The sequence below is a fragment of the Moorena producens 3L genome (genome assembly GCF_000211815.1).
Classification (GTDB): Bacteria; Cyanobacteriota; Cyanobacteriia; order Cyanobacteriales; family Coleofasciculaceae; genus Moorena; species Moorena producens.
Genome location: NZ_GL890971.1, coordinates 1 through 57,671 on the forward strand (window position 1 = coordinate 1; position 57,671 = coordinate 57,671).

The following is a 57,671-nucleotide window of genomic DNA, read 5'->3' on the forward strand; positions in this document are numbered from 1 at the left end:
ACAAGAGATTATTATCCTATGGAGACTGATCCGTTTTGAATTTGTAAAGAAAGAATGCAGATTTACTAGAAATCTGAACACTTTCAGCCCCGCATCTTTAGATCGGGGATGAAAGTGACTAGCGAGTTTAGTCGCCGTGTCACTTTTATTTTATCTGTACTTGACAGATTACGCCCAACCTGTTAGCGTAAGAATAGAGCGAGTGAGGTCGAAATTCGTTCCCGTAGCGTGACCGTTCCCGTAGCGTGACCGAAGGTCAAGGTCAAGGTCAAGGTCAAGGTCAAGGTCAAGGTCAATGATTATTGTTGAGATGAAAGCCTACGGCAAAAGCCATCAATATTTAGCTATAGATGAAGCTATTCGGACAGTTAAATTTATTCGCAACAGTTGCATTCGCCTATGGATGGACAATAAAGGAACGGGTAAATATGACCTTAGCAAGTACAGTAAAGTACTGGCTAAAGAGTTTCCGTTTGCCAATGAATTAAACTCAACAGCTCGACAAGCTGCGGCTGAAAGAGCATGGTCATCGATTTGTCGTTTCTTTGAAAACTGTAAGAAGAAGGTACCAGGAAAGAAAGGCTTTCCCCGCTTCCAGAAACACTGTAGATCAGTCGAATACAAGCAGTCAGGATGGAAACTGTCCCCTGACAAGAAGTCGATTATCTTCAGTGACAAAAAGGGAATAGGAAAGCTGAAGCTTAAGGGGACATGGGACTTGTGGCGTTTTGACAAAAAGCAAATCAAACGGGTTCGTATAGTTAAAAGAGCTGATGGTTATTACGTTCAGTTCTGTATTTCCATAGATGTAAAAGAACAATTAGACCCGGCTGATGCCACTGTAGGATTGGATGTAGGACTAAAAGAGTTCTATACCGATTCTAGGGGAAACACTGAACCATCACCTCGCTTTTATAGGGTAGGGGAGAAGCGTCTAAAATTTTATCAACGCCGAGTATCTCGGAGAAAGAAAGGCTCATCTAACCGTAAGAAAGCCGTTAATAGATTAGGCAGACAGCACCTCAAAATAAGTAGGCAACGTAAAGAACATGCCAAGAGACTGGCACGTTGCGTAATCCGGTCTAACGACCTGGTCGCCTATGAAGATTTGAGAGTAAAGAATCTGGTCAAAAACCATTGTTTAGCTAAGTCTATTAATGATGCTGGTTGGTATCAATTTAGAAAATGGTTGGAGCACTTTGGCAAAAAGTTTGGCAGAGTCACTGTTGCAGTTAATCCTGCCTATACAAGCCAGAACTGCTCCAAATGCGGTGAACTCGTGAAGAAGTCACTATCCACTAGGACTCATATCTGCGAATGTGGATGCGAACTAGATAGAGATCACAACGCCGCTATCAACATTTTAAAAAGAGCCTTGGGTACGGTGGGGCACACCGGAACCTGGATCATCGATCCGAACGCTTCGGGAGATTTGACCGCTACTGTTCTTGGTTCCGGCCAGGTTCAGCAAGTCGAGTCTGTGAGCGAAGAATCCCCGCGCCTAAAGGCGCGGGGAGTGTCAATGATCAATATTTACTGATCAATTGGATATCAGGGGTGGTATCTTGTAGGGTGTATCTCATTAAAGCTGTTTGACCCGCTGGGTGTTTCCATCCGTTGCCTAAAACTATGTCAGCATCTGAACCGACTTCCATTAGCCAAGCTATCCCAGTTGACCAAGTTCGCTACAACGATCAAGGACTAGTGCCAGCCATTGTCCAAGATTACCTTGATGGTACGGTATTAATGATGGCTTGGATGAATCGGGAGTCATTGCAAAAAACCCTCGATACAGGAGAAACCTGGTTTTGGAGTCGCTCTCGTCAGGAATTGTGGCACAAGGGTGCTACATCTGGGCATTTACAAAGGATAAAATCCATCCGCTACGATTGTGACAGTGATGCTTTACTCGTGACGGCGGAACAAATTGGTGATATTGCCTGCCATCTCGGTGAGCGTAGCTGTTTCCATCAAGTGGAGAGTAAGAAAGTAGCCCCTCCAGCAGATACCTTGTCTCAGTTGTTTGAGATAATTTGCGATCGCCGTGACCATCCAGTAGAAGGGTCTTATACCTGTAAGTTGTTTAAGGGTGGGGATAATAAGATTCTTAAAAAAATTGGGGAAGAAGCTGCAGAAGTGGTAATGGCTTGTAAGGATGATGACCCGGATGCGATCGCATCTGAAGTAGCGGACTTGCTCTACCACAGCCTAGTTGCTATGGCTTACCATCAGGTTGATGTACGGGATGTTTATCGCAAATTGCAACAGCGCCGTCGATAGTGTTGGTGATTGGGAACAAGGGAATTGGTGAGTGGAGCAGATTTTGATCACAGGGGGAAGCCAAAAGCATAATCACGATGGATGGGTACGCTTTTTTTGACCAAATCCGGTAAAATCGGCCAGGTACTGTTAACCTAAGATAACTACCTTGGCTTACGATAATATATGTAAATATCTCGCCGAAAACTATCCAGCTGATTTGGTCAGGTGGCTTCATGGTATGGAAGTTACTGAAATATCGGTGTTGAAAACTGAGTTAAATACTGAACCGATTCACGCCGATTCCTTGACGCTGCTACAAACCGCTAATCAAATCCTGCAATGGGAATTTCAAACCCTGCCAGCTTCCAAGCCATCCCTACCATTGAGAATGCTCAAGTATTGGGTCAGACTGAAAGAAAAGTATAACTGTCCGATTGAGCAGGTAGTGATATTTCTCAAGTTCACCACCTCAAACAAAGCATATACTAACCAGTTGCTGGAGGGTAAAACCAGCCATGGCTATCGAGTAATCAGGATGTGGGAGCAAGACCCTGAGCTATTTTTGGCCAATCCCGCCTTATTGCCCTTTGCCACTCTGGCATAAGCGTGAATCTCCTAAGGGAGTAGCCAAAAAATAAAATACCAGATTTTAGCTTGTAGGGTGGGCAAAAACATTTTGGTTCAAATGAGTCTTATAGATAAGATAACTTTGCCCACCCTACTTTAATTGGTATTTTTTTTACATGCAAGTCCCTAAACGATTATTAGAGCAAGTGGCAGCAGCAGTGGATAGGATTGAAGAACCACTAGCTTTTGCTAACATCAGCGCTTGTACCCAGTTACTAGCAGGTTTGCGGTTCGACCAACGCTTGATAGGAGAATTATTTCCGGAGGAAGTGATGCAAGAGTCTGTAATTTATCAGAAGATAATTCAAAAAGGACATCAACTGGGTTTACTCGAAGGAAAACGTGAAGGAAAACGTGAAGGAAAACTCGAAGGAAAACGTGAAGGAAGGCAAGAGGAAGGGTACTCAATCATTATACGTCAACTGACCCGTCGGTTTGGGAGTCTTGACGACCAGCTACAACAGGGGATTAAAAAGCTTTCTGTTGTTCAATTGGAGGAGTTGAGCGAGGCGCTGTTGGATTTTGAGACAGTCAGCGATGTAGCTGTGTGGTTGGCATCCCATCAGCAATAAACCGGATGCGTACGGATCAAAGCTCAGTGCCATGCTCCCACACTTCCTACCCTAGTAAGTGTGGGCTTCTCGCCAAACCCAACCCTTGCTTATCCCTACTCCCTACTCCGATGATCCGCTGTTCCCTTTGCTATATAAATCCTATAAATCGGCTTTTGGTTTCCGATTGAACCCATTAAAAATCCAGTTTAAAAAATCCAGTTTAATAATTGGGGAAAAAAACGTTTAATAACTGAGATACTTTTTGCCATTCGATCAGGAAAAACATGAGGTTTATTATCAATGATTCCTTGAATCGTTTGCCTCATGACCTTAGCTGGATCAGTTATTATAAAGTCCGGCAACTCCTGATCTTCTTTAGCAAGGGTTCCGTACTGTTTGCACTGGATAATGGGAGTACGGCTGTAAAAGGGATAAACAGCTGTAACCTTGACGTTATAAATTTTAACTTCATTTAAAAGCCCTTCGCTGAATCCTCGCAAACCGAATTTACTAGCAGTATAATGAGCCATGCCAGCGGGTGCAATCCAGCCAGCAGCAGAGGAAATGTTAACGATGTGACCTTGGCGACGCCTAATCATATCAGCGGCAAATAGAGAACTTAATCGCATTGGTGCCAGCAGATTTACCTGCATCAGCCTTTCCCATTTTTCCGCAGGCACTTCGTCCATGCGACCAAAAAGGCCAATGCCAGCATTATTGATCAAAATATCGATTTCTATTCCCAGGTCTTTAACCTGCTGATAAAGAGTTTCGCATCCGTCAGGTTCAGAAAGATTAATCCCCAAAAGAGCAAGTATATCCCCAGTTTTAACCTCCCGTTGAATAGCATCGGCACGCTCTTTAAGAATAGTTTTATCAATATCCGTGAGGATCAAACGGCTACCAGCTTCTAATAATTGTCGAGTCAATTCCTGACCGAATCCACCGGCGGCACCGGTGATTATTACCACAGCTCCATGGAGATTGCTCATCTAATTGTTCTCAATTTTTGCTATCGGTTAAATTTTAGGAGATTGGAGTATTCCCCATAGTAATAAAAACCAGGGTATATTAATGTTAGGTATCAGCGACGCATATTTTATTAATGGTGGCCAAAACATTGGAGCTATAAAACGCAGAGAGCGTAGTGATACCGGACGTAACCCGTCTTTATCGAAGAGACCATAGTGCTCAGCCAGTTCTGCGACAACTCGAACGCGGCCTGTAAAGCTCATTACAGTTGGGTCTGCAGCAAGGGCAGCAATAACGCGCCCCGTGAGTAAAGGAGTTTCCCAATTATAGCCTTGAGAGATCAGTCGGCTTTGCTGATTGCCAGGTTTATCTTCTCCCATTTGCAAAGCCAAACTGGAAATATGCTCGGTACCAACTATGCCTGGCCAAATCGAAAGGGATGCCACATTATATTGCTTGAGTTCAACAGCCATATCAGCAGCCAGTCGATCACAAGCTGCTTTACCTGCCCCGTATGCGCTACCAAAGATGTAAGACATGCCGCCCCAAGATGAGATGGTGCAAATCAGCCCCTGCTGACGCTGAATCATCAGTCGAGCTGCAAAAACACTGGCAATATAATGGCTGCGGAGACCGACATCATTGACAGCATCCCAAAGATTGTCAACGCATTCCCAAAATGGTTTTTCGTATCCCTCTTTCAATGCCTGCACTCCTGAAAACGCATTATTGACCAGCAGATCCAGTTGTCCCTTCTGCTCATCTTGAATCCGTTCAAAGAGTAAGCGCACTTGTTGGTCGTCGCTATGATCTACCATTACCGGAATACAAATACCACCAGCATCTTGCACAGCTAATTGGGTTTCCCGAAGACTACCGGAAACTCCCTCTGTGACATTGGAACTGTCTAGACTACGACCGGTAATATATACCGTAGCACCTTCCTCTCCAAGGCCAATCGCAATTCCTTTACCAATACCACGGCTGGCACCCGTGACTAAGGTTACTTTGCCTTCAAGGCTCCCCATAATTGCTTTTTTTGATATTTATTATATTATTTAATGGTAGCATTTTTTTGACCGTAAGCATTCAGCCATCAGCCGTCAGCCGTCAGCCGTCAGCCGTCAGTTTTGTGGCACAGGCTTTGGCCTTGGCCTTTCGGCCACGCTACGCGAATGGCCACGCTGTGCGAACGACGCTGGGAGGTGACTTTACTCAGCATTATTCCAATGCTTACTTGTTTTATTCAAAAGCACCTCAAGTAGCGCATTAGCTGATAGCTGATAGCTGATAGCTGATAGCTGATAGCTGATAGCTGATAGCTGAATACTCACTTTTGACCTTTGCTGGTTGGGATTTTTATCTAAACTTCGATTATCGCGTTTTGGGAACTATCCAACTAAACAATAAAACGAATAATCACCAGTAATCATAACATAAAAATAATAAAAATGCAAGTAGTTATTATTGGTGCCGGCATGTCTGGTATCTGCATGGCTATTAAACTTAAAAAAGCCAAAATACCTTTCATTATTCTAGAAAAATACTCTCGAATTGGAGGGACTTGGCGGGATAATAACTACCCAGGATGTGCCTGTGACATTCCCGCTCATTTATATTGTTACTCTTTTGAGATGAAATATGATTGGAACCAAGTTTATCCCTCTCAGCCAGAGATATTGAAATACTTAGAACACTGCACACGTAAATACAATATTTATCCCCATATCCGTTTTAATCAAGAGGTTATTAGCGCCCATTTCAATGCCAAAAATTGCCTCTGGTATGTTGACACAGCTGATAATAAAACTATAACAGCTAACATACTGATCAGTGCCTGGGGAGGTTTAAATTTACCCAAATTACCGAATTTGAATAGCTTAGAAAGCTTCAAAGGAGTTTCGTTTCACTCAGCTAGATGGAATCACAGCTTTGATTTAACTGATAAAACTGTGGCAGTTGTAGGCACTGCAGCCAGTGCAGTTCAATTTATCCCAGAAGTTGCCAAAAAAGTGAAACAACTATTGATTTTTCAAAGAACTCCGAACTGGATTACTAACCGAGACGATGGGACTTATTCAGCCCAGATGCAATGGTATTTTAAGAAGTTCCCTATTCTGATGCAACTGCACCGGGGATTACTATACTTACGTAATGACTTAATCAGTTTTCCTCTATTCACTACTGGAAGTTTTATTAGTAAGTACCTACAAAAACAATTGGAAAAACGCATACACCAGGAAATTGATGACTCCCGAGTACGGGATGCGGTGATACCCAGCTATCAACCAGGTTGTAAACGAATTTTAATTAATAACGATTTTTATCAAACCCTGAACCGAAAGAATGTAGAATTGATTACAGATAAGATAGATAAAATAACGGCTGATAGTCTGGTAACCGAACCAGGAAAAGACTATAAAGTTGACGCTATTATCTATGCTACAGGATTTAACTCTTTGTCCTACAAAAAAATGGATATACGTGGTAGCAACGGAGAGAGTCTAGCGGGGATATGGGGCAACGAACCAGAAGCGTATCTTGGTATTTCTGTTTCCAATTTCCCTAACTTTTTTAGTCTTTTAGGACCGAATACTGGTTTGGGTCATAGCTCGGTTATTTTAATGGTAGAGTGCCAAGTTAATTATATTATTGGCTGCTTGAATAAAATGCTCACAGAAGACTGGAAATCTCTGGAAGTGAAGGAGGAAGCCATGAGACGTTATTATCAGGATTTATGGAAAACTATGGCAAAAAGGGTGTGGACAAAAGAAAACTGTATGAGCTGGTATCAAAATAAAGATGGCAGAGTATTCGCTTTGTGGCCTGGTAATACTATCCAATATTGGTGGGCTACAAGAAAACCAATTTTTGATGACTATATTTCTACCTAGCCTAGTCGGGTAAGACTACCAATTCTTTTGAGGAGATAGGCGGGGAAGAGGGGGAGATAGAGCAGATTTTTATTTCAGGGGGAAGCCAAAAAGACCAAAAGCCCAATCACAAAAAAAGCGATTGGCCTATGGCCACGCTACGCGATGCTCGCTTATGAGCCGCTAAGGGATTGGCCTATGGCCACGCTACGCGATCGCTTTTTTTGACCAAATCCTGTAAACTCGGCCAGGTAGTCTTAACCACAGATAACTACCTTGGCTTACGATAATATATGTAAATATCTCGCCGAAAACTACCCAGCTGATTTGGTCAGGTGGCTTCATGGTCTTGAAGTTACTGAAATATCGGTGCTCAAAACTGAGTTAAATACTGAACCGATTCACGCCGATTCCTTGACCCTGCTGCAAACCGCTAACCAAATCCTACAGTGGGAATTTCAAACCCTGCCAGCTTCCAAGCCATCCCTACCATTGCGGATGCTCAAGTATTGGGTCAGACTCAAAGAAAAGTATAACTGTCCCATAGAGCAGGTAGTGATATTTCTCAAGTTCACCACCTCATCCAAAGCTTATACTAACCAGTTGGTCGAGAGTAACACTAGCCATCGCTATCGAGTAATCAGGATGTGGGAGCAAGACCCATTGCAATTTTTGGCCAATCCCGCCTTATTGCCTTTTGCCACTTTAGCATTCAGTGAGTCTCCCAACAGATTATTAGAGCAAGTGGCGGCAGCAGTCGATAGGATTGAAGAACCACTAGCTTTTACTAACATATCCGCTTGTACCCAGTTACTAGCTGGCTTGCGGTTTGACCAAAGGTTGATCACAGAATTATTTCCGGAGGACGTGATGCAAGAGTCTGTAATTTATCAGAAGATAATTCAAAAAGGACATAAACTTGGTTTACTTGAAGGAAAACGTGAAGGAAGGCAAGAGGAAGGTTACTCAATCGTGATACGTCAACTGACCCGTCGGTTTGGGAGTGTTTCAGACCAGCTACAACAGGGGATTCAAAAGCTTTCTGTTGCTCAATTGGAGGAGTTGAGCGAGGCGTTGTTGGATTTTGAGACAGTCACCGATATAGCTGTGTGGTTGGCATCCCATCAGCAATAAAAAAAGCGATGCTCTCAAAGAGCCCCTACGCAAACGCGATGAAGCGTTCGCAAAGCGTGGCCTACGGCCTCAGCTTCCGCGCTTATGCGATCGCTTTTTTTGACCAAATCCGATAAACTTGCCCAGGTACTGTTAACCAAAGATAACTACCTTGGCTTACGATAATATCTGTAAATATCTCGCCGAAAACTACCCAGGGGATTTGGTCAAGTGGCTTCATGATATTGAAGTTACTGAAATATCGGTGCTCAAAACTGAGTTAAATACTGAACCGATTCACGCCGATTCCTTGACCCTGCTGCAAACCGCTAACCAAATCCTACAGTGGGAATTTCAAACCCTGCCAGCTTCCAAGCCATCCCTACCATTGCGGATGCTCAAGTATTGGGTCAGACTCAAAGAAAAGTATAACTGTCCCATAGAGCAGGTAGTGATATTTCTCAAGTTCACCACCTCATCCAAAGCTTATACTAACCAGTTGGTCGAGAGTAACACTAGCCATCGCTATCGAGTAATCAGGATGTGGGAGCAAGACCCATTGCAATTTTTGGCCAATCCCGCCTTATTGCCTTTTGCCACTTTAGCATTCAGTGAGTCTCCCAACAGATTATTAGAGCAAGTGGCGGCAGCAGTGGATAGGATTGAAGAACCACTAGCTTTTACTAACATCTCCGCTTGTACCCAGTTACTAGCTGGTTTGCGGTTTGACCAAAGGTTGATCACAGAATTATTTCCGGAGGAAGTGATGCAAGAGTCTGTAATTTATCAGAAGATAATTCAAAAAGGACATAAACTTGGTTTACTCGAAGGAAAACGTGAAGGAAAGCTTGAAGGAAAACTGGAAGGAAAACAAGAGGAAGGGTACTCAATCGTTAGACGTCTGATCACCCGTCGGTTTGGTAGTATTTCTGACCAGCTACTTGAGGGGATTCAAAAGCTTTCTATTGCTCAATTGGAGGAGTTGAGCGAGGCGCTGTTGGATTTTGAGACCGTCACAGATTTGACGGTCTGGTTGACTGAGCATTAGCAATAAACAGGATGCGTGGGCATTAAGAATTAAGAATTAAGAATTAAGAATTAAGAGTTAAGAATTAAGAATTAAGAATTAAGAATTAAGAATTAAGAATTAAGAATTTGGAATTCTGTATTCGACATTCACCATTCACCATTCTGGATTTTACATTCTGCATTCTTAATTATACATTCTTAATTCTACATTCTACATTCTACATTCTTAATTCTACATTCCGACAAACAACCTTCAACTTGCAACAGACATTTGATATCTTCCCAAGGCCAACAACGGGAAATATTGTTGATAGAAGTGGTACTTCAAATAAAAATGACTGGGAAAACCTGTGCCTGTAAACTCGGTTTCATCCCAACTGCCATCGGGCTGCTGAGTTGACACTAAGTAGTTGACTCCCATCTCAATGGCATCCATTGCCCAGTTGCCAGTAGCTTCTCCTGCTGCCATTAAACCAATTAAAGCCCAAGCGGTTTGAGATGCAGTACTGATTCCTAGTCCCTTAAGAGTGGGATCATCGTAACTAAGACAGGTCTCACCCCAGCCACCATTGAGGTTTTGACATTTCACTAGCCAAGCGGCACCCCGTTCGATACTACGTTGGTGGGTGTGAGGCGCTATTTTAGATAAGGCTGAAAGAGCACTACTGGTGCCATAGATATAGTTAACCCCCCAACGACCAAACCAGCTGCCATCGGCTTCCTGTTCCTGAATCAAAAATGCGATCGCATTCTCCAACTTTTGGGATTCTATGGACAAATTACACGAACCCAGCATTTCCAGGACCCGTGCGGTCACATCCGCTGTGTTAGGGTCAATCATAGCTTTCAGGTCAGCATAGGGCAGAGAATTGAGCCAGTGTTGATTATTATTAATATCAAACGCAGCCCAACCCCCTTGGTTACACTGCATTGATGCTATCCAAGCCAAGCCACGAGCCATGGCTGCCTGCTTTAGTTTCTGATTAGGGAGTTTCAAGCTATTCAAGGCCATAATCACTACTGGGGAATCATCTAAATCAGGATAGAAACGGTTTTGAAACTCAAAGGCCCATCCTCCTGGTTTCCCTTGGGGATTCTTCACCACCCAATCCCCATAGTCTAGTATTTGCTGCTGCAACAACCATTCTCCACCCCGAACTAAGGCTGGATGATCCGGTTCTAAACCAGATTCCACCATCGCTCGCAATACCCAAGCTGTATCCCAAACTGGGGAAACACAGGCTTGGACTCGGTAGCTGTCAGGGGTTTCAATGGCAAACCGATCAATGGCTTCCAGTCCCCGTTGCACGATCGGATCCGCAAGATCATAGTTGAGACAACGCAACGCTAACAGGGAATTCAACATGGCTGGAATAATTCCCCCCCAGTCTCCTGTGGCTTCTTGCCTCTCCAAGACCCATTTTTCCGCTGCTGCCAGTCCCTGCTTCCGGAATGGAACTAAATTCCAGTCTTCTGCTAACTTAAATCCATCATCAAGCAGTACAAATAAATCTGTCCAATCGGAATTGCGAGGTAGCTCGAATTTGACCTGATCAGCTCCTTCGGTATATAACTCGTCTAGATTGATCCTTGGCTCAATCTCAAATACTGGCTTCTGGTCAAAGACAATTAATAAAGGAACTGTACTTCCCCTTGCCCAGCTAGACATTTCATAGATAGTAAAGGGAAACCATTCTGGAAACAACATTATCCAGGGGGGAATCGAGGGAATCCCGCGCCAGCTATAGCAGCCAATCAAGGCTAAATGAAATTTGGTGAAAATCCGGGTTTTGCTGATGCCACCCCGTCTGAGAATAAAATCCCTGGCTCGGACCAAAGCTGAGTCACTGGCAGGTACCCCCAAAAGGCGGAGTGCCATATAAGCTTCCACCGAACAACTCAAATGCCCACCATCACCATAGAAAAGTTCCCAGCCACCGTGTTTCTGCTGTTGAGAACGCAGATAGGCTTCCGCTTTATGTAAAGGTCGTTGTTTGTCAGTTCCCCAAATTTTATGGAGTAGGACAATCTCCGCTGTTATGGTGACATTAGATTCCAGTTCTGCCCACCAGTAACCATCGGGATATTGCTGAGCGAGTAAATAGCTTTGGCTATTTGCGATCGCTCCTGTAACCCCTGATTCTACAATCCTGTCTTGGGTTTGCATGTTTTACCGTTTTACTTCACACACCACATTCAAAGGTGCGCGCACCTTTGGTTACGTTATTTTGCTACTTGTAGTGGAGAATTAGCAATAGGTATCAATACAAATGGATACAATCGGATTAGGAATCACTGTTCTATCCGTAGGGATTTGGATCGGATTACTAGGATTTCGGGGTCAGTTTTGGCGAGCAGACCAACGGCTGGTTATAGAGAAATTCCCTACCAGGTCTGTAGGTCAAGGGGAATCATTACCCAAGGTTTGTGCTGTAATTCCAGCTCGTAATGAAGCTGAGTTGCTCCCCACGACATTGCGATCGCTTCTGGCTCAAGACTATCCTGGCTGCTTGACGGTGATTGTAGTGGATGACCAAAGCACTGATCAAACAGCGACCATTGCTCAAGCCCTTGCCCAGGAAAGCAAGCAATCCTCCCAACGATTCCAACTAGAAGTATTATCCGGTCAAGAGTTACCCCCTGGTTGGACTGGTAAACTCTGGGCCTTAGAACAAGGCATTCGTTATGGGCAGCAGCAAACCCCAGCCCCAGATTATTTTTTATTTACCGATGCTGATATAGAGCATGATCCAGCCAATCTCCGTCAACTGCTTACCAAAGCCGAGATAGAACACTTGGATCTAGTTTCCCTAATGGTGTTGCTCAGATGCCAAGACTTTTGGGAGCGACTACTGATTCCTGCCTTTGTCTTCTTCTTTCAAAAACTGTATCCCTTTGCTTGGGTCAATAACCCCACAAAATCTACTGCGGCTGCCGCTGGAGGATGTATTTTAATTCGCCATCAAGCCTTAAACCGCATCGGTGGGATTGAGGTAGTGCGTCAAGCATTAATCGATGATTGTGCCCTAGCTCAAGCAGTTAAATCCAGTAATCAGTCCAGATCTTCCTCTGGTTCCCTTTCTGGCCTTGGTGGCATTTGGTTAGGGCTAAGTCAATCAACTCGCAGCTTACGACCATATCCTTCTTTAGCGAGTATCTGGAACATGATTGCTCGCACGGCTTTTACCCAACTAGAGTATTCCCCATGGCTATTAGTGGGTACGGTGATGGCAATGACGTTAATTTATCTAGTAGCCCCGATTGGTTTGATCCTTAGTGTTTTGACTGGACATTGGCTGAATGCGATCGCATCCTTTGTGACATGGTTACTGATGGCTTTAGCTTACTTACCCACACTGCGCCTGTATCAATGTTCTCCTCTGCTAGGATTTTGCTTACCTGGGATCGGGTTGCTCTATACCTTAATGACCATAGATTCAGCATGGCGACATTGGCAAGGACGGGGTGGTGCTTGGAAAGGAAGGGTTTATTCGGTTGAGGGTTGAAGGTTAGAGGTTGAAGGTTAACTGTTGAAGGTTTAATGTTGGAGGTTGAATGTTGAAGGTTGAATGTTGGAGGTTGAATGTTGGATGTTGGATGTTGAAGGTTGAAAGTTTACTGGTATAGCAGTCGAAGTAAAGGTTAAGACATAGTTTTGCTATCAGATCTGCTGTTGCATATTACCTATTACTCTTTCCCTAACTATACTTCAATGTCTATAATTCCTTTCTACTGCCCCTAATGCATTTTTTTATTAACTTTTGTTAAGTTACGCATAACTTCCTGAACTTTGCCTGATAAATCAATAGTGGTATTTGAAAACAAGTATGCTCAAAATTAACTCGAAGCCTAAGCAGTAAATGGTAATCTATTGATTGACTACTTCCTTAGGATTTAAAGGGTTTAAATAATTCAAACCTCATCAAACTATTGTCTTTTTATATAAAGGCGTTCAGCTATTTTTAGTATCCGAAGGTTTCAAAATACCAATACATACTAGCTGCTCCCGACAAAGGAGAGAATTTATGTTGGATAAAAATCTAGCAACTATTTTTAGGGCTTTTGCCATCTCTTTAGGTTTAACTATTGCTCTACCTGGTTATCTTCATGCAGAGAGCAAATTTCCTGATGCTAATGTCCCGCTTGTTGTCCAGTCTCTAGATGTATTGACAAATCAGATTGGATTTCCCATTGAGTTGGACTTAACCAAAGCACAAATTCGAGGAACGTTGCCAATTGAAAAATTCCGGGAAGATTTAGTTAACTCTATTAATCAATATGATGGGTATTACATCAAGAATACTCGTTATAACAAGTGGAAGATCAACGATATTAATCTTCAGTCTATTGACAATGGTGGAGCAACATTTTCCTTTACAGTCAATTTGCGTAAGTATGAATGCATCGATCTATTTTCTGGAAAGAAGTGTACTCGCTTGTTTTCTGTAACACCTAGTGGTGATGTCAGTCTTGGTATTGCCATACGTAATAACGATTTACAAGTTGCTTACCGTAACCACAATGTGCGTGGAAGGGGATGGTATTCTGATGCTCTGACTCTTCTTGAAGGTGTATTTCGCAATCAAACAGTTAAAGCGGTCAAGAAGGGTTTGGCAAATTTTGATGGTGTCAATTTAATTTCCTATCTTAAAGATGCGGGCGTTGATCAAAAGTTGAAACCCTATGGATTAAGCCTAGATAAACTCGTTAAGGCTGGTGTCTCTATTAACGCCGATGTCACTCCACAAGGGCTGAACTTTGTGATTGATTTACCTAATACCATAACCTTTGAATAATTGGTTAAGCTAATTTGTTAAGCTGTTAGGCACTAATGCTTAACAGCTTATTCATATTTATTTGATTTTTTCTAAAACTTGGTTATCTTCAATAATGTTCTCTATTTTTTGAAGAAGATTATATCTTTGTCGAGGCACCAAATATGCTGTTTCTCCGAATCCTATCACAAAGGATAAGATTCCACTACCAGGTCTAAATGAATAGTCAATTATTTGAGATTTTTTTATTTTAAACTTCCCAGTCGAATTATCATTATAACTAATCTTAACTTTTATATATCCTTTATAGTTTCTCTTGAGAAATCTTAATTTTTCTTCCTTGGTCCATTCCACATCATTAAGTAATATGTGTAATTCATGTAATTCATTATCTTTACCCGGGTTTTTTATAAATCTATCTATTACTTCAGCTTTATGTATAAAGATTTTCTTTAAATTATAATGTTTAGTTAGATGCTGGTTTTCAAAAACTTTTACGATTTCTGGGTAATTGTGAAAGTTTTCAGGGGACTTTACTAGTTTAGTGGGAAAAATGCTAAATATAAATGCTTCTCCTATTATCACCAAGATTACTAAGGTAACTGATCCTATTTGGTTCAGTCTTAAATTTGATTTTTTAAATAAATCAATAATAGCTATGATTGTAAATACTATAAAAAACAACATGCTAAGGGCTTTATACTGCTTAACCCATTCTATTCTACTCAAGAATTCGATTATCCAAGCCCCAGTAATATTAATAAAGAGGAATGGCAATATACGTGACACTACATAATCAAATTCAAATAAGCGGTTATTGCTTACCAATCTTATTATATAGCTGATTATATAGCTTGCTTTACTTCTCTTGGACTCGATTTTTAACCATTGATTGAGTTGACAAGCATTTTCTTGTGAAATATCAATATCTCTATTTTTTAATAAAAAATCAGCAAAGTCTATGATAGGTTTTTCACTATAAAAATTTTCATCAAGTATAGTATCCAAGTTATCTATAATATCATTTAAATTTGCAACAATTTTATCTTCCGAAAAATTGACTTTTTGAAAATAATCTCTATAAACCTCTTGCTTTGGCTTGTTATTTTTTTTTAAAGGATACAATAGGTCGAGTAAACTAGTCGTAATTTTAAATTTTTTCTTGATTGCATTTAACTCAGGATTAGCGCAATTTTGTTTAAGGGCGCTATTAATTAATAGTTCTAAACTATTATTACTATCAAAATGGTTGATTGTTTTGTTAACAATTTCACTGAAATTTCCACCAGTAGCAATCTCTGGCAGATTTTCATTTAATTGGAATCGTAGCATTTGTTTGAAGCCCTGTGGCTCAGGAAAAGCACTAAGCAGGGCTAACTGTATCTTCTCAAGGAGATAACCAGGGGTATTTCCAGCATTTTTTCTTCTAGCAGGGAAAACAGTAAATAGGGCTGACTCTATCTGATCAAGGAGATAACCAGGGATATTTCTAACCTTCATGTATAGCTCTCTACTTCTCAACCATAGAACTTAACATAATATTTATCAAGCTAGTCAGGTACAATAATCATGATACCTCAGATAATTATACTAAAAAATCATGAAACCCTACTCCGTTGATCCTAGACAAAAAATTATTGATGTTTATACTTAAGCTAATATCTATCAACATCAGCTTGCTAAACAGTTCTATGTGGGAGCAGGTCATTTTTGTAAGAAAACTTGAACTACAAACCCTTGAACTATAGTTTTTTCGGTGTTGCTGATTCTGGGTATGGTTTCGCCCCCCTAACCCCCCAAGCGAGGGATTGCTCGCTTGGGGGGAAAAAACTCTAAAAGTCCCCCGAGCGAGGGATTGCTCGCTCGGGGGATTTAGGGGGCTTCAACAAAACCATAGGTGCGCTTGACCCATTAAGAATTAAATTCGCCACGGGTCGCACCTGATGATCGCTCATTCATTCATTAGACTTCGCGGCAGTTGTCGGGAACAGGGAACAGCGATGCAGCGCGGTCTTGGGGAGGCAGCGCGGTCTTGGGGGTTCCCCCCATGAGCGACTGCCGTGGTTTCCCCCATGAGCGACTGCATCAAGACGGGAACAGGGAACAGTGGACAAGAATTGACGTAAACACTATCAGAAAAATACTTTTGCAAGAGGTCTATTAATTCAGCAACACCAATTTTCCTAGATAAATCCGGAGTTAATCTAGGAATGCTTCCTCTATTTGCTCGCTCTGAATAGGTTCAACTTGAGTGTAACAACAGCAGTTGGATATCTAACTCTTAGAGGATATCTGAAAAGTTTTTTGATACTGAATTTTGCCCCCCTGACCCCCCAACTTTGGGGGGAACAAGAGTCAATTTGCTTCTAAAAGTCCCCCAGAGGGGGACCAACGGGGGCTTGGATGTAGCAAATGAGACTTCTCAGACAACCTCTTAGAATCCCACACTTCCGACACTTCCCGCTTCACCCAGATATCAGAAACCTACCCCTGTTAGCATCACCCTACTGGGCAAATTGCTAAGATTTGCGCCATTATATCAATGTTTTCGGTGTGAGTAGTCAACTATCGTTCCCAATGCCCAAACTGACTTGGAGCTTGCCCCATGTAACTCCAGCTGCGATCGCTGCAGCATTTTTACTAACTCCCAATGGTCTAGCCAATGAATCTCAACCAAAGTCAACAACCGCCCAGGAATTATCCGTAGCAGTAGAATTACTTCCCCCCATCTCTGTGGGCGTGATGGAGCAGGTGACACCTGTTGACCAGTTGTTCCCAGGATCACCAACAACAGAATTACCAACAACTACACAAGAGTTTGACCATCAACTAACTCCCCATATCGAACCCAATCTCGAACCGATAGATGATCCGATGGATCAGGTGACATCAGTATCCCAGTTATCCGATGTCCAGCCCACAGATTGGGCATTCCAAGCCTTACAATCTATCGTAGAGCGCTACGGTTGTATGGCAGGATATCCTGATAGTAGCTATCGTGGCAATCGTCCCCTCAACCGTTATGAATTTGCTGCTGCTCTCAATGCCTGTTTCGATCAGCTCAGTAAGATAATTGTAGCTCCCAATTTGGCATCGTCCTACTTTAAAGAGGATCTAGAGGCAATCCAGCGTTTGCAAGGCGAGTTTACCCTGGAACTAGCTCGACTGCGTGGTAACCTCGATGCTGTCACCGCTCGTACTGCTGAAGTCGAAATTACTGAGTTTTCCACCACGACTAAGCTCAATGGCGAAGTAGACTTTATCCTAATTGACTACTTCACTGATAACAAAGCTGCCCCTTGTTGCAGTAGCCCAACTCAAGACGATAGTCTTACCACTACATTCACAGGTCTTGCCCTATTATCCTTTGATACCAGTTTCACCGGTAAAGACCTGTTACGCACTAGAATCGATACCACCGACGTGCCTGAATTTAATAACCCCCTTGATGGCACAGACATGACTCTCTATGACTTTGAAACAGATACAGACCAGGAGTTTGTCTTAACTGAACTATATTATCGATTCCCGATTAGCGATCGCATTCAAGCTCATATTGCTGCAGCAGGTCTGTCAGCCGATGAGATTACAGACCCCCTCAATCCCGTCTCAGCCCTCTCCCGTTTTGGAGTACATAACCCGGTTTATCGCCTAGCTGAAGGTGGTGGCGCTGCTATTCGTTATCAATTTAATGACTCAATTAGAATCAGTGTAGCTTATTTAGGTAGTGCCGCTAGTATCTCTAATCCCACCGAAGGTAATGGACTATTTAATGGTCAATTTGGTGCTTTCACTCAGCTAACCTTAACACCAAATCAGCGCTTAGGGATTGGATTGAATTATGTCCATTACTATTCTCCTGAACCCAACTCAGGGATTGATGTCACTGGGAGTACTGGCAGTCAATTTTCCCAAGCACCATTTGGTGATCAAACTGCCACCTCTGCTAATGGGTTTGGCTTACAAGCGAGATATCGACTTAGTCCTGGTTTTGCCCTTGGGGGTTGGCTTAGTTATATCAATGCCAACGCTGAATCCTCTCCCCGCCAAAGTGGTTTGGATGGCTCAAAGGGCGCTAAAGCTGATATCTGGACTTGGGCTATCACCATGGCATTTCCCGATTTAGGCAAAGAAGGCAATGAATTAGGTTTCGTGTTTGGAATGCCTCCTAGACTAGCTGAAAATGATATTAACAGTCGTCAAGATTTGGATTTATCTTACCATTTAGAAACCTTTTATCGCTACCAAATTAATGACAATATCTCCATCACTCCCGGTCTATTTGTAATTATATCTCCAGAACACAACAGTAACAACAATAGTATCGTAGTACCAATGTTAAAAACTAAATTTATTTTTTGATTTGTTGTAAGCCATCAGCCGTCAGCTGTCAGCCGTCAGCTGTCAGCCGTCAGCTTCAAATAAACCTGTTTGGCCTATGGCCACGCTACGGGAACGGTATATAGCAATTATCATAGCTATGAGGTACACAATTTCGGGATTTTAGGTAATAGGTAATGGGTAATAGGTAATAGGTAATAGGTAATAGGTAATGGGTAATGGGTAATAGGTAATAGGTAATAGGTAATAGGTAATAGGTAATAGGTAATAGGTAATAGGTAATGGGTAATAGGGATGCGCTGCATCAAGACAGGGAATCAGCTTCAAATAATACTGTACCTCATGACTGTGATCAACGCTATAATTTTCGAGATTAATGAGAATTGAAAGTCACCAGTAAAGTCCATCTAAGCATATGCAGAAAGCTGATAGCTGATAGCTGATAGCTGATAGCAGAAAGCTGTTCGCGTAGCGTGCGCGTAGCGCTTAAGCTGATAGCAGAAAGCTGATAGCAGAAAGCTGATAGCAGAAAGCTGATAGCAGAAAGCTGATAGCTGATAGCTGATGGCTGATAGCTGATGGCTGATAGCTGATAGCAGAAAGCTGAAATCTGAAAGCTGATAGCAGAAAGCTGATAGCAGAAAGCTGATAGCAGAAAGCTGATAGCAGAAAGCTGAAAGCTGATGGCTGACCCGGTGATATCCTACCCACTCTTCGAGACTATCGGACTCAGGCTGTGTACTATATATAGAAGAGTCAAGACAAGAACATTCAACAACAGGCTGCGTGGAAATTACATTTTTAGGAACTAGCTCCGGAGTCCCAACGCGATCGCGCAATGTGTCCAGTGTAGCGCTGCGCTTACCTCAGCGTGCAGAAGTCTGGCTGTTTGACTGTGGCGAAGGTACTCAGCATCAACTTTTGCGGAGTGACCTGAAAACCAGCCAGATCCGACGAATGTTCATTACCCACCTCCACGGTGACCATATTTTTGGTATGCCAGGTCTGTTGGCAAGCTGTGGCTTAGCGGGAAACATCGACAGGGTTGATATTTATGGACCACCAGGTTTAGATAGTTATCTCCAAGCTTGCCTAAAATACTCTCGCACCCATTTGGCATTCCCCTTCAAGGTTCACACAATAAAACCTGGTTTAGTCTACGAAGACCAGGAATTTACCGTTAGCTGTCTACCCCTCGAACATCGTGTACCAGCCTTTGGCTATCGAGTGTGTGAAAAAGACCGACCGGGCAGGTTTAATGTAGAAAAAGCGATCGCATTAGGAATTCCGTCTGGTCCTCTTTACGGTAAACTCAAACGGGGAGAAACGATTACCCTACCTAATGGGCGTAAGATTCAGGGTATTGACTTGTGTGGAGTACCCGAAACTGGTCGTAAAGTGGTTTATTGTACCGATACTATCTTCTGTGAGCAGGCTATTGAACTAGCAAAGGATGGAGATGTGTTGATTCACGAAGCTACTTTTGCCCATCAAGACGCTCAGATGGCTATTGAGCGCTTACATTCTACTTCTACCATGGCAGCTCAAGTTGCCCTTGGTGCAGGAGTCAAACAGCTAATTATGACCCATTTCAGTCCTCGTTATGCTCCAGGAAACCCCCTGAGGTTAGATGATTTGCTTCTTGAAGCACGGGCAATTTTCCCAAATACCATCTTAGCCTATGATTTCTTCACCTATGAGGTGCCTAGACGACGTTCAGAAGAAAAAGAAGTGGTTTGTTGAATCTTGACTGTTGAATCTTGACTGTTGAATCTTGACTGTTGAATCTTGACTGTTGAGTTAAATCTTGACTGTTGATTGTTAACCTTCTAACTTTCAACCTCCTAACTTTCAACCTCCTAACCTTAAACCTCCTAACCTTCAACCTCCTAACCTTCAACCTTCTAACCTCCTAACCTCCTAACCTTCAATGACATTCCTCCACCTGAGAAACACGTCGGATATTTAACACATCGCTCATTTGTTGGATTTTGGCAAAGCTGCAGTTGAGTTGTTGGTGATCGAGAATATCAATGCACAGGTCAATTAGAGCTGGTTTGCCATACTGAGTTTTGACTTGAGCTTTACGGACATTAATGTTTTGGTCACTTAAGCGAGAGAGAATGTCTTTGAAGACACCAACCCGGTCAATGACTTCAATTTGCACATTTACCGGGTAGGTTTGGGGACGTCCGTTATCGACATCAGTGGGATTCCAGCTGACCGGTACTAGTCTTTCTCCTAAAACATTTTCCACATTCACACATCCTTGCCGATGAATGGAAATCCCCTTAGTGCGAGTGACTACCCCAATAATAGATTCTCCCGGTAAGGGGTTACAACATGCAGCAAGGCGATACAGTAGTCCTTCTACACCAGCAATAGGATGTGTCTTACTAGGAAGTTGGGATTGGAGATTAATGGGGGTAGAGCTAGAATACTGTTGGATAACTTCACTTTCTTCTGGCTGATTGTCTAAACCAGCGTGTAGTTCTTCCCTTAGTCGTTTCACTACAAAGTTGAGTGTCACTGCACCATGACCCAGGCCAGCCAGTAAATCCTCTACTTTGTGGTAGTTACAGCGCTCCGCCACAATTTGCATTGGTGCTGATTTGAGCAAGGCTTCAAATCCTTTTTTCCCAAGTTCCTTCTCTAAGAGTTCCCGACCCCGAGCCACATTTTCTTCCCGATGCGATCGCTTAAACCATTGCCGAATACGATTTCTGGCACTGGCTGTTACCACAAAGTTGAGCCAATCTAGACTAGGGTGAGCGTTTTTGGTGGTGAGAATTTCTACGATATCCCCATTCTTTAGAGGACAATCGAGTACCCGCCACTCACCATTAACTCGTACACCAGCACAATGGTTTCCCACCTCGGTATGAATCCGATAGGCGAAGTCTACGGCAGTTGCCCCCCGACTCAAAGCGACTACGTCACCATCTGGTGTAAATACATAGACATCTTCATCAAATAAGTTATCTTTGATGTTTTCCATGTATTCCTGAGCATCTTTCAGGTCTTTCTGCCATTCCAATAACTGCCGCAGCCAAGTCAGCTTTTCATCATCAGCCGTGAATTTGGTAGTATTAGAGCCACCGGTTTCCTTATACTTCCAGTGAGCAGCAATACCCCATTCCGCCACATGGTGCATTTCCAGGGTGCGAATTTGGACTTCGATCGGGCGACCATTAAACCCAATCACTCCGGTATGGAGGGATTGATAGCGATTAGGTTTAGGTAAACCAATATAATCTTTAAACCGACCTGGAATTGGTCTAAACAGATCATGAACAACGGCTAAGGCTCGGTAGCATTCCTCTTTGGTTTCCACAATCACGCGCATTGCAGCAATATCATAGATTTCATGAAACCCCTTGTTCTGCCGCTGCATTTTCTGATATATTCCATACAGGTGCTTGGGGCGACTACTAATATCAACGCAATGAACACCGGTTTTCTGAATGCGCTCTCGCAAAAGTTCTGAGACTTCCTTGAGGCGCTGTTCCCGGTCTGAGCGTCTTTCTGCTACCAACGACTGAATTTCCCGATAAGCATCCCTTTCGAGATACTTAAAGGCTAAATCTTCTAGTTCCCACTTGAAGCAACCAATTCCTAACCTATTGGCTAGGGGGGCAAAGATATCTCGAGTTTCTTGGGCAATCTGACCCTGTTTTTGTGGCTTCAAGTATTCCAACGTCCGCATATTATGTAATCGATCTGCCAGTTTGACAACGATTACCCTAATATCTGCTGCCATGGCCAGGAACATCCGGCGGAAGTTCTCGGCTTGACGCTCAGTTTTACTCGAGAAGTTGAATTTAGATAGTTTGGTTACCCCTTCTACTAAATTTCGTACCTCCACTCCGAACCGGGATTCTATTTCTTCTGGAGTAATTTCCGTATCTTCAACTACATCATGGAGGAATCCAGCCGCTATCATAGTAGAGTTGCCTCCCAAATCCCTTAATAAATCAGCCACTGCAACAGGATGGGCAATGTAAGGCTCTCCTGATTTGCGGGACTGACCTTGATGGAGTTGGTAAGCAAATTTAAATGCCTCAGCGATTAACAAAGTATGATCACCGACTGGTTCCTCTGCCGCTGATGAAGCGGCTCTTAAGCAATCTTGCAGCCAGTCAGGAATCTCGACGTTAAAATTCAAAATAGAGTAGGTGGCGATCGCGTCCATAATTATTTGCCCCTCAGAGAAAAAATAGATACCGGAGTCTAGGAAAACCGAAGTCTACCAAAATGAGTACTGACTCAGAAGGGTGGCAAGCTTGTCGATGCAGCCAAACCCTTCTCAGCAGTCGGTTTAAGTAAAGCTTCCTCTCACCCTCCTTTTTCGTCAAGCCAGAATGCTGTCCGGATGCTCAAGTTCAAAGAGATGGAAGCTTCCTCCAATATTTAAGTGGCAGAGCCAAATTGTTGGTTTGGTAACTGCCCTGTCTTTAAAAAGAAAAAATTCTTTACATTTATAATTTTACGCTAATAGGGCTCACAATGTTATCTCAATCACATAATCAACGATTACGAGAATTCCAACAAGCCCTAGAACAAATGTACTACAAATTTGGCGCTGATGATGTGGCCCGATCAGCAATTCAGGAGCAGTTTCAAGCACTAAAGGGGCTGTTCATCACTGAGATCGCTAGTATTAGTGCCTCAGACATACCTCTGGATTATGCCTCTCGATGGCAGTCCCTAAAAACGGAAATTCACAAACAGATCCGATTATTGGAAAATGACCTGATGCTTCTGCAGGCATCCCGGAGTGCCCAGACAGCCAAATTGAGGCAGAAGGGAGTATGCGATCGCATTGGGACCCTGATTCAGTACTGCCAAGGGTGGCTGCAACAATCTCAGGAACAACCATAATACTCCTAGCGTAAGCATTCAGCTATCATCCTTAAAATTTATACAAAAGTTAAACCTGGCATCAAATCTTCATAAACGCGATCGCATATAGCAATCCTAAATCATTTGTAAAATTGGTAAAATCGTAAATCCTTGCAGGGCTTGGGTTATAGCGATAGCTTCGGCCAATATATTTCACGAATCATAAAGGAAACGCTATACATCGGACAGAGACACTGATAAATAAGAGGGAATGCACAGACAAAACAGCTCTATACTCCCTAATTTATACAACCACGAAGTGTCTAATCAGTTAAGTCAATTTCATTAAATATAAACTGCTTTCTGGATTAATGGCGACCGCTACTGTTTTAGGAGTTTTGTATTCTGCCAATCAAGCATCTGCAAATGTATCTGAGCAAGAATACAATCAACAGTATAGCAATTCAGGGAATTACGTACCAAAACTAACCTATGAGCAGTGGTAATACTTTAACGATTTCGTAAATGAAGAAAGATTAATGATAAATCAAGAGGATTTGCCTGAAATCGATTTTAATTTTCTGCGCTGGGAAAGTGGTGCCAACGATGTGGAAGTCTTTTTTATCAACGAAGGAGCCGGTTTCAGAAATCAACTATTCTATTCTGTGGATAATGGTAACAGTAAAGAAATAGTTTTTGATGATGTTTCCTCTCCCTTGAGCATTCTCCCTAACGACGATGGTCTTTTGGCACTTGGTCAAGGTGTAAATCTGGGGAATTTTGTCGGTGACACCTTTATTGAGTTTTTCATAAAGTCCGATGGGTACAATGATAATCGTGAAAACGACAAGTACTTTGGTTCCAATCGGGAAAAAATCCGCGACGAATTCAAGCTCGGCAGATTCAATCTCGACGGATTCATCATCTCTTGGGTTATGAAGTTGAATTTGGAGGGGAAAAGTTTGTGATGCTAGGATTTGAAGACGATTGGATATCCCAGCAAGCCCATGATTCAGGAGACCAAGACTTTAACGATGTTGTCTTTGTTATCAGCGGACTTACACACACACCGAGGCCACCATCAGGCAGTGTATCCACACCAGAACCAGGAACTTTAGTAGGTACGCTGTTTGCGTTCGGAGTTATGGGGTTAACGTCAGTACAGAAACGCCAAGGTAAAAAATCCTAGTCATAAGACTGAGGGAAAAGAAGGCTAAAGATAGTTACTTGGTAATTGGGCATTGGTTATTGGTCATTGGTTATTGGCTTACTATTACCCATTTCCCATTATCCATTATCTATTATCCATTATCCATTACCCATTACACATTACCTATTACCTATTACCTATTACCAGAACGTAGTCATATTCTTAGTTATAATGTGAATAGACAATATGAATCAAAAATAGTTTGTAGGAAACATTGCTGTATTCCTACAAACTATCTGTGTTTACCCCTATCAAGAATGGGTGCATCTCAGTTGTGTTGTTTGACTCGGTAAAATCCAGATTTTGGGTTTTACCGAAACATGATTCAATAGTGATGCCCAGGAATATTGAGTGATTGTATGATCAAACCAGGGGGAAAGTTGACTGAAGAATGGATTTTATGCTATCAGTCTAGTGATTGTATGATCAAGCCAGGGGGAAAGTTGGCTGAAGAATGGATTTTATGCTATCAGTCTTATGCTCTACATCTTCAGCTTCCTGGAGGTTTTGGTGTTCAAGAAAGAGTTTTTAGAGGCTAGAAGAAACTTAGATGTTGGAGCTTAGTTCTCAGTATAGTGATTTGCGCTATAAGTTTGCCAAGTATGGAGTCTTGGTTCTATCCCTTAATGAAACTCCAATGACCCCTGAAGACTATCAATGTATTCTTAATATTTCCTGCAAGACTCCTACTCGCTCGGTTACTGTGGGTGACAGAGGGGAAACTCACAACTTAGAAGTGGGTCGTCTGAAGACCGATACACCTTATCTACAAACTCTTACCTCTACTGGCACAGTGATTGAAAATATCCTCCTGAAGGAGCCAATGAAGGCCTTTTTTCAGTTCATAACCTGTGCTAAATTTCTAGAAATTCGACGCATTCAGTTGAATGTTATGAGACCTGGAGGCTATATTGGTGCTCACTATGATAATGATTCCGATCCACTGCGACATTTAGCAATTATTATTCATCTTCAGGAAGCTGATGAAGGTGGCGATCTAGTTGTTTATGATCAAGGAGGGTCTACCAATATATATCATCCTTTGTCAACTCAGATGGTACTCAGTGCAGGTGATCTACTCCACGAGGTGACTCCTGTTGTTCGAGGGGAACGACGGACTCTTGTAGCTTTTCTCTCTTTGACATCCTCCCGCCACTAAGCTACCGCTATAGTGGGGGATTCCTAAACCTCACGATTTAGGTTTCTGTTTCCTTCCCGTTTCGAGAAAGCCGACGCTACGCGAACGGGATTTTCGCAACTGCCCTTCAACCTTATGGTTGTCAGGTCTTATGTTCGCTCCACAGACTGACACGGCAAGTCCTGCCGCCAAAATATTCTGACTCGCGTTGATATCACGGTCATGGATAATCCCACATTCAGGACACTTCCACTCCCTAATATCCAACGGCATTTTATCAACGATATGCCCACAGTTCCCACATCTTTTAGAACTAGGAAACCATCGGTCAATCTTAATTAAGTCTCGACCATACCACTGGCATTTGTAATCCAGTTGTCTAGTTAATTCCCCCCAACTAGCGTCGCTAATAGCAAGGGCAAGTTTATGGTTCTTCACCATGTTTTTTATAGCTAAATCCTCAACGACAATCGTTTGGTTTTCGCGTACCAGTTGAGTAGTCAGCTTATGCAAAAAGTCTTTACGGGTATCAGTTATGTGTGCATGTACTTTAGCTACTTTTAGTCTAGCTTTTTGTCTGTTGTTAGAACCTTTTTTCTTGCGAGACAGTACTTTTTGAACACGTCTTAATTTCTGGTGTAACCCCTTAAAGTGCTTGGGATTAGTAATCTTTTCTCCGTCACTAGTAGCGATCAAGCTATTTATGCCCACATCCAAACCGATAGACTTATCAGTTTTTGGAAAAGGCTTAATAGTATGGTCATCTACCAGAAGAGATACATACCAACGTCCTCTAGCATCCAACTTGACAGTAATAGTAGAAGGAGTGCAATTTTCAGGTATTTTTTTACTCCATCGGATTGGCAAGTGCTCAGAGCATTTAGCTAAAAACACTTGCCCATTCTTCCAACGGAAAGCCGACTTAGTAAATTCAACACTACCGCCATTATGTTTCTTTTTGAAATTGGGATATTTAGCACGTCCTGCCCAGAAATTCGCAAAGGCTTTTTGTTCGCGTAGCGTCGGCTTCGCCGAAAGGTTCCTCAAGCCTTGTTGAAGCGGTACACAGCTAACCTCATTAAGGAAACTAAGCTCTTCTTGCTTTTTCCAACTTGTTAGCATTGAGGATGTTTGTGCATACCCAACTCGTTCTTGATTCTCATACCAAGCTTGAGTCCTAGCTGCTAAAGCCATGTTGTAAACCAACCGAGTACAACCCAGTGTCCGTCGCAAGAGAGTTTCTTGCTCGGTCGTTGGATAAAAGCGATAGCGATAGGCACGTTGAATCATACTCACATTATACACCACTTATTGTGAAGTCATACAATAGAGCAGGGCGGCGTTTCCTCTCACCGTTAAGCTTCGCTATAACGGGAGTCTCCACGCCGAAGATAGATGAAACATTAAATTCTCCCATAGGAAATTATCTGATGTCTATTGTGGTAAGCCCTCAACCCCCTCATCAACATTTAATGACCTTCCCTGGAGTTCTCTCTATTGGAGAGTGTGTTGACCTGGTTGAAGATGCAGCGAAGCACGAGTTGGAAGAAGCAAAAATTCGTGTCGGTCATGACTACTCTAAGCAAGTAATTGACCGTTCTTATCGATGGGCACATCTTCTCAAGATCCCTCAATTAACTGAGTATAGCTGGCTTTATCAACGCCTAATCGCATGTGCAGATCAGGCTAACGAGGTATTTAACTTCAATATTGAGAAGGAATTTTCAGAACCAATTCTTCTCCTACGTTACGGGATCGGAGGTCATTATAAGGAACATACTGATGTCAACAAAGGTGTAATTGGTGGACGCCGTATCAGCATTGTCGTTCAACTTAGCCCACCTGAAGACTATGAGGGGGGAAGTCTCATCTTTAGGAAAGCTGTACAAGTGGCTAGCACAGAGCAAGGCTCAGCAACACTCTTCCCATCCAGTTGGATTCACCAGGTACAGCCCGTTACACGAGGAACCCGCTTTGCTCTAGTAGCTTGGATTAATAGTCGGATCTTCGATGGAGTTTGATCGATCAGGGGTAGAACTAGCGAAGCTGTCACCAGGGGCAATCTAGCCTGAAACCCTTTTTGTTTACCGCTATCAAGAATGGCGATAGGACTTACCCAAGTGAAAGTAAAAATCAAGGTTTTAGCCAATGGCAAACCAGTAACTTCAAATGTACAGATGCTCAGATATCTCGATTTAAGCCAAATCAAACAGCAACACCTCTGCTTGCTCTTGACCCACTAACATCACAGATTCTGCTTGAGAAATAGCAGCACCATCACCAGCTTGTAGCAAGTAATTATCTAACTTGACCTGACCTCGTGCTACTTGTACCCAAATATGACGATCTTGATTAGCATGGGTTATTACTGATGCACCAGCATCCAGATTCGTGGCATAGACATTAACATCTTGATGAATGGTCACAGAACCATCCCGTCCATCCTCTGAAGCAACTAGTCTTAATTGATTCTGCTTTTCTTCTGGTGCATAAAATTTCTGCTCGTAGCTTGGTATTAATCGAGTTTGATTCGGTAGAATCCAGATTTGAAAAAAATGGGCGATGTCAGTGGCTGAATAATTATACTCACTGTGGGCAATACCTTTTCCTGCACTCATCCGTTGCACTTCACCAGGACGAATAACGGTTGTATTGCCAAGGGTATCTTTGTGCTCAAGGGCTCCTTCTAGGACATAGGAAATAATTTCCATATCTCTATGGGAGTGAGTTCCAAAGCCAGTTCCACCTTCAATCCGGTCTTGATTAATTACCCGCAGTTTGCCAAATCCCATATGAGCGGGGTCGTAATAGTTAGCAAAGGAAAAGGTGTGATAAGAATCGAGCCAACCGTAATTAGCGTGTCCTCTTTCAGAGGATTTACGAATTTTGATTACTTTCTGATTGTTTGTGGTTACAGTCATCGGGTTTGTTTCCAAATCTTGTAATTAGTCATTAATAAACTTTGAGGAGTACTACACTTGGAATGATTCTCCAAAGCTCTCCCCATAGTAAACTTGTTCGATATCAAACCGTCCACCATAGAGTTTAAAGCGATGCAGCGCGGTCTTGGGGAGGCAGCGCGGTCTTGGGGGTCCCCCCCATGAGCGACTGCCGTGGTTTCCCCCATGAGCGACTGCATCAAGACAGGGTTCAGCGGCGTATCCCATGGGGAGTAAACAACACACATCTACTTCCGCAGGAATGTTAAATGCTTCTTTAACTTGAGCAGACACAAATCCTTCCATGGGACAAGTATCAATCCCAAAGCTTTTTGCCACAATCATTAAATGAGCAACGGCTAACATAGTGTGACGATTTGTCCAGGCTTCGGTGGATTGAAACGAGGGATGATACTCAAACAATTGAGGAATGGAGCTACGCATAATATCTGCATAAGCATCATTGACTCCACCAGCATTTTTACCAATTTGAATCACCGATTCAATGTAATCGGTTTGATTAACTCGGCTATCGCCACAACAAATTAATACAACTGGAGCCTCTGTTACTTGACGCTGATCAAAGGCACAGGCTCTTAATTTTTCTTTGTTAGCTTCCTCTTGTACGACTATAAAGCGCCAGGGTTGTAAATTAAAACCGGAAGGCGATCGCACTCCTAAGCTAAAAATTTCTGTTAAGATTTCTGTGGGAATTGGATCAAGACGAAATGAACGGGCAGCACGACGCTCTTCTATTGCTTCTTTTAATCCCATTGATGGTGATAGTTCGTTCATAGTTAGTTATTTGAAGGTTTAAAGTTGATAGGTTGAAGGTTTACAGGTTGAAGGTTTACAGGTTGAAGGTTTACAGGTTGAAGGTTTACAGGTTGAAGGTTGTTTTATTGAAGGTTGAAGTGTGTAGGGTGCGTTAGGGGCGCGCCTTGCCATCATTTCAACTTCGTAGCCAATAGCCCCGTAACGCACCACCGAAGGGCTCGAACTCATTTTCCACCTGGTAGTAAGCGTTGGTAAAGCCCGTCCCGTAACGCACCACTAGGTCAAACTAGATATCAATACCAAGCAAAAATTTGATATCTAGTGTTGAATAAATAAGCAATTAATTCGCACTTTATGACTATCTTTATCCTCTCAACTATAGTTTTATAAATTACCTATTAACTAGGAGCTATTACCCTGGCTAATTCTAGAATTTGGTAACGCAGTTTATGCTCTTAATTACTTGATGTTTTTACTCCCTAGAAGCTTATATTACTAGCTTAGGTAGTAATTTTAATTTTGTCTAATATAATTTTTGGAGGGACTTGATACCTCTAAAGGTATGACTGATGCTATCTAACATTGAACTTAATCATCTTAAGACATTTCTAGTGGTGGCCGAAGAAATGAATTTTGGGCGAGCTGCAGAGCGGCTTCATATTGCTCAACCGCCTTTGAGTCGTCAAATTAAACGCCTTGAGGAAAGCTTGGGGGTACAGCTTTTTCACCGTACTAAGCCCCAGATTCAACTAACTGAAGCTGGTAGAGCGTTGGTGTTAGAGGCGCGAAGGATCCTCAAGCAGGTGGATTTGGGTGTCCAAGTGACTCAGCGAGCTAGTCGTGGGGAAATTGGTCAGATTATCTTGGGGTTTGAGGGGTTTTCTTCAGCTGATATTGAACCTTTAGCTATTGTATTCAAATATAATCTAGCGTTTTTCATAGCTATGAGGTACACAGAATTTTTTGCATCTTGCCTCTTTCCTCTTTCCTCTTTCATGCTACCTGCTACCTGCTCCCTAAAACCCATAACAAAAGTACCTCACCGAATTAAAAACCGCTGTCTTTAACTATTATTATATTTAACTGAGCAACCGTAAGGCTGAGTGACTGTTGTTTCTACTGGTTTATTAGTAATAACACTATCCACAGCAGCTTGGACATAGTTGCTAGCAGTTTCTACATCGGCTGGATTAGCTGAGGGTTTATTATCAATTGCTCCCATGTATTTTAAAACTCCATCAGTATCAATAACATACATATGGGGTGTAGTGCGAGCCTGATATAGACGACCAATGGTGCCTTCGGAGTCTATAATTACTGCTGTGGGATTAGCGCTACTGCTTTTAATCAATTCATTGGCTTTTTGAGGGGTGACATGACCTTGCTTTCCTGGAGCTGAGGAGATAATAGATAACCAGACTACTCCCTTGCTGGTGGCTTCTTTCTGAAGTTTCTGCATGTTACCGCTGTTGTAATGTTTGCGGACAAAGGGACATTGATGATTAGTCCATTCCAATACTACAACTTTGTCTTTGAAATCACTGAGCTTGTGGGTGGTATTGTTGCTGTCAACTCCAGTGAATTCTGGTGCTTTTCCATCAATCTGTAATGGTGATGATGCTGCAATTGCGGTGGATACTTGACTTGTATTTTTGGCATCTTTGGTGAGGGGATTAGTCTGGCATCCAGTGATAATTAAGGCTAGGGCTACTAATCCAGTGGTGGTGATTTTCTGACCGTTAAATTTGAGAAAGTTGTTCATGTTTTTTGATGGCTGATTGTTGATTATTGATTGTTGATTGTTGATTATTACTTGTTACTTGTTATTGGCCATTTCATTAAATTCTACCTAAATTTTATATAAGGATCTGTGTAGGAATTGTGATAATTTTTGTTCCCTACTCCCTATTTCCTTTGCTATAGATTTTTGATGGCACGTTGAACTTGCTCTGGGGATAGAATCTGAGGTAGTATAATGGGCTGGGTAAATTCTGAGTCTGGTGGATACAAGACATAAAGGGGTACGCCACTACGCCCGAAGGATTCTAGAGCTTTGGTGATGGCTGGGTCACGATTAGTCCAGTCTGCTTTGAGTAGGGCAATTTTTTTAGACTCGAAGGCGGCTATGGTTTCTGGCTGGTTGAGGGCGACACGCTCATTAACTAGACAGGTAATGCACCAGGATGCTGAAAAATTCAGGAATACTGGGCTTCCTGATTGCCTTAGTTTAACTAGTCGTTCAGCTGTATAGCCTTGCCATTTGATGCCGTTATTTTGATTATGGGTCAGTGCAGTAGGAGTGGTGGTGGAAACTTGGGCTAAGCTCAGGGAAAATCCTAGGGCGACTAAGGCGCAGATTGAGCCAAGATGCTTTCCTAGAGGGGGGAGTAGGCGGGTTTTTTGGTGCAGCCAAGTGGCAAAGGCAATTAGGATTAGCCCTGTTAGGGCAGCTGCTAAACCGTTGGTTCCAGTTTGCTGGACTAATACCCAGATTAACCAGGCGGTGGCGGCGTACATGGGGAATGCCAGAAGCTGTTGGAAGGTTTCCATCCATGCTCCTGGTTTGGGTAAAATACGCTGCAATCCTGGGGTGAAGCTAATGGCTAGGTAGGGCAGGGCTAGCCCAAGACCGAGCATTTCAAAGATTGCGATCGCTATCGGTACGGATTGGGTCAGGGCTACTCCCAGGGCGGTTGCCATGAATGGTGCGGTGCAGGGAGTGGCGACTACGGTGGCAAAGACTCCTGTGAAAAATTCCCCGATGTATCCTGAGCGAGTGGTTAATCGTTGCCCAATTCCCATGATGGAAGCACCGAAGATAAAGACTCCCGATAGACTTAAGCCAACCGCAAACATTAGATATGCCATTAAGGTAACGAAAACGGGGGATTGTAGCTGGAATCCCCAGCCGATTTGTTGCCCTAGCGATCGCAAAATTAATAGCACACTGGCCACTACGGTAAAACTGACGAGAATGCCTGCAGTGAATGCGATCGCATGGCGTCTCACTTGCTTGGGACTTTTCTGGGATTTTTGGACTATGTTGAGTGCTTTGAGGGATAGCACTGGGAAGACACAGGGCATCAGGTTTAGGATTATGCCTCCGAGTAATGCTAGCAGCAGCACTTCCCATCGGGGTTGGGTTGGGGTTGGGGCGGTTTTGCCTATTTCATTGCTGACTGCGGCTTCAATGGTGAAGGCTTGGACTACGGATTGGTTATCTAGGGATTCTCGAATCACTAGCACTCCAGTGATGGGGTCGAGTTTCCTGAGATAGCCTCGCTGCAATCGCAAGGTGATTCCATCTTGATTCAGTTCTGCGATTTGGGGCGCTGGGTTGGTAATGATACCGTCTTGATGTGGGAAAAAGATCACCTCTTGGATTTGAGCCTCTTCCATTTCCGGGGCTTCAACTTGCAGAGTTAAGTCTTGTGGTTCGATAGTGACTGTGACTTGCCATGGGGAGGGTTTGGGTAGAGCTTGACGGGCTTGCTCAAATACCTGTGTCCACCGTTGGTTGACTAAGGGAGGTCTAGAGGTAATTGGTAAGGTGAGGTTGAAGGTGCCTTCTTCGGGAATACAGTTTACTTCACAAACCAGCCAATCCGCTTTTACGCCCAGTTGAAGAGAATCGGGAGTAGCTAGGTTGGCTGGGGGTGTGATTTGGCTGAGTAGGGTAACCTCTTCTTCATAGCCAAAGTTCATTAATGGCTCAAGGGGTAACCGCTGGGGATAGGGCCAAACGATGTCTCCCACTTCAAAGCCGGGGGGTAGGGTCCACTTCAGGGTAGCTCCAAGACCCGAGTCACCAGGGTTTCGCCAATAGGTGTGCCAGCCGGGATTGATGTTGAAGTGTAGTCCTACCCAGAAGGGGGTTCCAGGTTGAATATTGATCACTTCGCTGATCAATTGCACCTCGACGTTCTCGGTTTGGACTGGGTTAGCCGAGGCAGGAGCAATGGGTAGTAAGGTAGTGGATAGGGTTAGGGCTAGGGCTATGATCCAGGTGAGGAGTTGCTGCAACATGATGACTCTACTGAATACATTTTTAACCTACACGATTTTTTTTAGGAATCATCTCAGGTACAGTTAGGTCAGTTACCCATTACCCATTATCAATTAAGGAACTAATCTTTTGGCATTAAAATTTTCATCTGCGAGGAATCGAGCCATTTGGGATTACTTGGATTTATTGCGTCTAGCTAGTAAGCGATCGCGTATTCCAATGGGATTAAAGGGTTGTTCAGCCTTCCCAAACTTCTTCCATGACCATGACAAAACCAGGCAGCACTGATTCATCCCCCTTCACCGTAGCTGGATTGTCCAACTGCTCCACTTCTACCCCAGGACGGTAAATATATACTTGACGACTATTTGGCTCAATCAACCACCCCAACAGAGCGCCATTTGACCTGTACTCTTCCATCTTTTCCTTAATACTCTTCACCCTATCACTGGGAGAGCGCAACTCAATCACAAAATCTGGGCACAGAGGAATAAACTTTTTCCTTTGTTGAGGCGTTAGGGCTTCCCACCTGTCTTTTTTGACCCAAGAAGCATCAGGGGAACGTTCTGCACCATTGGGCAGCTTAAAGCCACCAGAAGACTCAAATACCTTGCCTAGCTTTGTTTGGCGATTCCACAACTGTAGCTGAAAATTAATGTTGGAATTTTTTTGAGATGTTTCACCTCCTGTGGGGGGCATAACAATTATTTTTCCGTCTAATGTGCGCTCAATTCGTAAATCTCGATTAATCTGACAAAACTCAAAAAATTGATCATCATCCATAGCCCATGCCGGGGGCATCCTCAACACAATGGGATTGGTTTCAACAGATGTGGTGGCTACTTTCATGGCGATCTGCTCTATGTCTGAGGTAATAACCGATAACCAAGTAGATATCTGGTAGTTGTAGCGATGGATATTGCTCTGCAATTTCCTCTGGCGTGCATCCCTCAAGAAAAGCAGTCACAACAGTGTCTAAGGTGACACGAGTTTTGGCAACTCGTACAACACCATAGCCATCTGTCTCTATAGGTGCGGGTTCAAGGGCAATTGCTAGAGTCATAGACTTTATCAGGTTGCTATTTCATATGGTAGCAAACGCCTAGTCAGGGTGAGGATATGGGTGTTACTGAATCAGCAACGTCAGATTAATCAACTCTAACCATTTCACGGGATTCTTCCTTATGATTCACCTCAGAAGGTTTCAGCTTCTGACCCCTAAAGTCTCCTAATAATCCCATCAATGCTGGAACTACTGTAGGTGTCAGTAATGTAGACAAAGCTAATCCCCCAGTCAAGGTAATCCCTAACCCTTGATATAATTCAGCTCCTTTCCCTGGTATTACTGCTAGCGGTAACATTCCCAGTACTGTAGTTCCAGCAGACATGAATATCGGTCGTAAGCGATCGCATACAGCTTTATACAACGATGTATCGTAATCTATTCCTTCTCGCTGTAATTGCAAGGCTCGGTCTACCAAAAGGATGGCATTATTCACCACAACTCCAGTCAGAATCACAAATCCCAACCCAGTAATCATATCCAGTGGTACCAAAACACCAGGAATTCTGTTCACTATCACCAAACTCAACAACGCTCCGGTTAATCCTATCGGTACGGTTGCCATAATTACGATGGGATAGAGAAAAGAATGGTAGAGTGCGACTAGCAACAGATAGGTAATCACTAAAGACAGAATAAAGATTGACCCCAACTGCACTAACGTTTCCGATAGCAAATCTGCCGAACCAGCTAACTCGACACGATAGCCAGCAGGTAGGTTTTTCCGGAAGGGTTTGAGAATTTGCTGCTCTGTCTGTTGAACTAGTTTGCCTAAGGGAGCTGAGCGCTCGACACTAACGGTTAGGGTAATAGAACGCTGTAAATCCACTCGGTCAATCCGATCGGGTCCGGTGGTATCTACTACTTCAGCGACATCAGCTAGTTGTACTTGCCCACCATTGGGAGTATAGATCACTAACTGACGCAACTGCTCTGGGGTTTTGACAACGGTATGTTGTAATTCAACGGTCACATCCAGTTCCCGTTTACCATCCACAAATTCTGAGGCTTTAATCCCACCGAGAGCAGCTTCAACCATTCTCCCTAACTCAGCTTCTGACAAGCCCACTTCTGCCAGTCGCACCCGATTGGGAATTACTTGTAATTCTGGCGCACCAGTAACAAAACTGGAACGAGCATTGCGCACACCGTCCAGTTGGCGCAATTGCTTAGTAATATCCTGACCCCACTGGTTTAATTGATCCAGGTCTTGTCCTACCAGACGCACTTTATAGGACTTGCCTGGATTCCGAAAAATGGCAGTGCGCCTGGCAACCACAAAGCGATAACCAGGGAAATTAGACTTTACCTTTCCCATCCGATTCACCATGTCATCGAGATTCCTAGCGGTAGCTAACTCTGGCTTGAGAAGGACAAAAATTGCTTTCCATCCGGAGCTTGCTAATAGCAAGGTTCGGTCAATTTCCGGCTGCTGTGCCAAAAACTTTCTGGCCGGTTGAGATAGCCGTAGGAATTCTGGAATACTGGTGCCTGGAAAGGGTTCCGTTAACCACATAATTAAATTACGGTTCCCTTCTGGTAGGTAATCCATGGGGGGGAGTAACCGAATACTGACAAAGAGCAATACTACAGGAATCAACAACACAGCCAAACGCCTTCCGATCCGTTTGCCACCAAGAGACCAACGCACGGTTTTTAATAAAAATCCCTCTAGCTTGCCTTGCCATACTCGAAACACTGCTGAAGTTTTGGCTACAGCTAGCACTAGGACATTTTGGATTTTGGCTCCTCTATTTCGCTGCTTTGGGCGCAATGGTTTTGGGTCTAAACCTTGGGTGCCGACATCCCCCATCCCCTGCAAAATCTGTTGCGCCTCCGCTTGATTAAGAAACAGTCCCGATAGCATAGGCACTAGGGTCAGAGCTGCAAACAGGGAAAACAATACCGATGTCGATAGAGCAATACCAATATCAAAGAACAGCTGTCCTGCTTCCCCTGTGACTAAAACAATGGGAGCAAATACTGCTACGGTAGTCAGAGTAGAGGCTAGCATAGCTGACCACACTTCTTGAGTACCGTCAATAGCAGCTCGGAGCGGATTTTTTCCCCGTTGCATGTGGGTGAAGATATTTTCTAGCACCACAATGGCATTATCTACGACCATTCCGACCGCAAAGGCTAATCCTGCCAGACTGATCACATTCAGAGACCGACCTAGCAAGGCTAAGACAATAAAGACGGTAATAATAGTAGTCGGAATAGTAAGGGCAATGACTGCTACGGTTCGCAATGACCCGAGAAACAGCAGCAACACTAGGGATGCTAGAATTGCCCCCATGATCAAATTTTGCTGCACTAACGCAATAGATTGGTTAATATAGTCATTCTCGTCGTAGTTAATTAAGAACTGGACACCTTCCCCTTGCTGTTCCAGTTGGGCTTCCAGTTTCTTGAGTACTGCTCTGACCCCCTTAGATATCTCTGGGACATTGGCACCAATTCGTCTTTCGATACCAATGCCAGCGGTTGGTTGGTCATTTGCTACAAGAACCGTACTTTCAAGCTTGCGACCAATTTCGACATCAGCTACATCCCCCAAATAGACAGTTCCTGATTGGTCTCGGCGCAACACAAACCCTTCCAACTCCTTCACATCCTCAGAGCGACTGACGGTGCGGACTCGGTATTCCCGTCTTCCCACTACCATCGGTCCACCCCGAATATTGCGGTTATTATTGCGCAAAGTATTCACGACATTAGAAAGGGTTAGATTGCGGTCAGCTAAGGCTTTCGGGTCTACAATCACCTCCACTTCCCGTTCCCGTCCCCCAGGAGTAAGAACCTGAGCTACTCCTTCGACTTGGCGTAACTTGGGTACGATGGCATCTTTAATCAAGTCACGGTAATGGTCTGGGTCAGAATCATAGCCTTCTTTGGGCATTAGGACAATCCACATCATGGGACTGCTAACACCACTGACCACTTCAGCAGAGGGGTCTCCCGCTTCTGGAGGTAGAGAGGACACTCGCTGTAATTTGCTCAAGACATCTACTAAGCGAGCATCAATATCTGTTCCCCAATTGAATTCGAGAGAAATCCGACTGCGTCCAGGCCGAGAGCTACTGGTAATTTCTTTAACCCCTGTGACTTCTTCGACGGCTTCTTCGATCGGTCTAGTAATCAGGTCTTCTACTTCAGTCGGTCCTGCTCCAGCGTAGGAGGTGCTAATGGTAATTTCTGGGGTATCGCCTCCTGGTCTAAGTTCTAGGGGAAGCTGGAATAGGGCTAAGATGCCACATAGGGCTAGGAGGCAGAACAGAACAAATGTTCCGTGTCGCCAGCGGACAGCTGTTTCGATAAGTTTCATCAAATTTCACCGAAGTTGGCAACTTTAGGAACTAGGAATTAGGGAACAGGGAATCGGGAATCGGGAATCGGGAATCGGGAATCGGGAATCGGGAATCGGGAATCGGGAATCGGGAAGGATTCTAGAGACTAATATAGCGGTTTCTAGCCTAATGAGGTACACAGGATTTTTTCCCTGTTCCCTCTTCCCCTCCTGGGAGGGGTTAGGGCGTGTCTTCAAACTCCGAGTACCCCCGTTTCCCTTAAAAAAGGGGGACTTTGAGTATGGCTCCCCCCTTAATAAGGGGGGCTGGGGGGGATCTAATATCTTGCGGAAAACTTTGAAAACACACCCTAGGGGTGGGTTCCTCTTTCCTGTTCCCTGTTCCCAGATCCGCTGTTCCCTAAAACCAGGTAATCTGTACCTCACCAAATTGAAAACCGCTATACAGCACGGCGGAAATCAATATACTTTTCAAAAATAGCAAAACTCTTATATATTAAACCTCTAATAACTAAACATGTAATAATTTTGAATTTTGAATTTTGAATTTTGAATTTTGAATTCCGCACAGCGGTACTAGTTTTTCAGGTTTGCAATAGGTTCAATAATTAGGAATTAAGGACTAGTAATTTTGACTGGTGCGCCGTTTTTTAGTCCTTCACCACCTGACACAACTAGGGGTTGATTGGCTTGTAATTTTTGATTAGTGATCAGGAGTTTTTCCCCCATATCCGCTAATATTTCTACGGTAAACTCTTGTGCTTTGTCTTGGTAAATGGTATATATTAAGGATTGGTTTTTTCGTTTAATGATGGCATCACGGGGGATAACAAAACTGGGATCTACATCAATGGGTAAATCTAAGGTGGCTTCAATTCCCATTCCAGCTAATAAGTCTTTTGGGGGATTGTTGAGATTTACCCTTACTAGTTGTCGCCGTGAGTTGGCATTGGCTGTAGGCACAACGCTGGTAATCTGTGCTCGTTGCTGCCAGTTAGGTAAACTTCGCGGTGCAGTTAATTCCACATACATCCCTGGTTTGACCTGATTAGTAAACTTTTCTGGTACTTGTAGAAAGATATCGAATTGAGCATTATTGACCAAGGTAATGATGGCATCGCCACCTTCAACATAGTTGCCAGTGTCAACCTGGCGGGATTGCACAACTCCGGCTATAGGCGCTTTAATCGTGGCTCGTTCTGATGCTAGTTGAGCTTGCTCAACCGCTGCAACAGCTGCTGCTACTACCCCTTTCTGGGCATCAATTTCTTCCTGGGTTGGTCCGACTTGGGCTTCCGCTAACAGAGCTGCAATGCGCAACCGCTCACTGATGGTGGCATCAACGGTACTTCTGGCTTCAGCAATCTCTTGCTGGGTTTTAGTTTGTTCTGCACTTAGGGCAGCTTGAGCCCGTAAGCGCTCACTGGTAGCTGCATCAGCTGCTTTTTCGGCTTCCACTTTTGCTCGTTCAGACAGAGCTCCTTCCAGAGTTAGGGCTTCAATGCGTTTTAGGTTATCCTTGGCTTCTTGTTCCCGAGCTTGAGCCCCATCTAGTTCTGCTTGCCGTTGGGCAATTAAATTGGGTTGGACGGCTATCATACCATCAAGGTTGTCCTTTGCTTCTTGTTCCCTAGCTTTAGCGGCATCCAGTTCTGCTTGCCGTTGGGCAAGAATTTCTGGACGGGTTCCCACTTGTAATCGAGCGAGATTACTTTTTTCCTGAGCAAGCCTTGCCTTAGCTTGGGCGAGGGCTAACTGTTGGTCAGCACCATCAAGAATAGCAATGGTCATGCCCGGTTTAACGCGATCGCCTTCTCGGACTTTGACTTGTTGTATTACACCATCCACCTGAGATTTAATCGTGATTTTTTCACTTGCCTCTACTTCACCCAGTAACTGGATCCGTTTAATTCCTTTACCTAAGGTCAGGGGAATAGTTTCTACAGGTCGCGGTGGTGTCTGTTTAGTTTTCGTCTGGGCTACAGGGGGTTCTGGTACTGTCGAGATTTGCAACAAAGCTAGACCTCCTACCAAAAACAGGACTGTGAGTAGCCATGCCGAGGATTTGGCTTTGGTTTCTTCTTGGCTTTGAGAATTTGAATCTGGCTGATAGTGATTAGACACTTGGGGATTTACAGGTTCCATGGTGATGCCCTGACAAAAAGATGTCAAAAAGATGTTTATAGGATAACTTTGCTCAATCCTACTGGCGGCCTCATGAACTCGATCAGAGCAGTTGACTTAGATAGGAATTAGTCTAGCTTTACAAATTTTAATCAAAATTTAATGGTTATGGCATCAAAGTTTTTATATTATTGGGAGAGAAATATTTAATAGATGAGTGAAGCGCTACTTTGTGTCGAAAACTTGCAGGTGGCCTATCCTAGCAGCCAATCCCTTGAAAAACCCACTTGGGCAGTAGATGATGTTTCCTTTATCCTAGATTCAGGGGACCGACTGGGATTAGTCGGTGAGTCAGGCTGCGGTAAGTCTACTCTGGGACGAGCAATCATGCAGTTGTTACCGCAACGGTCCCGAGTGAAAGGACAGGTTAGGTTTGCTGGAAAGTCTGTCTTTGATTTAACCCCTGCACAGCTGCGCCAGTTTCGGGGAGAAGCAGTAGCCCTAGTCTTTCAAGACCCGATGACTCGCCTTGACCCTTTAATGAGTATAGGGGAACACTGCCTAGAAACCCTCAGAGCTCACCAACCCCAGCTATCAGGACGTGAGACTAAAGCAAAAGTAATAGAAACTCTAGATGCGGTGAAAATTCCCGCTAATCGCTTCTCTCAATATCCCCATGAATTTAGTGGTGGGATGCGGCAACGGGTTGCGATCGCATTAGCCTTGTTGCTCAATCCCAAGCTAATTGTAGCAGATGAACCCACCACTAGCTTGGATGTTACGGTAGAGGCACAGATATTAGAAGAATTAACTAGGTTATGTCGAGAACGGGACATGGCACTGTTACTGATTTCTCACGATTTGGCCATGATCGGGGAATATTGCGATCGCATTGCGGTCATGTATGGTGGGAAAATGGTGGAAACTGGGCCAGTGGAACAGATTCTGTGGCAACCTAACCATGACTATACGCGATCGCTTTTAGAAGCAGCTCTACATCTCCAGGCAGTTAGAGAGCACAATGACACTAATGACACTGACACTAATGACAATGAGGGTAATTCCAGCTCTGCCATTCCTACCCCTTTGCTACGGGTTACCAATCTCCAGCAATATTATACCTTAGAAAGCAATTTTATTCAGCAACTGGTATCTCAAGAAAAAAACGTTATCAAAGCTGTGGATAACGTCAGCTTTGATTTATATCCTGGTGAAATTTTGGGACTAGTAGGAGAATCCGGTTGTGGTAAAAGTACTTTATCTCGCACTATCTTGCAATTAGTTCGTCCTACTGCTGGAACCGTTGAGTTTCAAGGCACAAATTTAGCTACACTCAATCGACATTCCCTACAAGAGATTCGTCGTCAAATCCAAATGGTATTTCAGGACCCCCATGCTTGTCTTAATCCTTTAATGACTGTGGGAGAAAGTATTGCCGATCCCTTATTTATTCATAAATTAGCGGTTAATTCAACAGCAGCTAAAAATCAGGTCAACGAAATGCTAGAACGGGTAGGATTAACGCCTGTAGAAGATTACTATAATCGATATCCTGCTGACCTTTCTGGAGGACAACAACAACGGGTTGCTATTGCTCGGGCATTGATTACTCATCCTAGTTTGGTGATTTGTGATGAACCAGTGAGTATGCTGGATGCTAGTGTCCAAACTCAAGTATTAGAATTAATGTTGGAGTTGAAAGAAGCCTTTAATCTTACCTATTTGTTTATTACTCATGACCTCTGGGTAGCACGATTTTTCTGTGATGGTATCGCTGTGATGAACAAAGGTCAGATTGTTGAAAAGAAACCAACTCATGACCTGTTTACTAATCCTGAGCATCCTTACACTAGAACCTTGCTAGAGGCAGCTCCATTGTTAGATAAACAAAGGTGATTTCTAAGCATTCAGCGGTCAGCTTTCAGCTTTCAGCTTTCAGCGGTCAGCATTCAGCTTTCAGCTTTCAGCTTTCAGTTTTCAGCTTTCAGCTTTCAGCATTCAGCTTTCAGCTTTCAGCATTCAGCTTTCAGCATTCAGCTTTCAGTTTTCAGCATTCAGCTTTCAGTTTTCAGTTTTCAGTTTTTAGTTTTTAGTTATCAGTTATCAGTTATCAGTTATCAGCTTATGCGCTACGCGCACGCTACGCGAACAGTTAACGGCTAACGGCTGACCGCTGACCGCTGACCGCTGACCGCTGAAGGCTGACCGCTGAAGGCTGACCGCTAACGGCTGACCGCTGACCGCTGACCGCTGACCGCTGACCGCTGAAGGCTGACCGCTGAAGGCTGACCGCTGACCGCTGACCGCTGACCGCTGACCGCTGAATGCTGATAGCTGAATGCTGATAGCTTACTAAAAGATTTCAATAGTTTGAGCAGTCATAGCAGACTTACTGGAACCAGAACTCTGACCTTTAATCCGAACCTTCTGGTCAGGACTTAATTTTCCTGGGTCAACAGTTTCTCCTTGACGAGTGATTTTGGTATCGGAAAGAAGTTGTACACTATAGGAACCAGACTTCGTCTCTACCTTTAACTGTAGAGGGAAGCTTTCCATAACTGCGACAATTTTACCTTCGATAATCATTTGTTCATCAGTTGACCTTTCTATTGGATTATTATCTGGATTATTACCCTGATTGTTTTCCGATGGAACGTCTGGTTGCGGAGCGCTACAAGCGGAAAACAGCAGGCATAATCCGATAAGACTGCTCAAAGCAAAAGATTTAACAGGAATTTGTAGTTTAGTAGTCATCTGACAGTTTTTTCCTTTGTTAGTTGAACTGTAAGCATTCAGGTATCAGTGGTCAGCCGTCAGCCGTCAGCCGTCAGCTTTTAGCGTGAGCTAAAAGCTGATAACTAAAAGCTGATATAGCAACGCATTCAGATGTTTGACATTCCTAAACTCCTAAACTTAGTCATAGCTGACTTTTGACTTCTGACTTCTGACTTCTGACTTCTGACTTCTGACTTCTGACTTGCGCGTAGCGCTATATTAGACATTTTTCCAAGCGGACATGTTATCAAACACAGACTTATTGATCCGGACAGCACTGTTAGGACAGCCACCATAGCCGTGAATTCCCACTACATGGTGTTGACCATCTTGCAAGCGCCAGACTGGGCTACCGCTTTGACCGCCATAGGTATCGAGCATATAGGAGAGCTTGCGACCAGTGATTCTGGTAATTCGACCAGCATTGAACCATTGTGTGCCAAATGGTTTGTCACCAGCGTAGCCAGAGTTATTTATCAGTAGATTTGTGAGTAAGTCGTCGGATAGATTGGCAAATCCGAACCAGCCGACTCGGTTCCCTAGGGTGTCATCCGGTAGAATAATTGCTCCGTAGTCGAAATCATCATCTTGTTCTTGTGTCCAGCCTTTTACACTGCGGAAGGATGTGCTAACTTGGGAGCCGAAGGGAGCTTCGTTTTCATCAATACCGGGAAAGACCTCAATTTTCCTGGCCCAACCACCAGCACTATGGCTATAGACGCAGTGTCCAGAAGTCATTACTGTCCGTGGTCCAATCAACCAGCCAGTACACAGAGACCGCCTCCCATTAGCTTTGGTAATGATTAACTGGCAAATCCATCGCCAGGGCATACTAGTAAGTGAAGAAATGCGGATGCGGTCGTCACTACCACATACTGACTCTGGCCTTTGGAATTCTCCAGCACCAGCATCTGGAAGATTTTCCATATCCTCTGTGACCAACATTCTTTCCTGGAAATCAAAACCCTCATTAAGCGCTCGGGATTTATTGAATCTGGGTACTGCTTCGATTTCACCGCGACCCATCATTCCCTCAAATTGGTCTTCGGTATCTATTGACTGGGATTGAGTTTCGCTGGAAGTGATTTCATGGAGCTGCTGATCCTCCCGTTCTATTTCCTTGCCTTGGTTGGTTTGATTGGAAACTATTTCAGTTTCTGACATAACCATTCTCCTTACAATTAACTACTACAAAGAACTCAAGTGAATGTTCTTTCCATGTACATAATCGCAAGGTTGCACTAGGCTTGACAGTACCCTTGCGGGTACTTATAGCGCTACGGGCAAGTCAGAAGTTAGAAGTCAGAAGTCAAAAGTAAGCGATTACTTACGTTTCGGAGTTTAGGAGCGATGCAGAGGTGCGACCCGTGGCGAATTTCATTCTTAATGCGGAAAACGCACCATTACGGTCTTGGGGAGGCAGCGCGGTCTTGGGGGTTCCCCCCGGAGACGAAACCTGATTACGTTGAGCCTTTATGGTTGGTAGGTTATGCAAAAAAGGGTTAAAACTTATTGATTAAGGCGAGCCTGTCTTACGGTAACTTCAAACCACTCGCGCTTTGCCGTGGTTTCCCCCACTCGCGCTTTGCATCAAGACAATGTCCTAATCTGAATGGGTAGTGCTATATAGTCAATTTTTTGATCAAGGAAAACTTAGGTATTTAACTGAGGTACGGGAGTACATCAGTTATCCTGAACAACCCAACCCTCAAGAACGTGATAGCTGATTGCTGATTTTAGCTAAAATTTGGTATCATAGATGTTTTTCGCCTTTGATACCACAAAGAAGACCTTGATTCCTTACTATAAATAACTTTTTCTCTTTATAATAAGCGCATATTTGTATTTTTCTTTACAACTTAAGTATAACACATTAGGGCATCAACACCTACAGCTTAACAATTTGTAAATACATACCCTATATCCCCTATATCATTAGATCAGCCCTGTGAGAATAAGAATCACGTACAGCGAGCGAACCTCAATGGCCACGTAATCGATAAACTACTAGATGAACGACTGGCATTGGCCGCCAGATCTTGGGTAACAGGTGTTTCTGAACCTTGGTTATAACCTGAAGTCAATCAAACGCCTAAGTCAGTCCTCCAAGTACATCTTTAGTTTTGGATTTGTAAGAGCTTCTCACAAGCTATACCGTCTTGATCACCATCGAGGTTGTGAATATCCCCGGGATAGGTTTTCAGTAATAATTGAGCTTGTCTTTGACTTTTAAAATCCGCGCAATTACAAGTATCACCTGTACCGATAACACAAGGTGGGATTTCAGGACAGGTCTCATTTTAAACTCCAATGGAACATAGTGCTCTCTGTCCTGAAGAGCTAAATACAAAAGTCAAAATTGATACTATTAAAGCAAAGGCAGCGATAACATCAGAGCGCTCCCATTTGTGACTGTTATTTTTATTATCAGTATGGATCATGATTACATGATTCAAGTTCTCAGTTCAAGTTTCATTGACCATAGATTAGATTCTTCTAACTCCTTGTGTCAAGCCTAATTGAGATGCTCTTACACTGCATACTTAACCCTTCATACTTCATAATTGATACTTAAGCCTTCATAATTGATACTTGATGCCTTGTTCATACTTCTTACTTTAACAACTGGGATTCCCAATCCTGACTAGTATCCAACCTAATCACCAAAGATTGTTCCTCTTCTGTAAACCCTTCAAATCCAGCCTGTTGACCCTTAAGCAAATCAACCGTAGCATCAGACACATCCCCACTACGAGATAATAAGCGATTGGCCGTAGGCCACGCGGGGCGCGTTCGCATAACACAGCTTCTGGTGCGCAGAGCGTAAATAATTTGTATCGGTAACTGATAACGCTTGGCTTTTGCGATCGCTAATTCTCGGAAAGCCAGTCGGTCATACTTACCATCTCAAATAGGGAGCATGTCACTTATGCAGAACATTTGTACGCTTATCTGGGGAATGGGGAATGGGGAATGGGGAATGGGGAATGGTGATGGGTAATGGGTAATGGGTAATAGGTAATAGGGGGAGTATGTCACTTTTACCGAATATTTTTACCTTATCGATCGCCCCCTCATGGGTAATTGCTTGCTCCTCTGGTAAATAGTTCATCTGTTCTGCAACTAAGACCGGCTCGAACACAGGATTTTTGTTGTTTTGTCAAGTAGTTCATTTGTTAGGCTTATTTGACCTGCTCCCAGTTTGAGGTCCACCAATGTACTTTTGGCTTTGCTGATAATTTTGGTCAATCGCCTCCCGAATTTTAGCAACTGTGCCAAAACTACGGATATAATTATTGGTCTTCGCCCTTTGATGGAACTGAGCTACAACTTTTCCCAATTCCAACCTATGAGTTGTGGTAAGATTCTGCTGTTCCAGGATAGTACTTAACAGAGACTCTTGAGGAAACTGGCGCATTTTAACTGCATACTCTACCACCTCACCCACTCCCCCTAGTCCAAACCCATCACTGGTTTTAATGATTGGCACAACTTCCAAATAAATCTCAGGAGAAACTGACTGATTGATGCGCATTTCTTCTTGACAAAAATGCTTTCGCTGAGCTAAACTTGAATAGTCCAGGAATCCAAAATATACGGCTTTCTTGACTTTATAGACGTACTCGCCAGTAAGCAGCACATAGGAAGCATGGGTCTGAATCAGTTCAATAGGTAGTTTCACCGGATGAGGATAAAATTCCGGCTGCATCATCTGGTTAATTAAACTGGGAATATCTGTCTGTGTCATTTTTCAATAAACAGTTAACTTGGAACTGTTTACTAATTGGGAAGCATTCAGCTGTCAGCTGTTAGCTGACAGCTGATGACTGAATGCTTACAATGATTGGCCGTAGGCCACGCTACGCGAACGAAAGCTGTCTAAATTAAATACACAATAGCTTAATCGCTACTAACAACTTCCTTGACAGACTCAGCCTGAGAACCCTCCAGACGTGGACCATGAGTTTGTACTACTTTTGAAGCAAAATAGTTTCCCCAACGTGCTGCTTGCTTAGTGGTCAAACCATTGGTGATTCCAAACAACACACCACCGGCAAAGGCATCACCAGCTCCTACGGTATCCACGGCCTTAGCTGGGAATCCAGGCACCTGGAAAATTGTTTTATTTTCCACCACTAAACAACCATTAGAGCCATCAGTGATAAAAGCTGTATCCACTAACTCACTAATTTTACCAGCACAATCAGACAAGGATTCCAATCCACAGAAGTGACGTGCTTCTTCCGCGTTACAGAAGACCACATCACAATAATCTGTAATCAGCTGACGGAAATCATCAGCAAAATTCTCTACTAGAAAGAAGTCGGAAAAGGTAAAAGCACTCTTTACTCCTTTAAGCTTGGACTGTTCCATAGCCTCAATACAAGCTTTCCGAGTGCCATCCCCCGTCCACAGATAGCCCTCAACGTAGCTATATTTGCATTGGCTGAGTCGTTCTACATCAATATCAGTAGGAGCCAAAGTAGTAGACACTCCCAGATGAGTACACATAGTACGCTCAGCATCAGGGGTAGTTAGAACCACACAGGTACCAGTTGGACCACTAGATAGCTCAGCTGGATGCACATCAAATTGAATCCCTGCCTCCAATAAGTCTTGTCGGTAAAATTCCCCATTGGTATCTCTAGAGACTTTACCGGAATAGAAGCCTTTACCACCACTTTGAGCGATCGCAATCATAGTATTAGCAGCCGAGCCTCCTGAGCTTAGTTCCAGAGAATGATGCTCAAGATTGTGTAGAATCATAGCCTGCTTTTGGGCATCCATCAAAGTCATTGCCCCTCGATTCAGGTCATGTTGCCGGATAAAATCATCATCCACCAGTGCCAGAATATCGACTAAAGCATTTCCGACACCAAAGACATCAATAGGTCTTGACTGTTGAGAGTTTTCTGTCATTTTCTTCCAATCCAACTAATCATTCACAAAAAAGCCAGGGAAATTTTAACTCTGCCCTGGCTTAATCAGACAACTATAACCAACCTATCATTGCTCTATGATTACTGTATAAAGTAATGATATTGTTTTCGGTTGAATATTTATCATGGAACGTTATTTGTTAATTTAAAATTGAACAGTGAAAATTCTCAGTGAAAATTCTCAGTGCTCAATCGGCAATTAACAAAATAGGATTTAAGGTAAGCATATGCTTACCTGTATTCTGCAACGCTTTATTTAGAAGTGATAGCAAGAACACTTAATTTAGGCTCATCCATAACCTCGATCCCTTCTGGCAAGACTAACTCGTAAATGTACAGCATCTTACCCTGTTCCAAATTTGATATATCAATATCAATGGTTTCGGGAATTTTATCTGGGGGACATTGCACTTTTACTGTTGTAAGCCTTTGCTGCAAAATTCCACCTTGCTTAACTCCCACGGCTTCTCCCACTAGCTTCAGAGGTACAACAACCTCTACTTTATTTTGAGAAGCCACTGAGAAAAAACTGAGGTGGTAAAGGGAATTTTTCCAAGGATGAGATTGTATCTCCCGCAGCAGCACTGGACCATTCCAGGAAATGTCGGGAATAGAGAGCTCTATCAGGGTATTATTAACCGAGGCTGTTTTAAGCAAGTCTTCTGCTGCTTTAGCCGTCATAGTTAAGGATACAGATTCTGCACCATTGTGACCGTAAAGTACGGTGGGAATCAATCCAGAACGGCGTAAGGCTCTCGGCTTACTACCTTCTGGTCGCTTTTGACATTCTACAGTAACATTCATCGCTAGGACTTTAACTCTTCGAGATAACGTAGCCAAATTAATGGCAATTACTGGTCAGCTACCGGTCGATTCCGCCACCGAGGGAGGTGCTGACCTCAATGGTAGGTCAGGGTTTTTAATCGAATCGGAAACTACTGAGATTCAAACTCTCCGACTGACACCCTGACGCCCTGATACCCTGACGCACTTAAACTCCCGAAGTTATCGGTGTACCGCTAGCATCCAATAGTGCTCGCTTTGGACCATGGATTGGGTCTTCCACAATAATTGTCTGGTCACGGCTGGCTCCTAAGGAAACCACAGCAATAGGAACTTTCATCAGTTCTGCCAGGAATTTAAGATAATCCAAGGCTTCCTTTGGTAAATCCTCTAAAGACCGACATTCAGCAGTAGATTTTTGCCAACCTGATAGGGTTTTGTAAACGGGCTGGCATCGGGCAAACACGCTAGTACTGCTAGGAAATTCCCGAGTGAGTTCACCGTCAATTTCATAGGCGACGCAGACCTTAATTTCTTCAAAGGTATCGAGTACATCCAGTTTGGTGATCGCTAGACAGTCAAGACCATTAATCCGAACAGCGTAGCGACCAATGACGGCATCAAACCAGCCACAACGGCGGCGGCGACCGGTGGTTGTCCCAAATTCTGATCCTAGCTCACAAAGTAACTCTCCTTCTCGAGTGTGAATCTCTGTGGGAAACGGTCCTTCTCCGACTCTGGTTGTGTAAGCTTTTGCCACACCAATCACCCGATCAATCATTGTCGGTCCGACACCAGCACCCACACAAGCTCCGCCAGCCACTGGATTGGAAGAGGTTACATAGGGGTACGTCCCATGATCTAAATCTAGCAGTGTCCCTTGAGCCCCTTCAAACAGAATATTGCGTTTTTGCTCAATCGCCTCATAAATCTTCAAGGAACTATCCACCACATAGGAGCCTAGCCGTTCAGCATACTCCTGGTATTGCTTGATCACACCAGCTGGGTCTAAGGGCGATAGATTATAGAGCTTCTCTAAAATAGGGTTCTTATAATTAATCGTCCAGGTTAACTTTTCTACCAATACTTCCGGATCCATCAGGTCAATGATCCGAATACCAGTACGCTCTGATTTATCCGCATAGGTCGGACCAATACCACGACCCGTGGTACCAATTTTCTGCCTACCCCGGCGCTCTTCCGATGCTTGGTCAATCAATCGATGATAAGGCATCGTGACATGGGCTATGTCTGAAATCAGCAGATTTTTAGTGGAAATGCCCAGTGCTTCAAGTTGGTCAAGTTCGGCAATTAAAATTTCTGGGTCAATAACTGTACCGGAGCCAATAATACACTCTGTATCCGGATACAAAATTCCAGAAGGTATCAGGTGCAGTTTAAAGGTTTGACCTTGAACAACAACCGTATGCCCAGCATTGACGCCCCCCTGGTAACGGACGACTACATCTGCTGAACGACTCAGCAGATCTGTTATTTTGCCTTTTCCTTCATCGCCCCACTGGGCACCAATTACAACAACGTTAGCCAAGGGTTTATTTTGAATGCTAAAGTTTATCCACCTGATAATTATGAACAGTGGTTGCGACTGCTGTCAACTTAACTGTTGCTGATCTAGGTAGAAACTGGAGGAACGAGAGTCACATAAGTTAATCTTGACCTAGAATCGCCACTCCAATCTCTTTTAGACTTTACCTATGTACTCTTATCAGTCATTTTTAACAAAAAACTACTTCTACAATGAAAATTTTATTAGTGGAAGATGATATTCTCCTTGCTGAAAATTTATCCGAAGCCCTCACCAACCAACGTTACGTGGTTGATCTGGTTACCAATGGGGAAATTGCTTGCCAGCAATCCCAAATGCTTGATTATGACTTGATGGTGCTAGATCTGACTCTGCCCAAGCTCGATGGCTTTGGTGTTTGTCGAAAATTGCGAGCCCAAGGCTATCAAATGCCGATTCTAATGTTGACGGGTCGCGATACCACTAATGATAAAGTCAAGGGTCTAGATGCAGGGGCTGATGATTATCTAGTTAAGCCAGTTGACTTACCAGAATTATTTGCTCGGATTCGGGCTCTGCTGCGCCGAGGTCAATCTATCGCACCACCAGTACTTAAGTGGGGAGATTTGCGTCTTGACCCGAGTACCTATGAAGTAAGCTATGCTCACCAACCTATCCACTTTACCCGTAAGGAGTATAGTTTACTGGAGTTTTTGCTGCGCAACGGTCGGCGGGTACTAACTCGCAGTGTTATTATCGAGCACGTCTGGTCTTTTGAAAACCCTCCCGAAGAGGAGACGGTCAACGCTTACATCAAAAGTTTGAGGCGCAAACTGAGATTAGCTGGCGCACCCAGAGATTTGATTGAAACCGTTCACAGTGTGGGCTATCGCCTTAAACAGTTAATTCCTGAATCACAGGAGTAACGCTGATGATTTTTTCCTCCGGCTTGAGTTGGGCAATGCGATCGCCTGTGCCATCTTTTCCCCAAATCGGCACGGATTTCATAGCTAAACGCTTACCGCCAAGGGAAGTGACTACCATGACGTCATTGGCGATGGAATCCCTGACCATGCTGACCAAACCATCTTTAGCGGTTTTAAACTGTAGCGCTTGAGTTCCCAGGTCTCCCCGATTAGCCAACCTGATCGCCTGCACGGGGAGGCGCTTTCCATACCCCTGCTCAGACACCAGTAAGAGGTTTTCCTCTTCCCCTAGGACAACACAGCCAACCAGCTTTTCTTTACCCTTTAGCCGCAAAGCTTGATTTCCTTGAGCGCTGCGTCCCATAATCGGTAACTGTTTGTCATTCACCTCAAACCGCAAAAGCCGTCCATTGCTGGTTGCTACCACCACTTGTGTCGCTGTAGTAGATAGGTTGGCATACTGTAGTTGATCATCATTTCTGAACTTGGTAAGCAACATACCACGGTTCGTTAGTTTTGTCAACTCAGATACTGATACACGCTTAATTTTACCTTGGTGAGTCAGCAAAACTAGGGTGAAGTTTTCTAGGTCATCTGGCACCCTAAAGTGAGCCACAACTGTTTCTGATTGGGCAGAATTTGGCAGCAACTTTACCAAGGGAATACCCTGCTTGCGTCCAGCCGCTGGTGGAATATCTCTAATTTTGACTGGGTAGGCTTTGCCAGAACCAGTGATTACCATTAATTCTTGTGTGGTGAGCAACAGCTGAGCCTGAACTACAAAGTCCTCCCCTTGTTTAATTGACTTGGGTAATTTTGGCTGTGTTGTGGCACTTTGCCGCTGTACATACCCGTGAGAGGTAAATTCTAGAAGTGTTTGTTCTGGCTCAGTGGGAGCATTAGGTAGGGTATCAGGAGTTTTTTGGGGTTGAGCAGATTTCTTACTCCTGGGTTGAGCAGCTGTCGGTTGTTCTAGCTTTTTTTCAGTGGAAGCAATAGAGTTTATTATGGTACGGCGAGGATCACCGTACTTGCGTTTAAGCGATCGCAAATCTTTCTTCAGGGCTTTGAGCAATTCCCGCCGATCATTGAGTAATTGGTGCAGCTGTTCCAGGCGCTGGGAAAGTTCCTCACCCTCGGTCTCTAACTTTTCTCGTTCTAAGCCAGTTAGCCGTCGCATGGGCATGGCCAGAATTGCGTCAGCCTGGATTTCACTTAAGTTTAACTGATTTTGGAGGGACAGCTTAGCAGTGGTACCATCAGGAGCATTTCTGAGAATGTCAATCATGGCATCCAGCTGATTGAGGCTAGCCAGTAACCCGTCTACCAGGTGAAGACGTCTTTCTTTCTGGGACTGCTCATAGGTATATTGGCGGGTTAGAGTCTGTTCTCGGAAGCTAATAAATGATTCTAACAACTGCCGCAGGGTAAGTTGTCGGGGTTGTCCATCTACCAAGGTCAGCAGGATAGCACCAAAGTTTGTTTGCAGGGGAGTTTGCTTATACAACTGCTGGAGAACCGCTGATGGCTGAGCATCTCGTTTGAGTTCCACCACCACCCGCATCCCTTCGCGATCGCTTTCATCTCGGATATCGCTAATCCCTTCTATACGCCCTTGATTCACCAAAGCTGCTACTTTTTCAATCCAGGCGGCCTTATGGACCTGATAGGGCAACTCACTCACTACAATTGCCCTACGCTGCCCCCGTTTCTTTCGACCGACTTGAATGGTTTCAAGCTTGGTGATGCCTCGAATCGGTATACTGCCACGACCGGTAGTATAGGCATCCCGAATCCCCTCAGCTGCCACAATTTCCCCCCCAGTGGGAAAATCAGGTCCGGGAATTAATTCCCAGAGTTTTTCATCTGGTAAATTGGGCCGGTCAATCAGAGCAATCAAGCCATCTACTATCTCTGCCAAATTGTGAGGAGGAATATTGGTGGCCATGCCCACAGCAATGCCAGAGCAACCATTGAGCAACAACACCGGTAATTGTGCCGGGAGTACCACTGGCTCTTGCTGGGAGCTATCAAAGTTGTCGATAAAATCAACGGTTGCTTCCCCAATTTCTGACAATAGGGCTTGAGCGCCCACGGGAGAAAGTCGGGTTTCAGTGTAACGCATGGCTGCTGGTGGATCATTATCCACCGAACCAAAATTGCCATGACCGTCAAGGAGGGGATAGCGGGTGGAAAAGTCTTGGACTAAACGCACCATGGCTTCATACACCGCTTGGTCACCGTGGGGGTGATATTTTCCCCAACACATCCCCAACCACACGAGCACATTTGCGGTATGGTCGATCTGGGGTTAACCCTAATTCGTGCATCGCATATAGGATACGTCGATGTACGGGCTTAAGCCCATCACGGACATCAGGTAAAGCACGCCCCACAATCACACTCATGGCATATTCAAGATATGACCGTTGCATCTCCAAATGCAGGGCTGTGGGAATGACATTACTGTTTTCCAGTAGGTTCAGCTGTTTTGTCATCAAAAATCCTCCAAGGAATTGACCACCTAAAAAGCGTTAAGGGGGCGGACGCCTAAACCCGTTAGGGTTAGCGCCCGGGGAATTACCGCCAATAAATTTGTCGAGCGGTAGCGAGTCCGTTGATTCAAAGTCCGTATTGATAGCCGTCCGCTCGCTGAATGGTTTTTAGATATTTCGGATGTACATCAAAGCTCCTTATCTTAGTGCTCAGCTTAAAAGATGGCCTATAGCGAATCGCAATTCGTCCGGTATACTGCCCCGCGTATTTACCTAATGGGATATCGGCCTTGACTAAATCCCCGGTTTGAAACCCCATAAAGAATTTCTGTGAGGGAGCATGTCCATTAGGAAAGCCATATCGGTCGGTTCGACATCGCTGCCGCCTGCCATGACCTTTGGCTTTGACAATCAGAGGTCTGAGCCGATTAATTAGCAGTCTTTCGGGTGTAGAAGTACCAACACAAGCCGCGTCTGTCCAATGGGTTTTAGCAAGCCCCTGGAGTTTGCGATTGAATTTAGTCTGACCACCAGTACCCGTTTCCACAGGTAACCCGTACCCTTTGAGTCTCCTGAGCAATTCCCATCGGGTTGAATTAACCGCCGCCGCATCTTTCAAAGGAGTTAATGCTTTGGTTAATAACCGCTTTAACACGTCCGGTTTTTTCAGCAGAAACATCTCCACCGGCTGATTTCCCTTAGCTTGGTTGCAAGGGCGGCAAGCCAGGGTCAGGTTGCTGACTCGGTTAGAGCCACCCTGGCTTAAAGCTTGAATGTGTTCTATTTCAAGAGGAACACCATCAGTACTGCAATAAGCGCATTTTCTACCCCATTTCTCGAGTAAATATTCTTTGACTTCAAAACCGAATAGTTCTCCTCGCTGGTACTCAACGCCGCTAATTTCGGGGTTCTGCATTTTCTGCATATCAAACCTGACTAACTCTTGAGAGAGTGCCGTGATCGGACATACCCTTAGAATCCGCCTGACCCAGGTTTCGACGTTCGCAATCCGACTTTCAAGAGATGGTGGGAGCCAGCCTTCTTTTCGAGTCCGGTTAAGAAACCGAGGTTTGCGATATCGGAGTTTACGACTACGCCGCCTTTGTCTTAACTTTCTACGAGAGTCTAGAGATTTCTTAATCTGCTGCCCTCGGTGTTCAATCTCGAAGGCATTAGTCACCCGTCCGGTCTGCTCTTGAACTATGGCAATGCCGGTTTTTTGGGAGCCTGGGTCTATTTTGAGTCGGTAGGGATGGGTAACTGAATCCTCGACCGTCCTGTCTAGTACTACGATGGTGAAGGGGTAGCGCTTGAACACCTTAGCACGCCCCTTTTTTAGCAATTTTCTTGCCCGTGCCGGATGGCAGGGGTCTAGAGGAAAGAGGTTTTTATCGTAAACAAAAGTGTACATTACTGTACCTCTCAATTTCTTGGTAAGGTTTGCCTAGACGGTGTTAGTACTCGGTACTTTCCGGATCACACTGGCTTTCCCGAATGGCCTGTTTAATCACCCGGTTGTAGAGCTTGGAACTGGCACGCATTCCAAGGTACGAACTTTAACTCTTGGTACTAACGGCTGCGCTTATTTTTAAGGCCGTCTGGTCAACAGGCTTTATTCAAGCCCACACTGTACCCGCATCGGGTCAGTGTGCGGTAGTTGACAGGGTGATCGGGGTTTAGGGTATAGGGAAATTGCACGCTCGTTAAGGCTACGGTACTCGAAAAGATCGGAAAAATAAGGAGAAGAGAATGTCTTCTTCACCTAATCAAGTCCCCTTGATCTTTCCATCTGCTCTAGCATCCAGCTTAACCAGCGTGACTATTGATGCATATAGGTGATGCATATAGAAAAACACAGACACTAGCTCACCCTAAGTTAAGTATTCAGCTATCAGCTTTCCGCTTTCAGCTTTCAGCTATCAGCTTTCCGCTTTCAGCTTTCCGCTTTCAGCTTTCCGCTTTCAGCTTTCCGCTTTCAGCTAATGCGCACGCTACTTGAGGTGCTTTTGAATAAGCGATGGAGCGCCGACCTGCGGGGGTTTCCACGGGGCTTTCAAGGTGCGGACGCAGGTGACCCACGCAGCCCCTCCCCACTCGCGCTTTGCATCAAGACAACAGGTAAGCATTGGAATAATGCTGAGTTACGTTAGCTGAGGGCTGACGGCTGAGGGCTGACGGCTGAGGGCTGACGGCTGACGGCTGAATGCTTACACCATAAAATTTGAGCATCTGGTTCCAAAGCCGATTTCCCGCCTTAAGATAGTGTTGCTTAGCTAAAGCACGACTCAAAGAAACAGGCTCAAGCTTAACCAGCCAGAAGCTTCGCTTCCAGCAAGCCGTTCCACTGTCCCCAAGACACTACAATGTAAATTTGGATGCAGTGTGGGTTGGCTTTTGCCAGGAGCGTCAGCTTCCCTGGTATTAAGCAGCCTATCACCTGTATTAGTCCCATGAACATTACTAGTTAGCTAAGGATGTGGGGAAAGTAGACTTGGGAAGATGACATCTTGAATTTGAAATAGCAAAATGACAGATTCCCTGTCAAACTTATGATCAAATGACTCTTTTGCCAAAAATGACTCTCTTGATGCAACGCCCATGAAAACCGTTCTGATTGTCGAAGATGATCCGATTAATGCTCGTGTTTTTGCCAAGATTCTCACTAAGCGGGGCGGTTTGAATGTAAAGCATACTGAAGATGTAGAAGAAGTAATGCAGCTAGCCCAAGCTGGGGAGCCAGACATTATCTTGATGGATGTTTCCCTAGCTCATAGTGTTTATCAGGGTCAATCAGTAGACGGCATTAAGATTACCCAAATGCTTAAGGCTGATGCTGATACCTCTAAACTGCCCATTATTCTGGTCACTGCTCATGCGATGGAAGGGGATAGAGAAAAATTTCTTAAGCAAAGTGGTGCCGATGACTACATCTCCAAACCCGTTGTTGACCATCAACAGTTTGTTGATCAAATCATGGCTCTACTACCCCAGGACAATTAAATTCCTGTCTTGAAAATTGCCAATCTTAAAACCACCGCCCTTGAGATGATTGCCCATATTTGGCTGCCATCCCTCCCCTATTGGCAATTGATAGAGATCAAGCACTATTTTTAGAAGTCACCCATGACAGGTGGAGTTGAGCTACTTAGGGTATACCTTCACCCTGGATAATGGTGGCTTGGATTCTGGGATTTTCCAGAAACTTTTTGGTTTCAGAAAGCAGGCGTTTACCCCACAAGTTTTCCTTAAGAAACTCTAAGTTAGCATAGCGGCTATCTAGGCGGATTGCCGCTTCTCCCATTAACAGTCCCTTTTCGATATCCCCTTGGGCATACAGAGCCACAGCGATCGCAAGTTGAGGTTCTGCCGCCTCTTTATCAATCCCTATGGCTGCTTCCCATTGTTTAATGGCACTCTCCACATCTCCTTGTTCATAGTTGACCAACCCAATGTTGTTTATGGCAGGCCAAAAGCTTTTGTCTTGGTCAACAGCTTTGTTGTAAGCATCGATTGCTTCACTATACTGATTGAGCATATAGTAAGAATTGCCCAAGTCAAACAGGGCTTCTGGCACATCGGGTTTGAGTTTTAATCCCGCTTTCAACTGAGCGATCGCTTTTCTATACTCGCTTTTTTGAAAATAGGCTGACCCCAAGGTGAACAGCACTCCAGCCTCATCTGGTGCCAGAGAGTAAGACTTTTGCAAGGCTTCTATGCCTTGATCCAACTCTTGGGACTGTACGTACAAGGTTCCCAAGATAAACCAGGTTTGATAGGTGTTGGGGGCAAGTTGAGTAGCTAACTTGGCCTTAGGCAGAGCCAGGTCGTATTGTTGAAAGCGGACTAACTGAATGGCTTCTTGAGCCAGAGTTAAGCCCTGCTGTTCGAGTTCCTCTGAATCTAATTTTAGGGTATAGGGAATCAGTGCTTGTCCAGCCACTGGTGCTGACCAACTCATCAAACCCATGACAACAAGAATAGATAGTAATGGAATAGATTTAGGCACGGTACAGCCTCTTAGAATAATGACCTTAATGTGAATCTACAGGTTACGCAACTGCTGAGACTAATCCGGAAGGAATATAGCTCTAGCTTTAATCATCACGATAGGACTTTCCTGCTTCATCTGTCATCCTAGAGGATCTGACCAAGGTAAGTGTGGAGGGGTCGGGAGTCGGGAGTCGGGAGTCGGGAGTCGGGAGTCGGGAATCGGGGGTGTTGGAAACGGGCAAGATGCCCATTCCACACAAGATGCACATTACACACAAGTTG

Annotated in this window: 54 protein-coding genes and 3 pseudogenes (1 of these 57 running past the window's edge); 24 read left to right on the forward strand and 33 right to left on the reverse strand. The window is 44.0% G+C overall.

Going from position 1 to position 57,671, the window contains the following annotated elements; genetic code table 11:
- Positions 1-295 precede the first annotated feature (295 nt).
- The 4 genes and pseudogenes from LYNGBM3L_RS30470 to LYNGBM3L_RS30485 all read left to right on the forward strand — a co-directional run bounded on the left by LYNGBM3L_RS30470 (position 296) and on the right by LYNGBM3L_RS30485 (position 3,461).
- On the forward strand, positions 296-1,540 hold the full coding sequence (locus LYNGBM3L_RS30470) for an RNA-guided endonuclease InsQ/TnpB family protein (protein ID WP_008190491.1): 1,245 nt from the start codon (positions 296-298) through the stop codon (positions 1,538-1,540).
- Positions 1,541-1,629: 89 nt separating this feature from the next.
- A complete protein-coding gene (hisIE, locus tag LYNGBM3L_RS30475) occupies positions 1,630-2,280 on the forward strand; it encodes a bifunctional phosphoribosyl-AMP cyclohydrolase/phosphoribosyl-ATP diphosphatase HisIE (RefSeq protein WP_008190493.1) in 651 nt (216 codons plus the stop codon).
- 148 nt (positions 2,281-2,428) lie between these two features.
- Positions 2,429-2,879, forward strand: a pseudogene (locus tag LYNGBM3L_RS30480) (Rpn family recombination-promoting nuclease/putative transposase); the annotation flags it as partial.
- A gap of 126 nt (positions 2,880-3,005) precedes the next feature.
- A complete protein-coding gene (locus tag LYNGBM3L_RS30485) occupies positions 3,006-3,461 on the forward strand; it encodes a DUF4351 domain-containing protein (protein ID WP_008190498.1) in 456 nt (151 codons plus the stop codon).
- 188 nt (positions 3,462-3,649) lie between these two features.
- Here the strand turns inward: LYNGBM3L_RS30485 and LYNGBM3L_RS30490 are convergent, their stop codons facing one another.
- Together LYNGBM3L_RS30490 and LYNGBM3L_RS30495 are read right to left on the reverse strand one after the other, a co-directional pair.
- Positions 3,650-4,435, reverse strand: coding sequence for an SDR family NAD(P)-dependent oxidoreductase (locus LYNGBM3L_RS30490; RefSeq protein WP_008190499.1), 786 nt, complete (start codon positions 4,433-4,435; stop codon positions 3,650-3,652).
- Between the two features lie 27 nt (positions 4,436-4,462).
- On the reverse strand, positions 4,463-5,443 hold the full coding sequence (locus LYNGBM3L_RS30495) for an SDR family NAD(P)-dependent oxidoreductase (RefSeq protein WP_008190500.1): 981 nt from the start codon (positions 5,441-5,443) through the stop codon (positions 4,463-4,465).
- Positions 5,444-5,490: 47 nt separating this feature from the next.
- On the opposite strand from LYNGBM3L_RS30495, the gene LYNGBM3L_RS44655 reads away from it, so the two are divergent.
- The 4 genes from LYNGBM3L_RS44655 to LYNGBM3L_RS30510 all read left to right on the forward strand — a co-directional run bounded on the left by LYNGBM3L_RS44655 (position 5,491) and on the right by LYNGBM3L_RS30510 (position 9,449).
- A complete protein-coding gene (locus LYNGBM3L_RS44655) occupies positions 5,491-5,688 on the forward strand; it encodes a hypothetical protein (RefSeq protein WP_154659970.1) in 198 nt (65 codons plus the stop codon).
- 178 nt (positions 5,689-5,866) lie between these two features.
- The gene (locus LYNGBM3L_RS30500) at positions 5,867-7,309 is read left to right on the forward strand and encodes a flavin-containing monooxygenase (RefSeq protein ID WP_008190503.1); all 1,443 of its coding nucleotides are present in this window, start codon (positions 5,867-5,869) and stop codon (positions 7,307-7,309) included.
- Positions 7,310-7,564: 255 nt separating this feature from the next.
- The gene (locus tag LYNGBM3L_RS30505; RefSeq protein ID WP_008190504.1) at positions 7,565-8,422 is read left to right on the forward strand and encodes a DUF4351 domain-containing protein; all 858 of its coding nucleotides are present in this window, start codon (positions 7,565-7,567) and stop codon (positions 8,420-8,422) included.
- Positions 8,423-8,573: 151 nt separating this feature from the next.
- Positions 8,574-9,449 (forward strand): DUF4351 domain-containing protein, encoded by an 876-nt coding sequence (locus LYNGBM3L_RS30510; protein WP_008190506.1) that lies wholly within the window; start codon positions 8,574-8,576, stop codon positions 9,447-9,449.
- Positions 9,450-9,683: 234 nt separating this feature from the next.
- On the opposite strand, the gene shc is transcribed toward LYNGBM3L_RS30510, so the two are convergent.
- On the reverse strand, positions 9,684-11,597 hold the full coding sequence (shc, locus tag LYNGBM3L_RS30515; protein WP_008190508.1) for a squalene--hopene cyclase: 1,914 nt from the start codon (positions 11,595-11,597) through the stop codon (positions 9,684-9,686).
- 103 nt (positions 11,598-11,700) lie between these two features.
- On the opposite strand from shc, the gene LYNGBM3L_RS30520 reads away from it, so the two are divergent.
- Positions 11,701-12,936 (forward strand): glycosyltransferase, encoded by a 1,236-nt coding sequence (locus tag LYNGBM3L_RS30520; protein WP_008190510.1) that lies wholly within the window; start codon positions 11,701-11,703, stop codon positions 12,934-12,936.
- A gap of 519 nt (positions 12,937-13,455) precedes the next feature.
- Entirely contained in the window at positions 13,456-14,226 is a 771-nt protein-coding gene (locus LYNGBM3L_RS30525; protein ID WP_008190513.1) for a hypothetical protein, read from the forward strand.
- A 57-nt stretch (positions 14,227-14,283) separates the two neighbouring features.
- Here the strand turns inward: LYNGBM3L_RS30525 and LYNGBM3L_RS30530 are convergent, their stop codons facing one another.
- Positions 14,284-15,705 carry an effector-associated domain EAD1-containing protein gene (locus tag LYNGBM3L_RS30530; protein ID WP_008190515.1) on the reverse strand — a complete coding sequence of 474 codons (1,422 nt, stop codon included), beginning with the start codon at positions 15,703-15,705 and terminating at the stop codon, positions 14,284-14,286.
- 1,077 nt (positions 15,706-16,782) lie between these two features.
- On the opposite strand from LYNGBM3L_RS30530, the gene LYNGBM3L_RS30535 reads away from it, so the two are divergent.
- Positions 16,783-18,567, forward strand: a complete 1,785-nt coding sequence (locus LYNGBM3L_RS30535; protein WP_008190518.1) for an iron uptake porin — start codon at positions 16,783-16,785, stop codon at positions 18,565-18,567.
- 141 nt (positions 18,568-18,708) lie between these two features.
- Here the strand turns inward: LYNGBM3L_RS30535 and LYNGBM3L_RS44660 are convergent, their stop codons facing one another.
- Positions 18,709-18,873, reverse strand: coding sequence for a hypothetical protein (locus LYNGBM3L_RS44660; RefSeq protein WP_154659971.1), 165 nt, complete (start codon positions 18,871-18,873; stop codon positions 18,709-18,711).
- Positions 18,874-19,332: 459 nt separating this feature from the next.
- Between LYNGBM3L_RS44660 and LYNGBM3L_RS30550 the strand changes: the two genes are divergently transcribed.
- A complete protein-coding gene (locus LYNGBM3L_RS30550; RefSeq protein ID WP_044495516.1) occupies positions 19,333-20,289 on the forward strand; it encodes a ribonuclease Z in 957 nt (318 codons plus the stop codon).
- A 184-nt stretch (positions 20,290-20,473) separates the two neighbouring features.
- Here LYNGBM3L_RS30550 and LYNGBM3L_RS30555 read toward each other — a convergent pair whose 3' ends face one another.
- A complete protein-coding gene (locus LYNGBM3L_RS30555; protein WP_008190525.1) occupies positions 20,474-22,738 on the reverse strand; it encodes a RelA/SpoT family protein in 2,265 nt (754 codons plus the stop codon).
- Between the two features lie 314 nt (positions 22,739-23,052).
- On the opposite strand from LYNGBM3L_RS30555, the gene patD reads away from it, so the two are divergent.
- The 6 genes from patD to LYNGBM3L_RS34425 all read left to right on the forward strand — a co-directional run bounded on the left by patD (position 23,053) and on the right by LYNGBM3L_RS34425 (position 25,757).
- Complete coding sequence (patD, locus tag LYNGBM3L_RS35160) at positions 23,053-23,427, forward strand: heterocyst frequency control protein PatD (RefSeq protein WP_008190528.1); 375 nt, start codon at positions 23,053-23,055, stop codon at positions 23,425-23,427.
- Between the two features lie 332 nt (positions 23,428-23,759).
- Positions 23,760-23,894 carry a hypothetical protein gene (locus tag LYNGBM3L_RS49145; protein WP_008190529.1) on the forward strand — a complete coding sequence of 45 codons (135 nt, stop codon included), beginning with the start codon at positions 23,760-23,762 and terminating at the stop codon, positions 23,892-23,894.
- 33 nt (positions 23,895-23,927) lie between these two features.
- On the forward strand, positions 23,928-24,356 hold the full coding sequence (locus LYNGBM3L_RS30565; protein ID WP_008190532.1) for a hypothetical protein: 429 nt from the start codon (positions 23,928-23,930) through the stop codon (positions 24,354-24,356).
- Entirely contained in the window at positions 24,356-24,577 is a 222-nt protein-coding gene (locus LYNGBM3L_RS30570) for a PEP-CTERM sorting domain-containing protein (RefSeq protein WP_008190534.1), read from the forward strand. Before LYNGBM3L_RS30565 ends, LYNGBM3L_RS30570 begins: the two co-directional genes overlap by 1 nt.
- Before the next feature lie 52 nt (positions 24,578-24,629).
- The gene (locus tag LYNGBM3L_RS49150; RefSeq protein ID WP_267872118.1) at positions 24,630-24,752 is read left to right on the forward strand and encodes a hypothetical protein; all 123 of its coding nucleotides are present in this window, start codon (positions 24,630-24,632) and stop codon (positions 24,750-24,752) included.
- Between the two features lie 396 nt (positions 24,753-25,148).
- Positions 25,149-25,757 carry a 2OG-Fe(II) oxygenase gene (locus LYNGBM3L_RS34425; RefSeq protein ID WP_008190538.1) on the forward strand — a complete coding sequence of 203 codons (609 nt, stop codon included), beginning with the start codon at positions 25,149-25,151 and terminating at the stop codon, positions 25,755-25,757.
- A gap of 30 nt (positions 25,758-25,787) precedes the next feature.
- Here LYNGBM3L_RS34425 and LYNGBM3L_RS30585 read toward each other — a convergent pair whose 3' ends face one another.
- The gene (locus LYNGBM3L_RS30585; RefSeq protein WP_071986982.1) at positions 25,788-27,026 is read right to left on the reverse strand and encodes an RNA-guided endonuclease InsQ/TnpB family protein; all 1,239 of its coding nucleotides are present in this window, start codon (positions 27,024-27,026) and stop codon (positions 25,788-25,790) included.
- Positions 27,027-27,166: 140 nt separating this feature from the next.
- Here LYNGBM3L_RS30585 and LYNGBM3L_RS34430 point away from each other — a divergent pair, with 140 nt between their 5' ends.
- Complete coding sequence (locus LYNGBM3L_RS34430) at positions 27,167-27,757, forward strand: 2OG-Fe(II) oxygenase (RefSeq protein WP_008190544.1); 591 nt, start codon at positions 27,167-27,169, stop codon at positions 27,755-27,757.
- A 174-nt stretch (positions 27,758-27,931) separates the two neighbouring features.
- On the opposite strand, the gene LYNGBM3L_RS30595 is transcribed toward LYNGBM3L_RS34430, so the two are convergent.
- From LYNGBM3L_RS30595 to LYNGBM3L_RS44665, 3 genes are read right to left on the reverse strand one after another with little or no spacing between them, the layout of a single operon-like run.
- The gene (locus LYNGBM3L_RS30595; RefSeq protein WP_008190546.1) at positions 27,932-28,657 is read right to left on the reverse strand and encodes a pirin family protein; all 726 of its coding nucleotides are present in this window, start codon (positions 28,655-28,657) and stop codon (positions 27,932-27,934) included.
- 51 nt (positions 28,658-28,708) lie between these two features.
- Positions 28,709-29,470, reverse strand: a complete 762-nt coding sequence (locus LYNGBM3L_RS30600) for a nitroreductase family protein (protein WP_044495520.1) — start codon at positions 29,468-29,470, stop codon at positions 28,709-28,711.
- An 18-nt stretch (positions 29,471-29,488) separates the two neighbouring features.
- Positions 29,489-29,680 (reverse strand): hypothetical protein, encoded by a 192-nt coding sequence (locus LYNGBM3L_RS44665; protein WP_071986973.1) that lies wholly within the window; start codon positions 29,678-29,680, stop codon positions 29,489-29,491.
- Between the two features lie 341 nt (positions 29,681-30,021).
- On the opposite strand from LYNGBM3L_RS44665, the gene LYNGBM3L_RS50695 reads away from it, so the two are divergent.
- Positions 30,022-30,519: a LysR family transcriptional regulator gene (locus LYNGBM3L_RS50695; protein WP_008190549.1), complete on the forward strand. Its 498-nt coding sequence runs from the start codon at positions 30,022-30,024 to the stop codon at positions 30,517-30,519.
- On the opposite strand, the gene LYNGBM3L_RS30610 is transcribed toward LYNGBM3L_RS50695, so the two are convergent.
- The 7 genes and pseudogenes from LYNGBM3L_RS30610 to LYNGBM3L_RS30640 all read right to left on the reverse strand — a co-directional run bounded on the left by LYNGBM3L_RS30610 (position 30,516) and on the right by LYNGBM3L_RS30640 (position 39,976).
- Positions 30,516-31,214 (reverse strand): redoxin domain-containing protein, encoded by a 699-nt coding sequence (locus LYNGBM3L_RS30610; protein ID WP_008190551.1) that lies wholly within the window; start codon positions 31,212-31,214, stop codon positions 30,516-30,518. The two genes, LYNGBM3L_RS50695 and LYNGBM3L_RS30610, sit on opposite strands and share 4 nt — an antisense overlap.
- A gap of 155 nt (positions 31,215-31,369) precedes the next feature.
- Entirely contained in the window at positions 31,370-33,478 is a 2,109-nt protein-coding gene (locus LYNGBM3L_RS30615) for a protein-disulfide reductase DsbD family protein (RefSeq protein WP_008190553.1), read from the reverse strand.
- Positions 33,479-33,695: 217 nt separating this feature from the next.
- Entirely contained in the window at positions 33,696-34,307 is a 612-nt protein-coding gene (locus LYNGBM3L_RS30620) for a Uma2 family endonuclease (RefSeq protein WP_008190555.1), read from the reverse strand.
- Positions 34,306-34,521 (reverse strand): annotated as a pseudogene (locus LYNGBM3L_RS30625) (DUF433 domain-containing protein); the annotation flags it as partial. The pseudogene LYNGBM3L_RS30625 and the gene LYNGBM3L_RS30620, both read right to left, overlap by 2 nt.
- Positions 34,522-34,606: 85 nt before the next feature.
- Complete coding sequence (locus LYNGBM3L_RS30630) at positions 34,607-37,849, reverse strand: efflux RND transporter permease subunit (protein WP_008190558.1); 3,243 nt, start codon at positions 37,847-37,849, stop codon at positions 34,607-34,609.
- A 24-nt stretch (positions 37,850-37,873) separates the two neighbouring features.
- Positions 37,874-38,011: a hypothetical protein gene (locus LYNGBM3L_RS44670; protein WP_154659972.1), complete on the reverse strand. Its 138-nt coding sequence runs from the start codon at positions 38,009-38,011 to the stop codon at positions 37,874-37,876.
- A gap of 435 nt (positions 38,012-38,446) precedes the next feature.
- A complete protein-coding gene (locus tag LYNGBM3L_RS30640) occupies positions 38,447-39,976 on the reverse strand; it encodes an efflux RND transporter periplasmic adaptor subunit (RefSeq protein ID WP_008190564.1) in 1,530 nt (509 codons plus the stop codon).
- 192 nt (positions 39,977-40,168) lie between these two features.
- Between LYNGBM3L_RS30640 and LYNGBM3L_RS30645 the strand changes: the two genes are divergently transcribed.
- On the forward strand, positions 40,169-41,851 hold the full coding sequence (locus LYNGBM3L_RS30645; RefSeq protein ID WP_008190565.1) for a dipeptide ABC transporter ATP-binding protein: 1,683 nt from the start codon (positions 40,169-40,171) through the stop codon (positions 41,849-41,851).
- Between the two features lie 256 nt (positions 41,852-42,107).
- Here the strand turns inward: LYNGBM3L_RS30645 and LYNGBM3L_RS49585 are convergent, their stop codons facing one another.
- From LYNGBM3L_RS49585 to LYNGBM3L_RS30685, 9 genes are all read right to left on the reverse strand, one after another.
- Entirely contained in the window at positions 42,108-42,287 is a 180-nt protein-coding gene (locus LYNGBM3L_RS49585; RefSeq protein ID WP_071986983.1) for a hypothetical protein, read from the reverse strand.
- A gap of 20 nt (positions 42,288-42,307) precedes the next feature.
- Entirely contained in the window at positions 42,308-42,709 is a 402-nt protein-coding gene (locus LYNGBM3L_RS30655) for a hypothetical protein (protein WP_008190567.1), read from the reverse strand.
- A 240-nt stretch (positions 42,710-42,949) separates the two neighbouring features.
- Positions 42,950-43,894: a trypsin-like serine peptidase gene (locus tag LYNGBM3L_RS30660; protein ID WP_008190568.1), complete on the reverse strand. Its 945-nt coding sequence runs from the start codon at positions 43,892-43,894 to the stop codon at positions 42,950-42,952.
- Between the two features lie 953 nt (positions 43,895-44,847).
- A complete protein-coding gene (locus LYNGBM3L_RS50030) occupies positions 44,848-45,012 on the reverse strand; it encodes an excalibur calcium-binding domain-containing protein (protein WP_081432012.1) in 165 nt (54 codons plus the stop codon).
- A gap of 331 nt (positions 45,013-45,343) precedes the next feature.
- Entirely contained in the window at positions 45,344-45,529 is a 186-nt protein-coding gene (locus LYNGBM3L_RS30665) for a hypothetical protein (protein ID WP_008190569.1), read from the reverse strand.
- 124 nt (positions 45,530-45,653) lie between these two features.
- Positions 45,654-45,872, reverse strand: coding sequence for a hypothetical protein (locus LYNGBM3L_RS39145; RefSeq protein ID WP_008190578.1), 219 nt, complete (start codon positions 45,870-45,872; stop codon positions 45,654-45,656).
- Positions 45,873-45,899: 27 nt separating this feature from the next.
- Positions 45,900-46,478: a hypothetical protein gene (locus LYNGBM3L_RS30675; protein ID WP_008190580.1), complete on the reverse strand. Its 579-nt coding sequence runs from the start codon at positions 46,476-46,478 to the stop codon at positions 45,900-45,902.
- Between the two features lie 152 nt (positions 46,479-46,630).
- Positions 46,631-47,650, reverse strand: a complete 1,020-nt coding sequence (locus LYNGBM3L_RS30680; protein WP_008190583.1) for an adenosine kinase — start codon at positions 47,648-47,650, stop codon at positions 46,631-46,633.
- 272 nt (positions 47,651-47,922) lie between these two features.
- Complete coding sequence (locus tag LYNGBM3L_RS30685; RefSeq protein WP_008190585.1) at positions 47,923-48,474, reverse strand: 50S ribosomal protein L25/general stress protein Ctc; 552 nt, start codon at positions 48,472-48,474, stop codon at positions 47,923-47,925.
- Between the two features lie 40 nt (positions 48,475-48,514).
- Between LYNGBM3L_RS30685 and LYNGBM3L_RS49155 the strand changes: the two genes are divergently transcribed.
- Complete coding sequence (locus tag LYNGBM3L_RS49155) at positions 48,515-48,640, forward strand: hypothetical protein (protein WP_008190587.1); 126 nt, start codon at positions 48,515-48,517, stop codon at positions 48,638-48,640.
- 21 nt (positions 48,641-48,661) lie between these two features.
- Here LYNGBM3L_RS49155 and LYNGBM3L_RS30690 read toward each other — a convergent pair whose 3' ends face one another.
- Positions 48,662-50,002, reverse strand: coding sequence for an adenylosuccinate synthase (locus LYNGBM3L_RS30690; protein WP_008190589.1), 1,341 nt, complete (start codon positions 50,000-50,002; stop codon positions 48,662-48,664).
- A 209-nt stretch (positions 50,003-50,211) separates the two neighbouring features.
- Here LYNGBM3L_RS30690 and LYNGBM3L_RS30695 point away from each other — a divergent pair, with 209 nt between their 5' ends.
- Complete coding sequence (locus LYNGBM3L_RS30695) at positions 50,212-50,904, forward strand: response regulator transcription factor (RefSeq protein WP_008190591.1); 693 nt, start codon at positions 50,212-50,214, stop codon at positions 50,902-50,904.
- Here the strand turns inward: LYNGBM3L_RS30695 and LYNGBM3L_RS30700 are convergent.
- From LYNGBM3L_RS30700 to LYNGBM3L_RS42220, 3 genes and pseudogenes are all read right to left on the reverse strand, one after another.
- Positions 50,873-53,402: pseudogene (locus LYNGBM3L_RS30700) on the reverse strand (DNA gyrase/topoisomerase IV subunit A). The gene LYNGBM3L_RS30695 and the pseudogene LYNGBM3L_RS30700 overlap by 32 nt on opposite strands.
- 124 nt (positions 53,403-53,526) lie before the next feature.
- The gene (iscB, locus tag LYNGBM3L_RS30705; RefSeq protein WP_008190597.1) at positions 53,527-54,810 is read right to left on the reverse strand and encodes an RNA-guided endonuclease IscB; all 1,284 of its coding nucleotides are present in this window, start codon (positions 54,808-54,810) and stop codon (positions 53,527-53,529) included.
- A 695-nt stretch (positions 54,811-55,505) separates the two neighbouring features.
- On the reverse strand, positions 55,506-55,688 hold the full coding sequence (locus LYNGBM3L_RS42220) for a hypothetical protein (protein ID WP_131827168.1): 183 nt from the start codon (positions 55,686-55,688) through the stop codon (positions 55,506-55,508).
- A gap of 309 nt (positions 55,689-55,997) precedes the next feature.
- Here LYNGBM3L_RS42220 and LYNGBM3L_RS30710 point away from each other — a divergent pair, with 309 nt between their 5' ends.
- Complete coding sequence (locus LYNGBM3L_RS30710) at positions 55,998-56,399, forward strand: response regulator (protein ID WP_008190602.1); 402 nt, start codon at positions 55,998-56,000, stop codon at positions 56,397-56,399.
- Positions 56,400-56,544: 145 nt separating this feature from the next.
- Here LYNGBM3L_RS30710 and LYNGBM3L_RS30715 read toward each other — a convergent pair whose 3' ends face one another.
- From LYNGBM3L_RS30715 to LYNGBM3L_RS30720, 3 genes are all read right to left on the reverse strand, one after another.
- Positions 56,545-57,405 carry a tetratricopeptide repeat protein gene (locus tag LYNGBM3L_RS30715; protein ID WP_044495524.1) on the reverse strand — a complete coding sequence of 287 codons (861 nt, stop codon included), beginning with the start codon at positions 57,403-57,405 and terminating at the stop codon, positions 56,545-56,547.
- Between the two features lie 88 nt (positions 57,406-57,493).
- On the reverse strand, positions 57,494-57,631 hold the full coding sequence (locus LYNGBM3L_RS44680) for a hypothetical protein (protein WP_161603209.1): 138 nt from the start codon (positions 57,629-57,631) through the stop codon (positions 57,494-57,496).
- Between the two features lie 26 nt (positions 57,632-57,657).
- On the reverse strand, positions 57,658-57,671 hold the 3' portion of the coding sequence (locus tag LYNGBM3L_RS30720; protein ID WP_131827167.1) for a hypothetical protein. Its footprint extends 229 nt past the window's final position; the window shows 14 of its 243 coding nt (coding positions 230-243); the start codon falls outside the window, past its right edge — the gene reads right to left on this strand; it ends in the stop codon at positions 57,658-57,660.

Excerpts from the sequence above, each read along its gene's own strand:
- LYNGBM3L_RS30470 (WP_008190491.1), top strand. The coding sequence starts at position 296 with ATGATTATTGTTGAGATGAAAGCCTACGGCAAAAGCCATCAATATTTA.
- hisIE (WP_008190493.1), top strand. The coding sequence starts at position 1,630 with ATGTCAGCATCTGAACCGACTTCCATTAGCCAAGCTATCCCAGTTGAC.
- LYNGBM3L_RS30485 (WP_008190498.1), top strand. The coding sequence starts at position 3,006 with ATGCAAGTCCCTAAACGATTATTAGAGCAAGTGGCAGCAGCAGTGGAT.
- LYNGBM3L_RS30490 (WP_008190499.1), bottom strand. The coding sequence starts at position 4,435 with ATGAGCAATCTCCATGGAGCTGTGGTAATAATCACCGGTGCCGCCGGT.
- LYNGBM3L_RS30495 (WP_008190500.1), bottom strand. The coding sequence starts at position 5,443 with ATGGGGAGCCTTGAAGGCAAAGTAACCTTAGTCACGGGTGCCAGCCGT.
- LYNGBM3L_RS30500 (WP_008190503.1), top strand. The coding sequence starts at position 5,867 with ATGCAAGTAGTTATTATTGGTGCCGGCATGTCTGGTATCTGCATGGCT.
- shc (WP_008190508.1), bottom strand. The coding sequence starts at position 11,597 with ATGCAAACCCAAGACAGGATTGTAGAATCAGGGGTTACAGGAGCGATC.
- LYNGBM3L_RS30520 (WP_008190510.1), top strand. The coding sequence starts at position 11,701 with ATGGATACAATCGGATTAGGAATCACTGTTCTATCCGTAGGGATTTGG.
- LYNGBM3L_RS30525 (WP_008190513.1), top strand. The coding sequence starts at position 13,456 with ATGTTGGATAAAAATCTAGCAACTATTTTTAGGGCTTTTGCCATCTCT.
- LYNGBM3L_RS30530 (WP_008190515.1), bottom strand. The coding sequence starts at position 15,705 with ATGAAGGTTAGAAATATCCCTGGTTATCTCCTTGATCAGATAGAGTCA.
- LYNGBM3L_RS30535 (WP_008190518.1), top strand. The coding sequence starts at position 16,783 with ATGCCCAAACTGACTTGGAGCTTGCCCCATGTAACTCCAGCTGCGATC.
- LYNGBM3L_RS30555 (WP_008190525.1), bottom strand. The coding sequence starts at position 22,738 with ATGGACGCGATCGCCACCTACTCTATTTTGAATTTTAACGTCGAGATT.
- patD (WP_008190528.1), top strand. The coding sequence starts at position 23,053 with ATGTTATCTCAATCACATAATCAACGATTACGAGAATTCCAACAAGCC.
- LYNGBM3L_RS49145 (WP_008190529.1), top strand. The coding sequence starts at position 23,760 with ATGGCGACCGCTACTGTTTTAGGAGTTTTGTATTCTGCCAATCAAGCA.
- LYNGBM3L_RS30565 (WP_008190532.1), top strand. The coding sequence starts at position 23,928 with ATGATAAATCAAGAGGATTTGCCTGAAATCGATTTTAATTTTCTGCGC.
- LYNGBM3L_RS30570 (WP_008190534.1), top strand. The coding sequence starts at position 24,356 with ATGCTAGGATTTGAAGACGATTGGATATCCCAGCAAGCCCATGATTCA.
- LYNGBM3L_RS34425 (WP_008190538.1), top strand. The coding sequence starts at position 25,149 with ATGTTGGAGCTTAGTTCTCAGTATAGTGATTTGCGCTATAAGTTTGCC.
- LYNGBM3L_RS30585 (WP_071986982.1), bottom strand. The coding sequence starts at position 27,026 with ATGATTCAACGTGCCTATCGCTATCGCTTTTATCCAACGACCGAGCAA.
- LYNGBM3L_RS34430 (WP_008190544.1), top strand. The coding sequence starts at position 27,167 with ATGTCTATTGTGGTAAGCCCTCAACCCCCTCATCAACATTTAATGACC.
- LYNGBM3L_RS30595 (WP_008190546.1), bottom strand. The coding sequence starts at position 28,657 with ATGACTGTAACCACAAACAATCAGAAAGTAATCAAAATTCGTAAATCC.
- LYNGBM3L_RS30600 (WP_044495520.1), bottom strand. The coding sequence starts at position 29,470 with ATGAACGAACTATCACCATCAATGGGATTAAAAGAAGCAATAGAAGAG.
- LYNGBM3L_RS44665 (WP_071986973.1), bottom strand. The coding sequence starts at position 29,680 with ATGAGTTCGAGCCCTTCGGTGGTGCGTTACGGGGCTATTGGCTACGAA.
- LYNGBM3L_RS50695 (WP_008190549.1), top strand. The coding sequence starts at position 30,022 with ATGCTATCTAACATTGAACTTAATCATCTTAAGACATTTCTAGTGGTG.
- LYNGBM3L_RS30610 (WP_008190551.1), bottom strand. The coding sequence starts at position 31,214 with ATGAACAACTTTCTCAAATTTAACGGTCAGAAAATCACCACCACTGGA.
- LYNGBM3L_RS30615 (WP_008190553.1), bottom strand. The coding sequence starts at position 33,478 with ATGTTGCAGCAACTCCTCACCTGGATCATAGCCCTAGCCCTAACCCTA.
- LYNGBM3L_RS30620 (WP_008190555.1), bottom strand. The coding sequence starts at position 34,307 with ATGAAAGTAGCCACCACATCTGTTGAAACCAATCCCATTGTGTTGAGG.
- LYNGBM3L_RS30630 (WP_008190558.1), bottom strand. The coding sequence starts at position 37,849 with ATGAAACTTATCGAAACAGCTGTCCGCTGGCGACACGGAACATTTGTT.
- LYNGBM3L_RS30640 (WP_008190564.1), bottom strand. The coding sequence starts at position 39,976 with ATGGAACCTGTAAATCCCCAAGTGTCTAATCACTATCAGCCAGATTCA.
- LYNGBM3L_RS30645 (WP_008190565.1), top strand. The coding sequence starts at position 40,169 with ATGAGTGAAGCGCTACTTTGTGTCGAAAACTTGCAGGTGGCCTATCCT.
- LYNGBM3L_RS30655 (WP_008190567.1), bottom strand. The coding sequence starts at position 42,709 with ATGACTACTAAACTACAAATTCCTGTTAAATCTTTTGCTTTGAGCAGT.
- LYNGBM3L_RS30660 (WP_008190568.1), bottom strand. The coding sequence starts at position 43,894 with ATGTCAGAAACTGAAATAGTTTCCAATCAAACCAACCAAGGCAAGGAA.
- LYNGBM3L_RS30665 (WP_008190569.1), bottom strand. The coding sequence starts at position 45,529 with ATGCGAACGCGCCCCGCGTGGCCTACGGCCAATCGCTTATTATCTCGT.
- LYNGBM3L_RS30675 (WP_008190580.1), bottom strand. The coding sequence starts at position 46,478 with ATGACACAGACAGATATTCCCAGTTTAATTAACCAGATGATGCAGCCG.
- LYNGBM3L_RS30680 (WP_008190583.1), bottom strand. The coding sequence starts at position 47,650 with ATGACAGAAAACTCTCAACAGTCAAGACCTATTGATGTCTTTGGTGTC.
- LYNGBM3L_RS30685 (WP_008190585.1), bottom strand. The coding sequence starts at position 48,474 with ATGAATGTTACTGTAGAATGTCAAAAGCGACCAGAAGGTAGTAAGCCG.
- LYNGBM3L_RS49155 (WP_008190587.1), top strand. The coding sequence starts at position 48,515 with ATGGCAATTACTGGTCAGCTACCGGTCGATTCCGCCACCGAGGGAGGT.
- LYNGBM3L_RS30695 (WP_008190591.1), top strand. The coding sequence starts at position 50,212 with ATGAAAATTTTATTAGTGGAAGATGATATTCTCCTTGCTGAAAATTTA.
- iscB (WP_008190597.1), bottom strand. The coding sequence starts at position 54,810 with ATGTACACTTTTGTTTACGATAAAAACCTCTTTCCTCTAGACCCCTGC.
- LYNGBM3L_RS30710 (WP_008190602.1), top strand. The coding sequence starts at position 55,998 with ATGAAAACCGTTCTGATTGTCGAAGATGATCCGATTAATGCTCGTGTT.